The organism is Acidisoma sp. 7E03 (assembly GCF_054665075.1).
The window spans coordinates 1-50000 of sequence record NZ_BAAFHE010000007.1 but is presented as its reverse complement, the minus strand read 5'-3'; the positions used below and the strand labels follow the sequence as shown (position 1 = coordinate 50000).

The window sequence follows — 50000 nt, the reverse complement described above, 5'->3', positions numbered from 1 at the left end:
CATCCTCCTGCCCCACCACGCGGTGGCGCAGCTCATCCTCCATCCGCAGCAGCTTGGCGCGCTCGCCTTCCAGCATCCGCTCCATCGGTACGCCGGTCCAGCGGCTGACAACGGAGGCGATCTGCTCCTCGGTCACCGCTTCGTTGACGAGACGCCCCTCCCCGCCCTGGCTTTCCGCGATGTCGCGCTCAAGCTGGGGGATGACGCCATAGAGCAGCTCCGACGCGCGGCCGAGGTCGCCGCGGCGCTGAGCCACCTCCACCTCCGACCGTGCCTGGTCGAGCTTCTCCTTCAGCTTCTGCGCGTCCTGCAGCCGGTCCTTCTCGTTGCGCCAAGCGGTGGTCAGCGCATCCGACCGCTCCTGCAGCTCGGCCAGCTCATGCTCGAGCTTCTCCAGCCGGTCCCGAGACGCGGCATCCTCCTCGCGCTTCAGCGCCTCGCGCTCGATCTTGAGCTGCAGCAGGCGGCGGTCCAGCTCGTCGAGCTCCTCGGGCTTGCTGTCCACCTGCATGCGCAGGCGGCTGGCCGCCTCGTCCACGAGGTCGATCGCCTTGTCGGGCAGGAAGCGGTCGGCAATGTAGCGGTTGGAAAGGGTGGCCGCCGCCACCAGCGCGCCATCGGTGATGCGCACGCCGTGATGCAGCTCGTATTTCTCCTTGATGCCGCGCAGGATCGAGATCGTGTCCTCGACCGAGGGCTCACCCACGAAGACCGGCTGGAACCGGCGTGCCAGCGCCGCATCTTTCTCGACATGCTTGCGGTATTCGTCGAGCGTCGTGGCGCCGATGCAGTGCAGCGCCCCCCGCGCGAGCTCCGGCTTGATCAGGTTCGAGGCGTCCATCGCGCCATCGGCCTTGCCGGCGCCGACCAGCGTATGCATCTCGTCGATGAAGAGGATGACCTCGCCCTGCGCGGCCTCGATCTCCTGCAGCACGGCCTTCAGCCGCTCCTCGAACTCACCGCGGAACTTGGCACCGGCCACCATCGCGCCGAGGTCGAGCGAGAGCAGCTTCTTGTTCTTCAGTGCCTCCGGCACGTCGCCATTGACGATGCGCGCCGCGAGGCCTTCGACGATCGCGGTCTTGCCGACACCGGGCTCGCCGATCAGCACCGGATTGTTCTTGGTGCGGCGCGCCAGAACCTGGATGGTGCGGCGAATCTCCTCGTCCCGGCCGATCACCGGGTCGAGCTTGCCGCTCCGCGCCTGCTCGGTCACGTCACGGGCATATTTCTTCAGGGCATCGAAGGTCGATTCGGCCGCCTGGCTGGTGACCTTGCGGCCCTTGCGCATCTCCGTCACGGCGCGGTCGAGCGACTGGGCGGTAGCGCCGGCCTCACGCAGCGCGCGCGCCGCCGGGCCATCGCTCGCCGCAAGCGCCACGAGCAGCCGATCCTGCGCGACATAGTCATCCCCGGCACGCTGCGCCGCTGTCTGGGCGGCATCCAAAACGCGCACGAGGTCCGGCGTGATCTGCGGCTGGCCGGCACCGCCGCCCTGAACCTTCGGGTTCTTCGAGACCTCGAGGTCGACGGCGCGCTGTGCCACCTGCGGGTCGCCGCCGGCGGCGCGAATGAGGCCGGAGGCCGCCCCCTCGGGGTCGTCCAGCAGCGCCTTCAGCAGATGCTCCGGGGTGATCCGCTGGTGAAAGTCGCGGATGGCGATGGTCTGAGCGGCCTGCAGGAACCCGCGCGACCGCTCGGTGAATTTTTCAATATCCATAGGCATGTCCCTTTTCTCTCAAGGCGACTGGCAGAACCCGTCCCTCACGAGGCGACGGGCTCATTCTACGGATAAGAAGGTAGGAAGCGCTTTGCGCTACCTCAAGAGGGTGTGAAGTCGAGATCGTCGAAAGGCACCTCCGTGACGGCCGCGCGCTCCACCGCTCGGACCTTCTCCGGAGCTGCGGCGGGTGCTTTGGGAGCCGGCGCCGGCTCTGGGCTGTTCGAGCCCGCCTCGTCCGCCGGCAGCGGCTCTCCCACCATCACCTCGACATTGACCGACATTGAGAGAAAATCCTCCGGCCGGCCGAGATAGCCGCCGGAGAGCGGGGTCGCTTGATGCGGCTCACGGGCCGTGCAGACCCGGATCAGATTGCGCCCGGCGATGAGGCCGTTGGTGGGATCGTATTCCACCCAGCCCGCGCCCGGCAGGTAGATGGTGCACCAGGCATGGGTGGACCCGCCGCCGATCATCGGATCGACGCTGTCCACCAGGGCCGGGTCATAGAGGTAGCCGGAGACGAAGCGCGCCGCGAAGCCCAGCGCCCGCGCCGCCTCCATCATCAGCACGGCGAAGTCCCGGCAGGCACCGCGGCGCGTGGTCAGCGTCTGCAGCGGCGCATGGGTGCCCTTGGCCTCTCGCGCCTCGTAGGCGAAGTCGGCCTTGATTGCCTCGGTCATCCCCATCAGCAATTCCTGCGTCGGGGTATGGCCCGACTTCCGCAGGAAGCGCCGGGCCCAGGCCTCGATTTGCCGGTCCGGATCAGGATAGTGCGGCTCGATCAGGCGGCTGAGATCAGGATATTCGTCCCCGGCGTAGCGGAAGGGGTAGATCTCCGCCACCGGGTCGATCGGCAGGCGCTCGTGGCCGGGGAAATGCTCGAGATCGAGAGTGGAGACGATCTGGAGCCGGTCCGTCAGCATGTCCGGCCAGTCGAGATAGCAGATGGAATTCCCGAAGACGTCGTGCGCCCAGCGCGTGGTGGCGCCCCCCGGCAGAATGCCGAGCGTCGCATCCAGTAGGCGAAGGTCGTGGCTGTCCCGCGGGCGCATCATCAAGCGATGCTCCGTCAGGCGGACGGGTACTTCGTAGGTGTAGTCCGTCGTGTGGACGATGCGAACGCGCGGCATGGCCGCTCCTTCAATTGCCGCGCGCGGAGGTGGACCGGCGGATCACGCGGCTCTCTGGCCGGGCCGCCGCATACGAGGGCCGATCATACCGGTGCAAGTGCTCCGCACGCGGCTGCGTATCCGGCCGACACGCCCGAGCCCCTGCAGCCGGCGATCGAAGAAGGCGAGGGCACCGGCCTGATCCGCCTCGACGTCGTTCAGCCAGTAGAGCAGGGTTGGCACCAAAATGGCCGCCAAGCTGGCCCGCTTGGTGTACCAGCTGACATCCTCAGACTGGTCCCCAGCCGCGTCCCAGACCCGGTCGGCCAGATGCGACAGGATGCGGGCGGAGGCTGCAGCCCGGTGTGGCAGCAGCCCGTGGGCGAAAGCGCGGCGCACCGCCTCCTTATGTGGATCCAGCGTGGCGAGCAGCGCGGCGACCACGGCACGCACCTTCTTGGAGAGGCGTGTCTCGCTTTCGATCTGAGGCTGCGCCGCCGTCACCGCGCGGTCCAGCATGACGGTGAAGAAGCTGTCCAGCATCTCCGCCGCGCCATTGGGGAATAGGACCTCGGCTTCACCGGCGTCGCGGCCGGCCGCCGCCAGCGCCTCGGTCAGCGCTCGTTTGGTCCAGCCGAAGCGCTCGACGAAGGGCAGCAGAAGGTCGATCGTCTCCGCCGTCTCGGCATCGACCCGCGGCTCCACCTGGTCGCTCATGATGATCTCCCTGCCTCTTCGCCCTCGCCGGGCAGCGCCGGCGTGAACCGCGCCAACTCCTCATTGAAGCCCATGAGCGTGAAGTCGCTCATCCGCATTGGATAGAGGATACCGTCCAGATGGTCCGTCTCATGCTGTACCACCACTGCATGCAGACCCTCTACGTCGCGCTCGATGGCCTGTCCGTTGCGATCACGCGCGGTATAGGTGATCTGCGCGAAGCGGGGAACGGCGGCGCGGAGCCCGGGGATCGACAGGCAGCCCTCCCATCCCAGCCGGCGGGCGTCGCTCCGCGGCGTAATCTCGGGATTGATGACGGCCTGGGGCGGAAGCGCCGCCTCGCCGCTCCGCTCTGCCGGTAGATGGAAGACGAAAAGACGAAGCGGAACATGCACTTGCGGAGCGGCAAGGCCAACGCCCCCCGCATCCAGCATGGTCTCGATCATGTCGTCGATCAGCCGCTGGACCTCCGGATGCGCCGGGTCCTCGACAGGTGCCGCGCGGCCCAGCAGGACGGGATGGCCCATGCGCGCAATCTTGAGAATGGCCAATGGCAGCTCCGGCAAAAATGAGGCGGAAAGGATTTGGATCAGGCAGGCGATCATGATATAGCGCCCGCCTGATCCGGGATGCCTTTACCCTTTTTCGATCCCGACCTTTATAGCAATTCCATGAGATGGAGCAGGCGGCCAGGTGCAGGTTCTCGTTCGTGACAACAATGTCGATCAGGCGCTGAAGGCGCTGAAGAAGAAGATGCAGCGCGAAGGGATCTTTCGCGAGATGAAGCTGCGTCGCCATTTCGAGAAGCCGTCCGAGCGCCGGGCGCGCGAGGCCGCCGAGGCCGTGCGGCGTGCGCGCAAGATGGAGCGCAAGCGCCTGGAGCGTGAAGGCTTCTGACAAGAGTCACGTCAGACTGCGAAAAACCCGCCCTAACCGGCGGGTTTTTTTATTTTGTGCGGCGCACCGAGTTGTGATTTTAGCTAAAATCCCGGTGATTCTCGCATCTTAGTCGTGCCCCGCGGCAAATGGGGCAACTGTGGCAGAGTTTTGCCCCAGCAAGGCCAGAAACCACGCCTATCTGTTGCTTCGACAAGGCAGATGCCTGCCGATTGCAGGAGATGAGAGCATGCGGATTGCCCAAATCGCACCTTTGGCCGAAGCAGTGCCTCCGAAGTTCTACGGCGGCACCGAGCGGGTCGTTTCTTACCTCACTGAGGAACTGGTCAACCTCGGCCACGATGTGACCCTGTTCGCGAGTGGCGACAGCGTGACCCGCGCCGAGCTGGATGCGGTGTGGCCCCAGGCCCTGCGCCTAGACCCCACCATTCGTGACAGCCTGGCGCCTCTGGCCATGCTGCTCGAGCGGGTGCGCCAGCGGGCGGACGAGTTCGACGTCCTGCACTTCCATCTCGACTATTGGCCGGCGTCGCTCTTCGCGCGCCATCATATCCCTTACGTGACGACACTGCACGGGCGCCTCGACCTCCCGGAACTTCGCCCGGTCTACGCCGAACTTCCGCCGATGAACGTCGTTTCCATCTCGGAATCGCAGCGTCGTCCGCTCAAGGAAGCGAACTACGTGGGCACGGTGCTGCACGGCCTGCCGGCCGATCTTTTGACGCCGCAGCCGGGCGCTCAGCCTTCCTACCTCGCCTTCCTCGGCCGCATCTGCCCCGAGAAGCGGCCGGATCGCGCCATCCGCATCGCCCGTGCGGCCGGCATTCCGCTGAAGATCGCGGCCAAGGTCGACAAGGTCGATGCCGAATATTTCGAAACTGTCATCGAGCCGATGATCGCCGAAGGCGGCGTTGAACTCGTCGGTGAAATCAACGAAGCCCAGAAGCCGGGCTTCCTCAGCAATGCGCATGCTCTACTGATGCCCATCGATTGGCCGGAGCCCTTCGGCCTCGTGATGATCGAGGCGATGGCCTGCGGCACGCCGGTCGTCGCCTACAACCACGGTTCCGTGCCTGAGATCATCGACGACGGCGTGACGGGCTTCATCGTCGAAGACGAGATGGGCGCCGTCGCAGCTCTGCGGCGTCTGCCGGAGATTTCCCGGGCGACCGTACGGGCAACCTTCGAGCGCCGCTTCACCGCCCGCCGCATGGCCGAGGACTACCTCGCCATCTATCGGGATCTGTCGATGGCGCGGCGTCCCCGCTTGCGCATCGTCGGCTGATCCGCCGGGACCTAGTCCACAACGAAAGAGGGGCGCGCCTGATGGCGCGCCCCTTTTCATGCACGGTTCGTAACTGCCTCCACCTGGAGGCCGAAACGACGGATTAGATCGCCTTGAGGTTGGTGGCCGCCGCCTTGCCGCGCTCCATGGCGACTTCGTAGCTCACCTTCTGGCCCTCATTGAGACCGCGAAGGCCGGCGGCCTGCACCGCCGTGATGTGGACGAAAACATCCTTGCCACCATCCTGGGGCATGATGAACCCAAAGCCCTTGGTGGTGTTGAACCACTTCACAGTGCCGATCGCCATAGCTGTACTCATCTCCGTCTCGAATAAACCGCGCGCCGCAACACTCGGGCCTTGGAAACTTGACGACGCCGCCAGACAGAGGCGCAACAAGGCAGGCCAGAATTTGAATGCGTATTAGCCATGCAGAAAACGGCAGGGGTTGTCAATCGGAATGGGCCGGCCCACCGGCCATAGAAAAAGGGGCAAGCAGTGCTTGCCCCTTTCCCGATGAACACTTCGAAAAGATCGGTTCGGGGAGAAAGACCTTCTGCCCCGTCCCGCTCTTCTGCGGCTCTTAGAAGTCCATGCCGCCCATGCCACCCATGCCGCCCATGTCGCCGCCCGGAGCCGGAGCCTTCTTCTCCGGCTTCTCGGCCACCATGGCTTCGGTGGTGATCAGCAGGCCGGCCACCGAGGAGGCATCCTGCAGCGCGGTGCGCACGACCTTCGCGGGGTCGATGATGCCCGCGGCCACCAGGTCCTTGAACTCGCCGCTCTGCGCGTCGTAGCCCCAGGTGTACTCGTCCTTCTCCAGCACCTTGCCAGCGATGACGGCGCCATCGGCACCCGCGTTCTCGGCGATCTGGCGCAGCGGCGCCTGGATGGCCTTGCGGATGATCTCGATGCCGAACTGCTGGTCGGAGTTGTCCCCCTTCACGCCTTCCAGGATCTTGGAGGCGCGGGTCAGGGCCACACCACCGCCCGGAACAATGCCTTCCTCGACCGCGGCGCGGGTCGCATGCAGCGCGTCGTCGACGCGATCCTTGCGCTCCTTCACCTCGACTTCAGTCGAGCCGCCAACGCGGATCACCGCAACGCCACCGGCCAGCTTCGCAAGACGCTCCTGCAGCTTCTCACGGTCGTAGTCGGAGGTCGTCTCTTCGATCTGAGCGCGGATCTGCGCGCAACGGCCCTTGATGTCCTCGGCGTTGCCCACACCCTCGACGATCGTGGTGTTCTCCTTCTCGATCAGCACCTTCTTGGCGCGGCCGAGCATGTTCAGCGTCACGGTCTCGAGCTTGATGCCGAGATCTTCGCTGATGACCTGGCCACCGGTGAGGATCGCGATGTCTTCCAGCATGGCCTTGCGGCGGTCGCCGAAGCCCGGCGCCTTCACCGCCGCGATCTTGAGGCCGCCACGCAGCTTGTTCACCACGAGGGTCGCCAGCGCCTCACCTTCCACGTCTTCCGCGATGATCAGCAGCGGCTTGCCGGACTGCACGACGGACTCGAGCAGCGGCAGCATCGGCTGCAGGCCGGACAGCTTCTTCTCGTGGATGAGGATGTACGGGTTGTCGAGGTCGGCGATCATCTTCTCCGGGTTCGTGATGAAATACGGAGAGACGTAGCCGCGGTCGAACTGCATGCCCTCGACGACGTCGAGCTCGGTCTCGATGCCCTTGCTCTCTTCGACGGTGATGACACCCTCGTTGCCGACCTTCTGCATCGCCTCGGAGATCTTCTGGCCGATATCGGCCTCGCCATTGGCGGAGATGGTGCCGACCTGAGCGGTCTCGGAGGGAGAGTTGATCTTCTTGGAGCGGGTCTTCAGCTCCGCGACGACGAGGCCGACGGCCTTGTCGATGCCGCGCTTCAGATCCATCGGGTTCATGCCGGCGGCGACGGCCTTGAGGCCTTCGCGCACGATCGCCTGGGCGAGAACCGTGGCGGTGGTGGTGCCGTCACCGGCGAGGTCGTTGGTCTTCGAGGCCACTTCGCGCACCATCTGGGCGCCCATGTTCTCGAACTTGTCGGCCAGCTCGATTTCCTTCGCGACCGTCACGCCGTCCTTGGTGATGCGCGGGGCGCCGAAGCTCTTGTCGATGACGACATTGCGGCCCTTCGGGCCCAGCGTCACCTTCACGGCGTCGGCCAGGATGTCCACGCCGCGCAGCAGGCGGGCGCGGGCGTCGGTGGAGAAGCGAACGTCTTTCGCTGCCATGTGATTACGTCCTTCTAACGAAAAGAGACAGGATCGGTTTACGCCGAGGCGCCCGTAAGGCCGCCCGAGCGCTGGTTAGGCGACGATACCCATGATGTCGGACTCCTTCATGATGAGGAGCTCTTCACCATCGATCTTGACCTCGGTGCCGGACCACTTGCCGAAGAGGATGCGGTCGCCAGCCTTCACGTCGAGGGCAACGACGGCGCCCTGCTCGTTACGGGCACCGGGGCCCACGGCCACGACCTCGCCTTCCATCGGCTTTTCCTTGGCGGTATCGGGAATGATGATGCCGCCGGAGGTCTTTTCCTCCGCCGTGAGGCGGCGGACAACGACGCGGTCGTGCAGGGGACGGAACTTCATTCGGATCGCTCCTGAATGGCTATGTTGAAAGCCCTGAACCCGCTGGCGGCCCAGGTAGCGGCACCGGCCAGCGCGGTTTGGCACTCTCTGCCTGAGAGTGCCAGCGATCTAGACACAGGCTCGCCCGATGTCAACGATTTCGGCAGCACTTTCGCCCGTTGAGTGCTAATGACCTGAAATCACTCCATAATTTTGTTGAGCAATGGCGATGATTTTGTCATCGTTCTGCAAGCAAAGGGGGCAGAGCAGCTCCTGGAGCATCTCACGGAAAGGCATCACCACCCACTCCTCCCCCAGAGACAGGATGACAGAATGAGCCTCAGCCTTGCCTTGCGCGACTGGCGTTTGACCACCGCCGAGATCCTCTATCACCTGCCCGACCACCCTACCGTCCTGCAGACCTATATCTGGCAGGAGATGGACCTGGCACCGGATTACCCCTCCCTCCGCCGCTTCCTCGACTTCTGGAAACGCGAAATCGAGGGTCCGCTGCACTCCGTTCGCGTCGCCCAGGCCGGCACGCTCATCACCCCGCCCCGCTTCCAACATGTCGATCACAGCTTGAGCCTGCACTGACAGGGCGGTCGCGCGCGCTCGCGCCTGTCGCGCGGTGGCCGCATGAGAGGGTGCTTGCGGCCCGAGGGATGGAGGTGGTGCAATAGTAGCCCGGCATGGCCACCTCTGGCAGCCGGGGTCCCATCCGGGACCGTCCTCTTCGAAGGTTCCTGCTCATGCTGCCCTCCGCCACGCCCCTCGAGACGACAGACGCGCTCTTCTTCGGCCAAGCGACCAGCCAGCTGGACCGTAGCGCCGCCGACCGCCTGGTGCGGGAGAGCCTCGCCGGCGCCGATGACGGGGAGCTGTTCCTCGAATATCGCGAGAGCGAGGCTCTGGCGCTGGAAGACGGGCGCATCCGCACCGCGAGCTCCGATACCGCCCTCGGCTTCGGCCTCCGCGCCGTCTCGGGCGAGGCCACCGGCTATGCCCATGCCGGTGAGATTTCGGAATCGGCCCTCGGCCGCGCGGCGGAAAGCGTGCGCGCCGTCTGCTCCGGCCACGGCGGCGAGACGGGCGAACCGCCGCGCAGCACCAATCAGCGCCTCTACAGCGGCGATAATCCGCTCCGCAGCACCGAATTCGGCGCCCGCGCCGCGGTTCTTTCGGAGATCGACGCCTTCGCGCGGAGCCTCGATCCGCGCGTGACGCAAGTGATGGCCTCGCTCACCGGGGAATGGCAGGCGGTGCAGATCCTGCGCGCCGATGGCGAGCGCGTGGCGGATCTCCGCCCGCTCGTGCGGCTCGGCGTCTCCGTCGTCGTCGAACAGAATGGGCGGCGCGAAACCGGCAGCTTCGGCACCGGCGGCCGCTTCTCCTATGCCCAGCTGATGAGCGGCGACACCTGGCAGGCGGCGGCGCGCGAGGCCCTGCGCCAAGCGCTTCTCAATCTGGAGAGCGTCGCGGCACCGGCCGGCGAGATGGAAGTCGTCCTTGGCTCCGGCTGGCCCGGCATCCTGCTGCATGAAGCGATCGGCCACGGGCTGGAAGGCGATTTCAACCGCAAGCAGACCTCGGCCTTCGCCGGGCTGCTCGGCCAGCGCGTCGCCTCCCCCGGCGTCACCGTGGTGGATGACGGCACGCTGCCGGACCGGCGGGGCAGCCTGACGGTGGATGACGAGGGCACCCCCACCAGCCGCACCGTGATGATCGAGGACGGCATCCTCACCGGCTATATCCAGGACCGGCTGAATGCGCGCCTGATGAAGATGCGGGCCACCGGCAATGGCCGGCGGCAGTCCTACGCCCATGCGCCGATGCCGCGCATGACGAACACCATCATGCTCGGCGGCAGCCACAGCCCCGAGGAGATGATCCGCTCCATGAAACGCGGCCTTTATGCCGTGAACTTCGGCGGCGGCCAGGTGGACATCACCTCCGGCAAGTTCGTCTTCTCGGCCTCCGAAGCCTATCTCGTGGAGGACGGGAAGATCGGCGCGCCGGTAAAGGGGGCGACCATCATCGGCAACGGCCCGGATGCGCTGACCAAGGTCACGATGATCGGCAACGACATGGCGCTCGACCCCGGTATCGGCACCTGCGGCAAGCAGGGCCAGGGCGTGCCGGTGGGTGTCGGCCAGCCGCATCTCAAGATGGCCGGCCTCACGGTGGGCGGCACCGCACGCTGAACCAGCCCGACCGCGTCGCGCTCGCGCGCGACCGGCAGAGCGGGGTGGAATCCATCCACGCCCGCTTCTCCGGCCACGCCTATGATCTGCATCGGCATGACGAATGGCTGGTGGGTGTCACGGATCACGGCCTTCAAGGATTCTTCTGCCGAGGGGCGCGGCGCTTCAGCACACCCGGCCAGGTGATCCTGATCGAGCCCGAGGAAGCCCATGATGGCGAGGCCGTCGCGCCGGGCGGTTTCTCCTATCAGATGCTGTATCTGCCTCGCGCCTGGCTGAAGCAGGGCCTGGGCGACACGCGGGAGGCGGACCCCGGTTTCCCGGCCAGCCTCTGTGCCGACGCTGTGCTGGAGCGGGCCATCCGCCGCGCCTGTGGCGCCCTGCGCAGCCCCGGCGAACAGCTCCATCGGGATGCGGCGCTCGACGATGTGCTGGAACGGCTGCGGCCACATCTGCTGCGGCAGGCGCGGGTGAAGGGTGCGGTAGCCCCCACCCTCGCCCGCCGCGCCCGCGCCCGGCTCCATGCCGCGCTGACCGAGGATATCGGCGCCGATGCTCTGGCGCGCGAATCGGGTGCGGCCGATCGCTTCCAACTCGCCCGTAGCTTCCGCGCCGCCTATGGCACGGCGCCCCATGCCTATCTTCTACAGATTCGCCTGCTGGCCGCGCGCCGGCGCCTAGCCGCCGGGGAGGCTCCGGCGCAGGTCGCGGCCGCATGCGGCTTCGCCGATCAGAGCCATCTCGGCCGCCGCTTCCGCGCGGCCTACGGCACCACGCCCGGCGCCTATCGCGCGCTCTGCACGGGCGTTCCAGACAAGGCCGCCGCGATCGGCTGAATCATCGCCCCTCCACCAATGAGGGAATGGGCGTGTTCGAAACAAAGGTCGCCATTCTGGTGCGGGAGGATCTCGCGCAATGGCAGAAGCTCAACGTCACCGCCTTCCTGGCCACCGGCATTGCGGCCGCGGCGCCGGAGGCGATCGGCGAAATCTATGAAGATGCGGCGGGGCGCGGCCATGGCCGCATGCTGGTGCAGCCGATCCTGATCTATGCGGCGACGGCCGCCGTGCTACAGCGCGCCTTCGCCCAGGCAATCACGCGCGATCTGCAACGTGCAGTCTATGTTCGGGGCATGTTCGAGAGCGGGCACGACGCGGCGAACCGCGCCGTCTTCAAGGCGGAGCCCGCGGATGCGCCCGATCTGGTCGGGCTGGCGCTCCGCGGGCCGCGCCGCGAGGTGGACAAGGCGACGAAGGGCGCCGCCTTCCACCCCTGAAAGTAACGCCGCCTTACGGCGTGATGCCGGCCGGCAGCGGCGGCAGCGCGCTGTTGCTGGACGAAGACGAGGAGGCAGCCGCCGGGGCCGTCGTCTTGGTCGTCGTGGTGGTGGTCGCCGGAACGGCCGGAGTCACCGCCGGGGAGGCGCTGCTGCCCGAGGAGACGGGCATGGTGCCGAGCACGCCCGGCGCCGTGCTGGCCGGCGCGGCGGTACCGGTGGTCGCAGGCATCGCCGGGGTCAGCGGCGTCGGTGCGCCGGGGGTCGTGGTGGCCGGCGTCGAGAAATCCTGGCCCGTCGGCACCGGGTTGCCTTCCGGCAGGCCGAGCGCGCCACCCGGCATGGTCGGCGTCGCCGTGTCCATGGGTGTGACGACGCCCGTGCCGGTCGCCGCGGGTGCCGCCGTCATCGGCGTGACCACCCCGGTCGCCGGGGCGATCGAGGTGGTGCCGGGCCCGCCGAGCGGCGTTGCCTGCACCGGGGTCGGGGCCGCCGGGCCGCCGATCACCGCCGAGCCGCCGCCCACCAGCCAGCTCGGCAGGTTCTGGCGAATCTGATACTCGAGTTCGACATTCTCGGCATTCACCAGATCCTGCGTCATCGCATAGAGGAAGGCGCGCAGCGCATCCGGGCTCGTATTGTCGGGCATGGTGCGCGTGCGGGTGACGCTCGCATCGGTGAAGCCGCGCTGCCGCCCATCGGCGGAGGTGACGGTCAGACGCAGCGAGATATTGCCGACCGCCGTGTCGTTCACCTGGTTCAGAGAAGCCGCGTTGATGGTGACGACGGCGGTGCCGCCCGATCCGCCGGGGACGAGGCGATCCTGAATCATCTGCTGCACCGCCTGCAGCGGCGATTCCGGGCTCATCGAGTCGAGGCTGGAGCCGCCGGGGGCCGGCGCGTAGCGCACCACCGTCTGGATATTCGCGACGTTCAGCGAAATCGGCGCCAGGTAGTTATAGCGCAGCGGCGGGAAGCTCTGCGGCACCCCCTCGTCACCACCGCATCCGGCCAGCAGAAGCGGCGCGGCGAGACTGGCACCGAGCAGCATGGGGCGGAAGAAGGCGCGTCTCACCGTGGCAGTCTCCTATTGGTCCGAGGAAGGGGAGGGTTCGGGGCCGCCGCGCAGCTCGGCGCGGGGGAATCGGAAGTCGACGTTGCAGAACTCGCAGGTCATGACGATGTCGTCACCGGTCGCCATCTCGTCCAGTTCACCGGGGGAGAAGCGCTCCAGGATGCCGGAGAGCTTGGCGCGCGAGCAGCGGCAGCCATAGCCGAGCGCGCGCGGCCTGTCGGCCGCGACACCTTCGGCATGGAACAGCCGATAGAACAGATCCTCGGCCGGCAGCGCATCGTCCAGAAGTTCCGATTCCGAAACCGTGGACGCGAGGGTCACCGCCGTGTTCCAGCTATCCTCTGCTTCCGCGGCGGTGAGGTCGAGATTGGCTTCACCGCCAACCGCGATGCGTTCGAGGATGAGGGCGCTCGCACGCCAGCCCTTGTCCGTGCGCGCGCAGGCCAGGTGCAGCGCGCATTGGATCTGCTCGCTGGTGGCGAAGTAGTGCAGCGCCATGTCAGACAGCCCGGGGCCTTCGATCTGGACGATGCCCTGATGGCGTTCCATCTCCGGGCCCTGATCCACGGTGAAGGCCAGATAGCCCGCCCCCAAAAGGTCGGCATCGGTCGCGGCCGCGAGATCGGGGAGCAGCGTCAGGCTCTCCGCATCGGCGCGCGCATAGCCGCGCAGCGTGCCCTGGCTTGTACAATCGGTCAGCAACAGATTGACCGGTCCGTCGCCCTTGGCTTGCAGGCTAAAGGTTCCAGAAAACTTTAGCGCAGTCGCCAGTGCTGCGGTCAGCGCCAGCGCCTTGCCGGCGAGCTGCGTCACCCGGTCTTCGTTGTCGTGCCGCGTCAGCAGGGCATCGGCCAGCGCGCCGAGGCGCACCAGACGGCCGCGCACCGGCCGGCCAGGCAGAAAGAAGGGGGTGACGCCACGGGGCACGACGATGTCGGGCACGGGAGGACGGTCGCTGTCGAGAAAGGCGGGAAATTCGTTCATGACGCACTCAATTAAGCGGCCTTGCCCGGTTTCGCCATCCGTCGCGCGCGAATTGCCGACCTTCGTCCGCCTTTAGGGCCGCAGACGTAACAGGGGAATGGGCCCGAGGTTGACGTTTCCGTCATGCAGCGAGACCGGCAGGCCGAACCCGTCGCCGCCCTGGGCCTGGGTCATCAGCGCGAGCATCCCCGCCATGGCGTGGGCTTCCGCCGCCGTCATCACGTGACGGGCGGCGAGGCGGGTGAGCGCGGGCTCCACACCCTCGGCCTGCACCTGCGTCTCGGCCTGCAGCCGGCCGCTGTCGTCCAACCCGAACCGTCCGCGCGCGTCGAGCCTCAGGGGGCCTTGGACGAGACGAAAGCGGTTGAGCACCATCCCGCCCCCGGCGCGCCGCCAGGCGGCGGCATTCGCTTCAGCCGAAGACTGGGCGGCCCGCGCCGGCACCGGCCCCGACAGGCTGACATCGAAGGCGAGAAGCGAGGCATCGCCCAGCGCCGCGAGATGCGAGGGCGGCAGGCGCAGGTCATGCAGTTCGGCGGCGAGAGTCAGCGCTGCCGTGCCGGGACCGGCCGTGCCGTCGAACCGCGCGGCGGCGGCGAGCTGGCCGAGTTCTGCGGCCTGCGGCCCATGCGGCCCCGAGGCTGCGGCCAGAACGCCTTCGGCCGCCGCCTGGATGAGGCCGATCCCGCCATCGGGCCGCAAGGCCGCCTGCGCCCGCATCCGCCGCGCCTGGAAGACGAGCGGCGCACCCCCCGCCCGTGCCAGGCTCTGCCGACCGGTGACGGTGAAGGACAGCGCATCGAGATGCCGGATGTCGCGCCCGACCGTGAGCGAGGCCGCGGTCCAGGTGAAGCCGCCGGGCAGATAGGCGCGGCCGCCGGACACCGACAGATCGTCGAAGGTGACGCTCGCCGCCATCGGCCAGCCGGTGCGGCGCGGGGCCGCGTGCCGGATGGTCCAGCCCTCGGCCTGCCGCGCCGCCTCCCAGGCCGCGGCCTGGGTGATCAACTGGCCGCTCACCACGTACCACACGCCCGTCCACACGCCCCCCATCACCAGCAGGACGAGCAGCAGCAGAACCAGGAACCGCTTGAGGCTTCGGCGCATCTTCATGCACATCCATATCGCGATGCTGGCGCTTGCCGCCACCCCGGCCCCCGCTTATGCCTGCTGCCGATCGACAGTGACCGGAGACCAAGATGGCTGCGAAATCCGTGAAGAAAGTGGTGCTCGCCTATTCGGGCGGCCTCGACACCAGCGTCATCCTCAAATGGCTGCAAACCACCTACGGCTGCGAGGTGGTGACCTTCACGGCCGATCTCGGCCAGGGCGAGGAGCTGGAGCCGGCGCGCCGCAAGGCCGAGATGTTCGGCGTGAAGCAGATCTTCATGGACGACCTGCGCGAAACCTTCGTGAAAGACTTCGTCTTCCCGATGTTCCGTGCCAATGCCCTGTATGAGGGCCAGTATCTCCTCGGCACCTCCATCGCGCGGCCGCTCATCGCCCAGCGCCAGATCGAAATCGCCGAACAGGTCGGCGCGGATGCCGTGGCCCACGGCGCGACCGGCAAGGGCAATGACCAGGTGCGCTTCGAACTCGCCTATTACGCGCTGAAGCCGGACGTGACGGTGATCGCCCCCTGGCGCGAATGGGACCTGACGAGCCGCACCAAGCTCATCGAATTCGCCGAGGCGAATCAGATTCCAGTGACGAAGGACAAGCGCGGCGAAGCCCCCTTCTCGGTCGACGCCAATCTCCTCCACTCCTCCTCCGAAGGTAAGATCCTCGAAGACCCCGCGGTGGAGGCAGACGAGATCGTCTATCAGCGCACCATCAGCCCGGAAGCGGCGCCCGATGTGGCGACGACCATCACCATCGACTTCCATAACGGCGACCCTGTGGCGATCGACGGCGAGGCCCTGTCTCCGGCCGCGCTGCTGACCAAGCTCAACGCACTCGGGAAGGCCAATGGGATCGGCCGTCTCGACCTCGTCGAGAACCGCTTCGTCGGCATGAAGTCCCGCGGCATTTATGAGACGCCGGGCGGCACCATTCTGCTCGCGGCGCATCGCGGCATCGAAAGCATCACGCTGGATCGCGAGGCCGCACACCTCAAGGACAGCCTGATGCCGCGCTATGCCGAACTGATCTACAACGGCTTCTGGTTCAGCCCGGAACGGCGGATGCTGCAGGCGCTGATCGACACCAGCCAGGCCTCGGTGACGGGCCGGGTGACGATGAAGCTCTACAAGGGCAATGCGACGGTGATCGGCCGCGAAAGCCCGAACAGCCTCTATTCCATGAAGGTCGTGACCTTCGAGGACGACCAGGGCGCGTACAACCAGCAGGACGCGCAAGGCTTCATCAAGCTGCAGGCGTTGCGTCTTCGCCTGGGCGCCTCCGCCGGGCGGAAGGGCGGCAGCCTCTGAGCCGCCGCCGTCTCTCTCACTGATGTCGCCCTCTTCCGAAGGTCGTCCCCGGGCTTGACCGACCCGGGGACCTACTCAGCGACTTTGATGTAGCGTCGCCCGCGGACTTGATCCGCGAGCCTAGCCGCCGCGGCGCCGCGCCGCTCGAGCATCGCGACTTTCTCTGATAAGCGCTTGTCCCACACGAGCTTCCGAAAGGGGCCACCATTCGTTGTAAATGCAACGAAGGTGCGCACCCTCTCGCCACCTGACAGGCGTTGGGGAAAATCATTCCCCCCCGGATCTCTGTCAGGCTTGAAGGCGAGCCTCGTTTCCACGCACCAATTTTAGTCCAAACGGGTCCAAAGTGCAGTGCGACAAACCAGACCCATGAGAACACATCCGGTGGTCTTCATCGATCGTCCATCAAGCTCGATCGTCATCCTGTAGGTTCTGTCTCTGCGCATATCGTGCGCCGTGCCTTTGTACAGCGCATCGGATATCTCGCTGAGATTGAGCACCAGCGTGTCTCCGACTTTTTCCGGTCCATCGGGACGTCTGACCCAGGTGTTGACGGCGACCAGCTCAGATCCTTTCTCGGAGATGAGAACCTGCGTCGCGCCATCGTTTCTCGCCCAACGTCCAAGGATCGACTTGTCCTCGGCCGAGGAAGCGACGCTGGCGACCGAGGTGAGGACGAGACATCCCAAAACGGCGGCTGATGGCATAGCGGCCTTGGGTAGCAGATTGGCTATCATAGCTGACTTCCTGACCCTCCAAGTCGCAGAGCTTTTCTCTGCATTTGTTGCTTTACGGGTCTCGAAGGCAGTCGGATGCCAAGATTAACCGCTGATCATGGGGTGGAAATAATCCGCGCTTCAGGCACCACGGGCGATCGAGCCAGACATCCGTTTAACCCGGGCAGACAGCGGCCTCCGCCGTCGACTAAAACCCCGGTATGACAGAGACCTTGGTTGCCCTCGCCGTCGCCGACCCCGCCGATTACCCGGCGTTCAAGCGCGCGCTGCAGGCAGCCTTCGCCGTCGCTATTGTCGATGAGCTGGGAAGCCTGCCGGATGGACCCATTCCGTCCGACCGGGAGCTAGACGAGGCGATGGCGGCACCGGGGGCGGTCGTGCTGCGCATCCTCAGGGAAGGCCAGGCGGCCGGCGGCGCCGTCGTCACCATCAGTCCCGAGACGCAACGCAACACGCTCGATCTCTTCTTCATCGCCCTCGGCCAGGAAGGCCGCGGCCTCGGCTATCAGGCTTGGCGAGCGATCGAACGACGCTATCCGCAGACCCGGGTGTGGGAGACGCACACGCCCTATTTCGAGAAGCGGAACATCCACTTCTACGTCAACAAATGCGGCTTCAAGATCGTGGAGTTCACCCATGCCCGGCATCCGCACGCACAGCCGGATGGGCGGGACCCGCTGCCGGGGCTGGACGAAGGCTTCCGCTTCGAGAAGATCATGTGAGGCTCACCGCCGCCAGGTCTTCTCCCAGCGCTTCACCACCATGTCGCGCTTGAGCCGCGACAGGCGCTGCAGCCAGAAGATGCCGTTGAGTTGGTCGATTTCGTGCTGCAGGCAGACGGCGAGCAGCCCGTCGGCCTCTTCGGTCCCTTCGGCACCCTCCAGCGTCTGATAGGCCACCCGCACCCGCGCCGGGCGCTGCACCACCTCCGCGGCACCGGGCATGGAGATGCTGCCCTCCTCATGCCGCTGCATCTCCTTCGATCGCCAGAGAACGCGGGGGTTCACGTAGCACCGCACCGCGCCGGGCCTGAGTTCCAGCACCACGACGCGCTGCATCGCGCCGATATGCGGCCCGGTGATGCCGATGCCGGGGGCGGCGCGCATCGTCTCCAGCAGGTCCTCGACAAGCGCGCGCAGATCATCGTCGAAGGCGGTCACCGTCTCGGCCGGCTGGCGCAGGCGCGGATCGGGGAAGATTAGAACAGGGCGGATCGTCATGCCGCTGGTCTACAGGCTGCGCGATCGGATTCAACCACCGTGGCCGCTATCCCTGGCTGGCCGCCGGCATAGCCTCTGGGAACAACCCTCCCCCGACGCACCTCCCATCTTAGCTGGGTGCGTGCGAATACGGCAGAGGGCTGACGCAGATCGGGCGCCGTTTCCGCGCGACCGAGCCCGATGCTAGAAGCGGCGGCTCCCTGTGCCGACAGCGAAAGCCCCCCTCCATGCCGTCCTCTCCCATCTTCTACCTCGGCGACACGCCGCTGACGATCGCAGCCGTCGCCGCCATTGCCCGGGGGGAAGCCGCGGTCGCACTCTCCGAAAGCGCGTGGAATGCCATCGCCCAGGGCCGCACCATCGTGGAGGAGGTCGTCACCCGCGGTGTCCCCGCCTATGGCATCACCACCGGTGTCGGCAGCCAGAAGGACTTCGCCGTCAGCTGTGCGGCAATCTCGGAGTACAACGGGCTGATGATCACGGCGCACGCCACGGTCGCGCCAGGGCCCGAGGCGCCGCGCGAAGTGGTGCGGGGTGCGCTCGCCATTCAGCTGGCCCTCTTCGCGCGCGGCCGCTCCGGCGTGCGGCCGGAGCTGGTGGACAGTCTGCTCGCGCGGCTCGCGGCCGATGATCTGCCGGGCGCACGCCTCGGCAGTTCGATCGGCGCCTCGGACATCGTGGCCATGAGCCAGCTCGCCGTGCCGCTGCTGGGGAAGGCCGGCGTCGGGCCAGGGGGACAGGGGCCGCGCCCGATCGGCACGCTCGCCGCCAAGGAAGCGATCTCGCTGCTCAATTCGAACAGCCTGATGCTCGCCGAAGCCGTCCTCGTCCTCACCGAGATCAGGGCGGTGCTTGATACCGCAACCCTCGCTGGGGCGCTGTCGATGGAAGGTTTTCGCGGCAATCTCAGCACTTGGCGGGCGGAGGTCGACGAGGGTCGCGGCCAGCCGGGGCAGAGCCGCGTCGGGCACGCGCTACGGGCAGCGCTTGCCGGCAGCCGCCTTTGGCAGGCGGGGGAAGCGCGCTTCCTACAGGACCCCCTGAGCTTCCGCTGCATCCCGCAGATTCATGGCGCGGCAGAAGCGGCCTATGATTTCGCCCATGCGATCATCGAGACGGAGCTTTCGGCCGCCTGCGACAACCCGATGATCGATCTCGCGACCGGCACCTTCCTCTCCCACGGCAACATGGAGACGACGGCCTGCTGCCTCGCCCTCGATACGCTGCGCCAGGCAGTCGCCAAGCTCGTCGAGGCGGCGGGCCAGCGCATCCACAAGATCCAGTGGCCGAGCTTCACCGGCCTGCCTACGGGCCTCGCCCAGGAGCCGGGCGCCATCGGCGGCGTGCAGTTCCTCAACCTCGGCCATATCGCGGCCGCCCAGGTGGGCGCGGTGCGCCAGGCGGCGACGCCGGCGCTGCTCAATTTCTCGGGCCAGATCGGAGACGGCGTGGAGGATGTGGCCGGCAATGCGCCGCAATCCGTCGCCGAGACGGTGCGCAGCCTGGAGCCGGTCTGGACCGTGCTGACGCTCGAGATCCTCTGCGCCGTCTGGGCGATCCATCGGCGGAGCCTCGCCATCGCGGATCTGGGCGAAGGGCTGCGTGCCCTCGCCGCCGAGATTCTCGCGGCGCTGCCGATCGGGCGTGAGGGCGAAGCGATTTTCGACATCGGGCCGCTGATGCAGATGGTGCGGCGCGCGGCCGCCACGGCTCAGGCTATCGAAGAGAGGTGAGGCTGGAGCGGGCGAAGGGAATCGAACCCTCCTAGCTAGCTTGGAAGGCTAGAGCATTACCACTATGCTACGCCCGCCCGAGTGAGGCTCTTGATACCCGCCCGAGGGCGGGTATCGCAAGCCCCGGTCCGCGAGCCTCAGACCACGCGGAAATTGCCGAAGGCCCAGGGCTCGTCCTGGTTCAGCACTTCCGGGAAGAGCCGCGCGCGGTCCTGCAGCGGCGTCCAGTCGGAATAGACCCCCACCACCTCGCCGAGATAGGGCTTGGTGATCTCCAGGATGCGGTCGTGGTCGATCGCATCAGGCTCGATCACCCCGCGCTCCGGGTTCTCCATGGCCCAGATCACCCCGGCCAGCACCGCCGCCGTCACCTGCAGGCTGGTCGCGTTGTTGTAGGGCACGAGGCTGCGCGCCTCTTCGATGGAGAGGCGCGAGCCGAACCAATAGGCCCCCTTGGCATGGCCCATCAGCAGCACGCCGAGTTCGTCGGTGCCGGAGATGATCTCGTCCATCATCAGCCGGGTGCGGCTCTGCATTTCCCAGTTCTTGCCAGCGAGTTCATGCACCGACAGCACCGCGTCATCCGCCGGGTGATAGGCGTAGTGGACGGTCGGGCGATAGGTCGCCTGTTCGCCCTCGCCCACCGTGTAGTAGTCGGCAATGGAGATGGACTCGTTGTGGGTGATGAGGAAACCGTGGAAGGGGCCTTCCAGCGGCGTCCAGGTACGTACGCGAGTGGAGGCACCCGGCCGCTCCAGATAGATCGCGGCCCCGCAGCCGAAGGCGTGGCGGCGGCCATCCTGCGGGAAGGCCGGCTCATGCGTGCCCCAGCCGAGTTCGGCGGGCTGGCAGCCTTCGCCCACGAAGCCGTCGACGGACCAGGTGTTGACGAATTCGTCCCGCTGCTTCGGGATATCGGCAACCTGCGTGTCGCGCTCGGCGATGTGGATGACCTTGACGGAGAGCGTCTGGGCCAGCGCGGCCCATTCGGCGCGCGTCGTCGGCACCGTCGTCACCACACCGGTGTCCTCGGCGATGTTGAGGAGCGCCTGCTTGACGAAATGCGAGACCAGGCCGGGGTTGGCGCCATGGGTGATGAGCGCGGTCGGGCCACCCTGACCGCGCAGCGCGAGCGCCGATTCCCGCAGGCCGTAGTTGGAGCGCTCCGACGCCGACAGTGACGTGTCGGTATAACCGCCCGCCCAGGGCTCCACGCAGGTGTCGAGATAGAGTGCACCCACCTCGCGGCAGAAGCCGATGAGGGCGACGGAAGATACGTCCACCGACAGGTTGAGCAGGAAATCTCCCTGGCCGACGAGCGGCGACAGTACGGACGCGAAATTCTCCCGCGTCAGCGGCGAGACCGTGTAGATCACGGCCAGCGCCTCGGCCACCACGCGGCCGCGCTCGTCGGAATTGACGATGGTGATCTGGCTCGGCGCGAGGTCGATGTGGCGCAGCAGTAGCGGCAGAACGCCCTGGCCGATGCTGCCGCAGCCGACCATGACTAGGCGGCCCGAGAATGAAACATGCTTCACGTCGGTGAACTCCCGAAAAAGGGGCGAAGGGTGGCGGTCAGGCGGCGAGGTCGAAGACAGCGGCATCCTCCCCCGGATGGCCGGGAGTCAGCAGCAGGGGGCCGTCCACGACCTCGACCATCGTTGCCTGGTCGAAGCCGTTGAACTGCGTCGCGAGGCAGGCGCCATAAGCGCCGAGCTGGCCGACTTCGATCCAGTCGCCCTCCCGGATGTCCGCGGGCAGCCAGAAGGGGCCCACCATGTGGTCGGCGCTGTCGCAGGTCGGCCCCCAGAAGGAGAAGGGCACGAGGGTCCCATCGACGGCGCCCTCCGCACGGAGCAGGCGGACGGGGAAACGGAAGCCCGGCACGCCGGCATCCGACAGGCTGCCGTAGACGCCGTCATTGACGTAGAGCGCGTCACCCCGGCGCGCCTGCACCTGCAGCACGACGGAGGTGCCGGCCGCCACCAGCACCCGGCCGGGCTCGGCCCAGAGTTCCGCGGCCGGCAGGCCCAGTTCCTCGAAAGCGGCTTCGATCTCGGCGAAGTAGGCGCCGAGCGGAGGGGGCTCGAGATCGGGATAGCTCACCGGGAAGCCGCCGCCGACGTCGACGACGTCGATCGCGACACTGGCTGCGCGGATCACCTGGCCCGCTAGCGTCAGCGCCCGGCGATAGGCGAGCGGGTCCATGCATTGCGAGCCGACATGAAAGGAGACGCCGAGCTTCACCGCCTGCGGCCGCGCCGCGCGCAGCAGCGCCACTGCCTCGTCGAAGCCAGCGCCGAACTTGCCGGACAGGTCGTAGCGCGCGCCCCCCTTCGGCAGCGCGATGCGCACCACGAGCCCGAGATCGGCAGCACCGCCGGTCTCTTCCAGAATCTTGGCCAGTTCCTCGGCACTGTCGAGCACGAAGTCCCGCACCCCCTGATGGGCATAGGCTTCGGCGATCGCCGGGCGCGACTTCACCGGATGCATGAAGTGGATGACCGCCTCGGGAAAAAGCCCGCGCACCAGCGCCACTTCACCCGCCGATGCGCAATCGAAATGGCGCACCCCTCCGTCCCAGAGCGCGCGCAGCACCGCGGGTTCCGGATTGCACTTCACGGCATAGAGGGTGACGCCGGGAAAGCCCTGCACGAAGCGCGCGGCCGTCTCGGCGAGCAGCGCGGGCCGCAGGCAATGCAGCGGGTCGGCCGGGGCGAGCACGCGCACCGCCTCCTCGACTCGCAGCGGACGGTCAGCACGGGTGAAAGAGCCGCTCTGGGGACGGGTGACGTTCCGGGGGCGGAAATGGCTCATCGGGCAATCCTCCTAACACCCGCGGCTGGCCGCGAATGTGACGTCTTGAACAAGGTTCGGAGTACAGGACAAACCGCAGCCGCCCGGATTGAGCGTCAGCGGAGGGGCATGGGTCAGGCCGGCGTCACGCCGGCCGGGGACTCATGCGATTGTGCGATGAGAAGGCATCGCGCCGTGCGGAACAGAAAACATATCCGTTTCCCTTCAGGACACCGGTCAGTATTGGGACCGGTTGGACCAAAAAGGACGCGTTACGTCGTTGCTGTGCCCCTGGGGGGCTCGCGGCACGTGCGGGTTGCGTCAAGGCTCGCGCCGACGGGCGGCGCGGTCCCCCATATAGGGCCTTGCGCCTCGGGGGGGTGTGACGATCTCACGCCTCGGTTATGCTTCGGCCGCGCAACTTCGACGCACGGCTTGCCTTGATCGAAAGACGCGTCGCAGGATGCGGAAAAAGACGGGGAAAGGCATGCTGTCAGAGCGCGCGATGCGGCCGGAGGCCGGGGACCACTCCCCCGCGGCCGCGCGGGAACCGGGCACCGGCTGGGCAGATCCGTCTCCGACCACGCTGCAGGCGGCGGCACAGACGCTCGACATGATCGCCTTCCCCGCCTTTCTGCTGGCGCCGGACACCCGGATCCTGGCCAGCAACGCCGCCGGCCGGTTGCTGCTGCAGCGCTCCCCCGCCTTCCTCGATAGCCACGGCAAGCTCGCCATCCGCCGCACGAACGACGAGGCCGCCCTGTCCGAAGCGGTGCAGCGCTCCGCGCTCGCGCAGCAGCCGGTGCTGCTGCGCTTCCTCACCCGCCAGGAAGAGGCGAGCGCCTTGATGCGCATCGCGCCCGTGCTGGGGCAGCCGCTCGTCACCGTCTGCATCACCGAGCTGCGGGCGCCGCTGCTGCTTGCCCCTGGCTGGTCGCGCGCCGCCTTCGGTTTTTCGCCGCAGAATGCCGCTCTCGCGGAGAGCCTCGCGATCGGCCGCAGCCTCGCGGAATTCGCCGAGCTGGAGGCCCTGCCCATCGGCACGGTGCGCACGCGGCTCAAGAAACTGCTCCTGCAGACCGGCACCTCATCCCAGGCGCAGTTGGCCGCCATGCTGCTCCGCGCCTCCGGCATCATGGCCGGCGCGGAGGGGCTCGCGCCCGATCGGAAAGGGCGAAAAACCGCCTGACACAGGCGCTTCCCGGCCGTTTGACCTGCCGTCGCTTCGCGCTATGGTGCCGTCAGATCGGTCGTGGACAAACCATGCGGTGCCTGTGTCGAAAGCTTGCTCGCGGATACCAATCGCGCCGATCCGAGAGGAGCTTGACTGATGCTCATTGCTGGTGACGTCGGCGGAACCAAGACCCGCCTTGCCCTGATCTCGGCCGAACGAGGCCCGCGTGATTTTCTTGCGGAGCAGGAATATCCGAGCCAGGATTTTCCGGGCCTGCAGCCCATCATCGACACCTTCCTCAAGACCCACGGTCAGGGCGGACAGGTCACCCACGCCTGCTTCGACGTCGCAGGCCCGGTGATCGACGGCCGTGCCCATCTCACCAACCTGCCATGGAACCTCGACGAGCGCGTGCTGGCGCGTGACCTGAACCTCCAGAAGGTCAGCCTGCTCAACGATCTCAAGGCTATCGCCCATGCCGTGCCGCATCTGCTGCCGGAAGAGACGGCGGTCATCAACGCTGGCCGCGCGGTGCAGAACGCGGCCATCGGCGTGATGGCGCCCGGCACCGGGCTCGGCGAAGCCTTCCTCATCTGGTCGGGCGAAAAATACATCGCCTGCGAGTCCGAGGGCGGCCACACCGATTTCGCGCCCATCAACCAGATCCAGGCCGGCCTCTGGTCCTATCTGACGGACCGATTCCGTCATGCGGCCTATGAGCGCGTCTGCGCCGGCTCCGGCCTGCCCAACGTCTACGACTTCGTGCGGTCGCGCGATCCCGCGTCCGAACTGCCCGCCTTCGCCGAGGCTCTGCATGGGGCGCGGGACCGCACGCCGCTCATCGTCGAGGCCGCGCTCAAGGACCCTGACAACAACCCGCTGGCCGCCGAGACCCTGCGCATCATCATCGACGTCTGGGGCGCGGAAGCCGGCAACCTGGCATTGAAAGTCATGGCCACCGGGGGCATCTATCTTGCAGGCGGGATGCCGCCGCGGCTTGTGCCGCAGCTACAGGACGGCGCCTTCATGGCGACCTTCACGGCCAAGGGCCGCTTCGCCAATATGCTGCGCTCCATCCCCGTTCACGTGATCATGATCAACGCCGCTTTGCTCGGGGCTGCCATCTTCGGGCTCGAACAGGCGGCGGTAGCGTCGTAATCCCCGCCCGAAGGGTGTAGTCTGCCCCGAAGAGTGGCGAGGCGCCGACGACACGCGATGACCCGCCCATCCGGCAACCGATGAAGGACCCGACCGATGGTTTCGACCGCCCCCAAGGATCTCAACGCGCTCGGCCAGAGCCTGTGGCTGGACAACATCACCCGCGATCTTCTCGATAGCGGCACGCTGAAGAGCTACATCGAGACCAAGTCCGTCACGGGTCTGACCTCCAACCCGACGATCTTCGACAACGCCATCTCCAAGAGCAATTGGTACGACGAAGAGATCAACCGCCAACTGGATGCCGGCCACAAGGGCGAGACGCTCTTCTTCAACATGGCGATCCAGGATCTGTCCCGCGCCGCCGATCTCTTCCTGCCGATCTACGAGGCGACCGGCACTGTGGACGGTTTCGTCTCGCTCGAGGTCTCCCCGCTCTTCGCCTATGACACGCAGGCGACGGTGAAGCAGGCGCAGGAACTGCACGCCCAGGCGGCGAAGCCCAACCTCTTCATCAAGATCCCGGGCACGCCGGAAGGCCTGCCGGCGATCGAGGAGGCAATCTACGCCGGCGTGCCGGTGAACGTGACGCTGCTCTTCTCCTCCGACCACTACCTTGCCTGCGCCGAAGCCTATATGCGCGGGCTGGAGCGCCGGGTGGCCGAGGGCAAGTCTGCGGACGTTCGCTCCGTCGCCTCCCTCTTCATCAGCCGCTGGGACACCTCGGTCGCCGACAAGGTGCCCGCCGAGATCAAGAACACCCTCGGCCTCGCCGTCGGCCGCCAGACCTACAAGGCCTATCGCGACCTGCTGAACAGCGATCGCTGGCAGCGCCTGGAGAATCTCGGCGCCCGCCCGCAGCGCCTGCTCTTCGCCTCCACCGGCACGAAGGACAAGAACGCCTCGGACACGCTCTACATTTCGGGCCTGGCGGCGCCGAACACCGTCAACACCATGCCGGAAGGCACGCTGCTGGCCTTCGCCGATCACGGCAAGGTGGATGGCGTGCTCAGCATGGATGGCGGTGACTTCGACAAGGTGCTGAAGGCGCATCTCGATGCGGGCGTCGATCTCACCGCCCTGTCGGAAGAACTGCAGGCCGCCGGCGCCAAGGGCTTCGTGAAGTCCTGGCACGATCTGATGGCCGCGATCGACAGCAAGGCCAAGGTGCTCAGCTAGCTCTATCGGTGGTAGGGTGGGCCGCGGCCCACCCGGCAGACTGTGTGACGGCGAGAATGGGCATCTCACCCTATGGCATGAAGCCGCGGGTGACGATGAACAGAGCGCAGCAACCCGAACGAGCCCCGGGCGGTGACGCCCGGGGCTTTTTGGCGTCCGCGTCTCAGGCCATGGCGAGCAGAGCGCGCGCCGTCGGCTCGTCGGTCACCAAGGTGGTGACGTAGCCACCGACCAGCAGCGCGCGAATGGGTGCCGCCTTGTCGCGGCCCGCCGCGACGCAGATGCGGTCTGGAATGCGGGCGATATCTGGCACCGTCATGCCGATCAGCCGCCCGTCCAACGGCCCAGGCACCGCACGTCCCTCGGCATCGACGAAACGGCCGGCGAGCACGGCGACGGCCCCTTGTTCCAGATAGGGCACGGCCTCTTCGGGCGAGAGGAATCCGGTCTCGAAAGCGGTGGAGGAGGCCTGCACGCTGCCGACGCCGTAGATGATGCGGTTGCAGGTGCCCATGATGCGGAACTGCTCCACCAGCGTCGGCTCCTCCATCAGCATGCGCTTGACCGCCGGCGTGGAGACGATGCCGGGTGCATGCAGATAGATGCAGCGCGCCCCGATCCTGTTGGCGATGTTGGAGGCGCAGGCTTCGGCCGAGAAGCGCCAGGTGCCGATGGCGCTGCCTGTGATCTGCACGACGGAGACCTGCGGCAGCTGCCGCTGCGGCATCGCCTGGGACAGCGCCAGGACCGTCCGCCCCCAGGAGACGCCAAGCACGTCATCGGGCTGCAGACGATCTGCGAGAAGCTTGGCCGCGGCATGGCCGACGCGCTCATGGTCGATGCTGCGGCCCTCGTCACCCGGCACCACCAGGCATTCGGCGATGCCGAACCGCGCCGCGACCGCGCGCGCCAGGGTGACGCGCGCGAGATGCCGGGGTGCCACGGCGATGGAGACCGTGCCCCGCTCTCGCGCTTCCTGCAGCATGGTGACGACGCTGGCACGGGAGATCCCGAGCGTGCGGGAGATCTCCTCCTGCGTCATGCCCTCCTCATAATAGAGCCACGCGGCCCAGACGATGGCGTCACCGGCGAATTCGGCGGGCACGACCAAGGCATCCCGCCGCACGCGGGCAGGCGTCTCCACTTTTGCAGCCACCTTTGCCTTGGCCATGGCTTCCTCCGTCACCGCCTTACAATTTTGTCAGACAACATTGACATCTGTCTAGAACCCCTCCTAGTGTCCGGCGAAAGAAACACCGCAAAGCTGCGGCTTCGCCAAGACGGCAGGGACAATGAAGAGTCTATGGTCCGATGAGGATGCGCGCGCCTGCGTCGCGCATTATGCCGCCCAGGGCATCAATGAAGATCTGGCGCTCCGTACCTACACGTCTCGGCTTCTCGGCAGTGTGCCATGGCTCGTCATGCACGGCGGCGGCAACACCTCCGTCAAAACCCGACTTCCTGATCTGTTCGGCGATATGGTCGACGTGCTTTGCGTCAAAGGCAGCGGGCGTGACCTTGCGGTGATCGAGCCGGACGGCCATCCCGCCGTCCGCCGTGCGCCCCTGGATCGTCTGCGCAACCTGGCTGCCATGTCGGACGAGGACATGGTGAACGCCCAGCGCCAGAACCTGCTTGACACCACGGCACCCAATCCTTCGGTCGAAACCTTGCTGCATGCCTATCTGCCGCACAAGTTCATCGATCATACCCACTCCGTCGTCTCCACCGCCATCGCCTGCCTGCCGGATGCGGAAGCGGTTTGCGCACGCATCTTCGGTGGCCGCGTGGGCTTCGTCCCTTACATCATGCCAGGCTTCCAGCTCGCGAAAACGGCGGCCGAGGTCTTCGAGCGCGATCCCTCGGTGCAGGGTCTGCTGCTCGCCAAACATGGCATCTTCACCATGGGGGAGACGGCTCGGGACGCCTATGAGTTGATGATCGAAATGGTCACGCTCATGGAAAACTACGTCGCTGAGAACGGCCGAGACAACCCGGCGTTTGCGCCGGTCGCTCTGCCGGGTGAGACGCCCAGCGCCGCCGATATCTTTCCCTTGCTGCGCGGGCTGCTGGCCGAGGCCGCACCCGCCGGCGTGCCGCGACGGTGGCTGCTCAACCACCGCACCAGCCCGCGCATCCGCCGCTTCGTCGATGGCGCGGGCCTCGGCGACTATGGCCGCCGGGGCGTTGCGACGCCCGAGCAGGTGATCCGCATCAAGTCGGCGCCGGCCGTCCTTCCGGCGGTGACGACGGACCTCGACGCCTGGCGCCGGGCGGCGGAAGCGGCGATCGGCAGCTTCATGGCCGAATACCGCGCCTATTTCGAGCGCCACAACGCCCGCGTCGGCGGCATCAAGAAAGCGCTCGACCCGCTGCCGCGTGTCCTCGCCATTCCCGGCTTCGGCATCGTCGGGATCGGCAAGACCGCGGTCGAGGCCAGCGTCTCCTCCGATGTCGCGGAAGCCTGGATCGACGCGGTGCTGGATGCGGAAAGCGTCGGCCGTTTCGAGTCGATCAGCGAAGCCGACCACTTCGACATGGAATACTGGTCGCTGGAGCAGGCGAAGCTCGGGAAAGGCGCCGAGAAGCCGCTGGCGCGGCAGGTCGTCGCCATCACCGGTGGCGGCGGGGCGATCGGCTCCGCCATCGCCCGCGCCTTTGCTGCCGAAGGGGCCGAGGTCGCCGTGATCGACCTGGATAGTGCTGCGGCAGAACGCACGCGCGCCACCATTGGCGGTCGTGCACTGGCCCTTGCTTGCGACGTCACGCAGCCCGCCGCCGTCTCGGCGGCGATCGATCGGGTGGTCGCCCATTTCGGTGGTCTCGACATTCTCGTCTCCAATGCCGGTTCCGCCACCACCGGCATGATCGCCGAAATGCCGGAAGAGGTCCTGCAACAGAGTTTCGCGCTCAACTTCTATGGCCACCAGGCGATGGCGCAAGAAGCGGTCGCCGTCATGAAGGCACAAGGCTTTGGCGGCGCGCTGCTCTTCAACGTGTCGAAACAGGCGGTCAATCCGGGAGCCAATTTCGGCGCCTATGGCACCGCCAAGGCGGCACTCCTCGCGCTTTTGCGGCAATACGCCCTGGAGCACGGGCGGGACGGCATCCGGTCCAACGGCGTGAATGCCGATCGTATCCGCTCCGGCCTGCTCTCGCCCGAGATGATCGAGGCGCGGGCCGCGGCCCGTGGGGTCAGCCCCGCGGACTATATGGCGGGCAATCTGCTCGGCCAGGAAGTGACGGCCGACGACGTGGCGCACGCCTTTGTCGTCTCCGCCAAGCTCACCAAGACGACGGGTAACGTCATCACGGTCGACGGCGGCAACGTCGCCGCCATGCTGCGCTAGCACCCTGCCCCACTGCCTGCGCGGATGCGGCACCGCGCAGGCCGGCACAGGCCGCCCGATGGATCGAAGAATTCACGGCTGGAGATTGGAAACATGTCCGAGACTGCCACCCCGACCTATGACGTCAGCGTCGTCGGCCTCTACTGCATCGACATCCTGGGCCGTCCGGTCCGTCGTATTCCGGACGGCGGCAATGCAGACTTCATCGAAGAAATTCGCATGACGGTCGCCGGCACCGCAGGCGGTACCATCGTCGATTGCGCAAAGCTCGGCCTCAAGGCGCTCGCCGTCGGCGCGGTGGGCGAGGACGAAAAGGGCTTCTTCGTCCGGGCGACCCTCGAGAGCTTCGGCATCGATACCAGCGCCATGCAGCGCTACAAGGGCGTGCATACGGCGGCCTCCATCCTGGCCGTGCGCCCTAACGGAGAGCGCCCCTGCCTGCATGTGCGTGGCTCGTCGGATGCGCTGCTCATCACCGAAGCCGAGTATCCGCGCGTGCTCGACGCGCGTTTCGTACACATGGGCGGCAACGGGCTGCTCGGCAAAATGGATGGCGAACCCACGCGCGCGCTTCTCGCCGCGGCAAAGGCGGCCGGCCGCACCACGACCTTCGATCTCATCTTCGCCGAAGCGGCGCTGATGCAGAAAATCGCGCCGGCCATGGCCTATGTCGATTACTTCGTGCCGAGCATCGAAGAAGCCTCCGCCCTCTGCGGCCACGCCAGCCCGGCCGATTGCGCGAGATACTTCCACGATCTCGGCGTCGGCACCTGCGTGCTGACCATGGGCGGCGACGGCGCCTTCGTCTCGACGGGCGAGACCAGCTTCACCCTGCCTGCGCATGACATCAAGGTTGTCGACACCACCGGCTGCGGCGACGCCTTCACCGGCGGCCTCATCGCGGCGCTCTCGCACGGCTGGGACATCGAGCGCGCGGCGCGTTTCGCCGGCACCTGCGGCGCCCTCGTCGCGCAGGGCCTGGGCTCGGACGCCGGCATCGTCGACTTCGCATCGACCGAGGCCGCGATGCACAGCCTGCCGCTGAAGCACTGATGCGCGTTCGGCTTCTCGTCTCCGACGTGGACGGAACCATCGTCCGCCACGACCGTACGCTCGCGCCCAGCACGGTTGCGGCCGCCGCCGCGCTGCGGGCGGCGGGCATCCGCCTCGCCCTCGTCAGCAGCCGCCCGCCGGGGGGGCTCGAGGTGTTACGGGCACCGCTGGCCCTGGATACGCCCTGCGCAGGCTTCAACGGCGCCCTGGTGCAGGACGAAGCGGGGCGCACCCTCGCCGAACACACGATTCCGCCCGATGCCTGCCGTGAAGCGGTCGACCGACTGGAATCGGCGGGGCTCGATGTCTGGGTCTTCGCTGAAGGCGCCTGGCTGCTCAAGAACCAGCGCGCGGCCTATATCCCACGTGAACAGCTCTCGATCAGCATGGAGTGGCACGTCGTCTCCGACTTCACGCCGCATCTCGGCCGTGCTCACAAGGTGATGGGTTCGTCGACCGACATTGCCCGGTGCGCGGCGGCGGCGGCCGATCTCACCACCGCGCTGGGCGATCGGGCGGCCGTGCTGCGCTCGCAGGACTATTATGTGGACGTCACCCATCCCGCCGCCAACAAGGGCGAGGCGGCGCGGCTGATTGCGCGCCACCTCGGCATCCCCACCCAGGCAATGGCCGCGATCGGGGACATGCCGAACGACCTGCCGATGTTCGAGGCGGCAGGCCTCGCCATCGCCATGGGCAATGCGAGCGCCGACGTGGCCGTGCGCGCCCATCTCACGGTGGCCGATAACGACCACGATGGATGGGCGGAAGCCGCGGCCGATCTGCTCAGGCGCTGATCGCGCCGTCCGACAGGTTGCTGACCTTGGTGCGCAGGGTCGCGACCAGGCGGCTCGCATCCCCCTGGGACACCAGAGAAGCGAAGTCCGACCGCTGCACGGCGACGCGGCTGATCGTCCCGTCCAGCAGCACGTCCACCACCTTCCAGCCCCCCGCCTCGTTGCGCATCACGTAGTCGATGCGCAGCGGGTCGCGGTTGGGCTTGGTGATGGTGGAGGAGACCACCTGCTGGCTGCCCACGGCCCGCGTGGTCGGAGAGACGGAGATGACGCGGCCTTTGTAGGAGTGGAAGTTGGAGACGTAGTTGGCGATCGTGAACGCACGAAACACCGAGAGAAGCGTCTGCTTCTGCGCGTCCGGCAGGGTGCCCCAGTAGGAGCCGACGGAGACGCGCAGGATGCCCTCCAGGTCGAAGGCCTGATCGACGGCCGGCGCCAGCGTCTGATAGCGCTGCTGGAAGGGCGTCTTCTTCCCCTCCTTCATGATCTCGAGCAGCACGACGTAGAATTGCTGGATGGTCGCGGTCGGCCCTCCGGCCGATTGTGCCCGAGCGCCCCCCGCCGCCAGCACGAGGGGAAGGCTCATGGCCAGTAGATCTCGTCTGGACACCGTCATGCCAAGCGCTCCTGAGCGATCATATGCAGATGGCAACATCTTAGAGCCCGACCCTGGGGAATTTTCAACTCTCCCACCAAGGCCAGGAAGGGGTGTGGTTGTTCCCTGTGGATCTGCCGGGCGCCTATGTAGGCGAGGCTGCCGCCCTCGCCCCTGCCTCAGGCGCAGGACACCCTGCGTCCTGCTCGCGGTAAAATGACACGGGCCCCGTCCCTGGCGCTCGGTTGTCCTGAAGCGGCGATCGCGGCACAATTGGCCAAAAGACGGCCGCATGAGACGCGCCGCGTTGGCCTGCGAGGATAACAACCGATGCTACCTGCCGTGACAGAGCCCTTGCCGCCGGAAATCCCGCCGCAGCTCCGGGCTAGCGTCGCCCGCCACCAGGAGAACTTGCTCCGGCTCATCGAGAGCCTGCGTGCTGCGGGCATGCGGGAAGCGGAGATCGAAAGCGCGCTTTCCACCCTGATCGACAGCTACAAGCATGAATTGCTGGAGGCGATCCGCAGCCTGCACAGCGCCGAGGACGGCGCCGCGAAGGAGTGATCGCCATGCAGGACGAGCTTCAGGATGAACACGGGCGGCTCGCCGCCCTCACCCGGTATGCGATCCTCGATACCGCACCCGAAGGGCCCTTCGACAAGATCACCGGCCTCGTCCGCACCGTCCTCGGCGTCCCCATCGCCGCCGTCAGCCTCATCGACCGCCACCGCCAGTGGCTCAAATCCTGTGTCGGCGTGTCGAGCCGCGAGATGGCGCGCGAGATCTCCTTCTGCACCCATACGATCCAGCAGCGGGAGCCTCTGGTCGTGCCGGATGCGACGCAGGATCCGCGCTTTGCGGACAATCCGCTGGTGACCGGCGAAAGCGGCATCCGCAGCTATCTCGGCATTCCACTCGCGACCCCGGATGGCTATCAACTCGGTGCTCTCTGTGCACTCGACACCAAGCCGCGCAGTTTCGACCCGCTGCAAATCCAGATCATGACGAATTTCGCCGCCCTGGTGATGGACGAGATGGAACTGCGCCTTATCGCCGAGAGCGACTTCCTGACCGGTGCCATGACGCGCCGGGCTTTTCTGATGGAGCTGCAGCAGGCGCTCACGGCGCTGCAGGAGCGGCAGGAGCCCGCCGCTCTCGTCTTCTATGACGTCGACCACTTCAAGCAGGTCAACGACCGGCTGGGCCACGAGGCGGGAGACCGGGTGCTCGCCGGGGTCGCCGCGGCGGTCGGCGGGGCCATGCCTGAATCCTCGGTCCTGGGCCGGCTCGGCGGGGAGGAATTTGCCCTGCTGCTTCCTGGCTATGACGCGGCACGGGCGCTGGGTGTCGCCGAAACGCTTCGCGCCGCCGTCGCCGCCCAGCGTTTCGAGGGTCTGCCGGAGATCGCCGTCTCGGCGAGCTTCGGCATCGCGCCGGCCGAGGCAGCCACCGCCTCTCCCGCGGCCTGGATCGCCGCTGCGGATGCCGCGATGTATGCGGCGAAGGAAGGTGGCCGCAATCGCTGCGTCCTCGCGGGGGCCTGACCGGGCCCCTGCAAGGACGGAGTTGCGGCGCGGGCGCGGCTGCAGCAATCTCACATCAAAACGCGGCAAAGGCCTGATTCTCATGATTGATCTTGTGTGGCGCGGCATCGTCATCGGCCTCGGCGCCACCATTCTGATGGATGTCTGGGCGCAGATTCTGGCCCTGTTCCCGGGCCAGAACAGGCCGAATTGGGCACCCGTCGGCCGCTGGGTCTGGCACCTCGGCCAGGGTCGCGTCTTTCATCAGGACATCGGCCGAGCCGCCCCTTACGCTCATGAACTCGCCTTGGGCTGGATCTTCCACTACGCCGTCGGGATTCTCTACGGCGTCATCCTGGCCTTCATCGTCGGCCCCGCCTGGTTCGCCCACCCGACCTTCTGGCCGGCCTGGGTCTGGGGTATCGTGACCATCGCCGCCGGCTGGTTCCTGCTGCTGCCCGGCCTCGGTCTCGGTTGGGCAGCCTCCCGCACGCCGGCGCCCGGCGTCACCCGGGTTCTCGGCCTCGTCGCCCACACCGTCTTCGGCTTCGGCCTCTACATCACCGCCTTCGCGGTGTGAGGCCGAGAGTCCATGGCCGCGCCCGCTCCACCGTTGACAAGGAGACATCCATGCCACGGAACGTGCTGCCCTTCCTGCTGCTCTGTACCACAGGGCTGCTCGCCGCCTGCAGCGACACGCATGTGACGACCTACCGATCGGATCACAAGGCGTTCCTGAAAGAGCTTATCCATTGCGAAAACAACTACGCGGCGGAGCACAACACGCCGGCCTGCCGCGCCGCCTTCAAAGTCAATTCCGAACTCTTCCCCGAATAGCTGCAGCCGGATAAGAGGGCGGGATGAACCCGACCCTGCTGCTGACGGCCTATTACCACCATGGCGATACCGTCGGCTGGCTTGCCCATTCCATCGGCAACGCCATCATCCACGCCTTGATCTATGGGCTGATCTTTCGCCTGATGCGCCATCTGAGCCTGGGCGAGGCGGCCTTGCTCGTCATTGTCATCCTCGGCGGCCTGTTCCTCTGGGCGCGCGCACGCGACCGCAGGCGCTGGTAGCGACAGCCCCCGACCGCGCTCAAATCAGAAGGGCCGCCACCCGCTCGGCAAGCACATTCATGGTGAAGGGCTTCGCCAGCACCTGCATCCCGGGCCCGACCGGCCCCGGCCCCATGATCGCGGCCTCGGCATAGCCGGTGATGAAGAGGACTTTCAGCCCGGGCCGCAACTCGCGCCCGGCATCGGCCATCTGCCGGCCGTTCATGCCGCCGGGTAGACCGACATCGGTGATGAGCAGGTCGATCGGCTGATCGGACCGCAGCAGAACCAGGCCCGCCGCGGCGTCCCCGGCCTCCAGCACGGTCAGGCCTGCCTCCTCCAGCACGTCGGTGATGAGCATCCGCACCATCGGCTCGTCATCGACCACCAGGACCGTGGGATGCCCTGCCGGCAGCGGGATGGGCGCCGCCTCGACCGCGACGTCTTCCCCCGCCGTGCTCAGCGCGATGTGCCGGGGTAGGTAGATCCGCACCGTGGTGCCCAGCCCGGGCTGCGAGAGGATCTTCACCTGCCCGCCGGACTGGGTGGCAAAGCCGTGCAGCATGGAGAGACCGAGCCCCGTGCCCTGCCCAATCGGCTTGGTGGTGAAGAAGGGGTCGAAGGCGCGGGCGACGACGTCCGGCGGCATCCCCACGCCGTCATCCGTCACGCTGATCGCCACATAGTCACCGAGCCGCAGCCCGAGGCTGCGCGCCTCCGCCTCCGCCAGCACCACGTTCTCCGCGTCGACGGCGATCACGCCACCGTCGGGCATCGCATCCCGCGCATTGAGACAGAGGTTCAGGATCGCGCTCTCGAGCTGGTTGGCGTCGCACAGCACGGGCCAGAGCCCGCTGGCGAAGCGCATCTCCAGCACGATGCCGCTGCCGACCGCGCCCTGCAGCAGCTCCGTCATGCCGGCGATCAGCCCTTCCACCTGCGTCACCACGGGGTCGAGCTGCTGGCGCCGGGCGAAGGCCAGCAACCGATGAGTAAGCGCCGCAGCGCGCGAGGCCGCGGCCTGGGCGGCCGCGATGTAGCGGCCGAGCTCGGCGGTCTGTCCGGCCGCGAGCCTGCTCTCCATCAGGCTCAGGCTGCCGATGATGCCGGTGAGGAGATTGTTGAAGTCATGCGCGAGGCCGCCGGTCAGCTGCCCCACCGCCTCCATCTTCTGCGCCTGGAAGAGCTGTTCGCGCGATGCCTCGAGTTCAAGCTGTGCCTGCCGCCGCTCCGTCAGGTCCCGCGTGATCTTGGCGAACCCCACGAGCTCGCCCTGGTCGTAAATCGCATCGAGCACGACCATCGCCCAGAAGCGGCTGCCATCCTTGCGGCAGCGCCAGGCCTCGGCGGTGAACTTGCCTGTCTCGATCGCCGTCCGCAGCGCGCGTTCCGGCATGCCGGCCTCACGATCTTCAGGCGTGTAGAAGAGCGAGAAGTGGGCGCCCACCACCTCGCTCTCGTGATAGCCCTTGATGCGCGCGGCGCCCGCATTCCAGGTGACGACACGACCGTTCGTGTCGAGCATGAAGATTGCGTAGTCCACCACCTCGCGGACCAGCAGTTCGTGCACGTTGGCGGCGGAGATCAGACTGGCCATGGTCATCGGTTCACGGGAGCGTCCGGAGAAGGAGAAGCGCTCGGAAGACGGGATAATCTCGGTCGCGCCCCTTTTATCCTAAGCTCGACCGCGTAACTTCGCCACGTTTGCGTGAATGCCTCAGGAGGCTTCGGGCATCACCGCGCACGGAATGATCGCCCCCGGGTAGCAGACGACGGTGCCGGCCAGACGATGGCCCGCTGCCGCCGCAGCCTCGGCGGAAGCGCCTCGCAACCGCGCCGCGATATAGCCCGCGGCGAAACTATCGCCTGCGGCCGTCGTGTCGACCACATGGGCGACGGGCCGCGTCGGCACCAGCGCCTCCGTCCCGTCGGGAAGGCGGAGCCGGCAGCTGAGATCGGGTTGCTTCAGCACCAGCTCGGCGCGGGCCGTTCCTGCGGCGAGCGCATCCGGCCACGCAGCGCCGTGCAACATCTCGAGATCCTCTACGGACGCGAAAACGAGATCGGCGCCCGTGAAGGCCCGGGCGAAGGCGGCCCGCGCCTCCTCACGATCGGGCCAGCCGCGGGGCCGAAAATTGGTGTCGAAGGCGATCGTCGTGCCGACCGCGCGGGCAGCCGCCAGCGACTCGAACAGGGTCTCGCGCCCGGCCGTGCCATAGAGGGATAGGCTGATGCCGGAGTAATAGATGAGGCGCCGGGCTTGCAGCGCGGTGGCGATGGCCGGCGTTTCGGGCAGGGAGAAGAGCCGCCGGGCCGCAGCGCTATCCCGCCAATAGAGGAAGCGGCGCTCTCCACGGTCATCGGTCTGGATCACGTAGAGGCCGGGCATGGCGCCTGGGCAGTGCACCACCAAGCCGGTGCCCACGCCCTCCGCGGCCCAGGCCGACTCCATCTCGCTGCTCCACGGATCGTCCCCGAGCGCGGTGACATAGTCCACTGCCATGCCGAGCCGCGCGAGATAGACGGCGGTGTTGAGCGTGTCGCCCCCGAAGCCGCGGGCGAAACGGCCGTCCGCCTCCTCGCGCAGTTCGACCATGCACTCCCCGATACACGCCAGACGCATCCGCTTCCCCCGCCGTTTCGCGAGCGCGCAGTCTCGGCGAATTGCAGGCGGAACCCAAGCCCGCGCGCGTCACCCTCCTCCGGCGGCACCGCCGGAGCAGGATTTCCGGGGCAGCATGCCGCCCGAGTGCCGCCGCGTCAGGCGAGATCGAGCCGGTCGTATCCACGCAGCCGGTAGATCACGAAGGAGAGCGCCCAGCTCAGGATAAAGATGCCGATGATGGCGAAGCCGATATCGTTGAAATTGTCGTTCAGCCGCCCGACCAGCGCCCAGACGCCATGGTCGAGGCCGAACTGATCAGCGACGAGCCCCAGCGTCTCTATGCCGCCCACGAGCACGGCGACCAGCACGGAGACCAGGGTGATGGTCAGATTGTAGTAGAGCTTCCGGACAGGCCGCACGAAAGCCCAGTCATAGGCGCCGAGCATGAGGATGCCGTCCGTCGTGTCGACGAGCGACATGCCGGCCGCGAACAGCACCGGGAAGACCATGATGGCGGCGATGGGGACGCCATGCGCGGCTTGCGTTGCCGAGACGCCGAGGAGACTCACCTCCGTCGCCGTATCGAAGCCGAGGCCGAAGAGGAAGCCGAGCGGCAGCATCCAGAGCGGCCCCGAGACGAGCCGGAAGAGCGGGCGGAACAGCCAGGCGAGGGGTCCGCGCGCGCCACCCAGGAGATCGAGCGCCAGCGGATCGGCCTTCCCGCCACGGCGAAGCAGCCGGAAGGTCCGCCACAGGCTGCGCAGGATGACGACGTTCATCGCGGCGATCAGGAAGAGAAAGAGCGCGGAGACCGAGGTGGAGATCACCCCTCCATAGGCCTTCCAGCCCTCGAAGCGATGTTCCATGGCCGCCGCCGTCGCGGCGATGGCCGCAGCCACGAGCACGACGACCGCCGAATGCCCGAGCGCGAAGAAGAGGCCGACGGTGACCGGGCGGCGCCCGTCCTGCATCAGCTTGCGCGTCACGTTGTCGATCGCCGCGATGTGGTCGGCATCGACCGCGTGGCGCAAGCCAAAGCTCCAGGCGAGCAGCGCCGTGCCCAGCAGCAGCGGATTGCCGCGGAAGACGACGGCCGCCCAAATCCAGGCGGCGAGATTGAAGAGCAGTAGAAAACCGTAAATGCCGAGGATGCGCGGGCGCAGCCGCGCATGAGTGGCGGTGGATGGAACGGTGGACAAGACAGTCCTCCCAGGTCGGGCTGTCTTCGCACCCTGAGCCGGGTCCCGCCACGCGGGCAGACGGACACGGATACAACGGAACACCCCGCCCGTTGCGGCTGCGCAGACCTACGACGATGGCAGGTCTCCTGGCTCACGGGTCTTCATTCTTCGCCGCCTTCCCAGGTTGCCCCAGTGGCGTCTTGGCGCAGAACTCACCGCTTACAGTTGCGGGGGCAGCCACGGCATCGCACCGCGTTCCCTCTTAGCCTCCGATGCCTCGGAGGAACCATCGCGGTCAGGGTGGCAGATGCACCCGCCAGGCACAAGCGCCATCAGGGCGCGGCTTCCGGGTAATGCGGCTTGCCATCCGCGCAGACGAGCCAAGGCCGTTTGCTGGAGACCCAGATGTGTTCCGTCGGCTCATGGCGGTCGGGGTCGTCGAGGCTACCGATGGAAAGGCCGATCGCGCCCTGGGCCGCCCGCTCGGTGAAGAGGGCTGTTCCGCACTGGCTGCAGAAGCCGCGGCGCAAGCCCGACTCGGCCGCGAACCAGGTAACCGGCCCGGTGATCGTGACCTGATCGAGCGGCACGAGAAGGCGGGCGAAGAAGAGACCGCCGGTCGCGCGCTGGCAACGGCTGCAATGGCAGATCCGCACGTTCAGCGGAATCGCCTCCGTACGATAGCGGCAGGCGCCGCACAGGCAGCCTCCGGTCGTTTCGGTCGCCATGACATCCTCCTCGCCGCACCGCACATCCGCGCGATCCGCCGCGTCTCACGCAGTTGGGAACGAGGGAAGCGGCTTTGACAAGGTAGGCAAAATGCCTTGCCCCCTCAATTACAGTCTTTCAACGAAAGGTGGACATCATGCCCATTCTGCTTTGGCTGCTCGGCGTTCCCATTCCGATCATCATCCTTCTGCTCCTCTTCTGGCACTAGGAGCCGGCATGTCCTACACCTCTGTAGAGCCTGCGGTAGCGGCGACGCTGCGCCCAGGCCTGTCCTGGTCCGCGGTCTTCGGCGGGGCGGCCGTCGCCACGGCCGTCACCGTCATGCTGACCGCACTCGGGTCCGGCATCGGCCTCGCCTCGGTCTCCCCCATGGCTCACGACAATCCGTCCGCCGTCACCTTCACCGTAGGGGCCGCCATCTGGCTGATCATCGTGCAGTGGATCGCCTCCTTCTTCGGCGGCTATCTGGCTGGCCGGCTGCGGCCGAGCCTCGGCGGCGTTCACAGGGACGAGGTGACCTTCCGCGACACGGCGAGCGGTTTCGTTGCCTGGGCGGTTGCCGCGCTTTTCGCACTCGGGCTCCTCGTCTCCGGTGCGGGGTCGGTGATCGGCTCAGTGGGCCAGGCCGTCACGGCCGCCGCCGGCGGTGCCCAGACGACGGGAAGCACCGCCGCGCCCTTCGCCCCCAGCGGCTACGTTCTCGACACGCTGTTCCGCCCCAGCCGTGATCTGGGCCAGACCAGCAACCCCGAGGCGAAGGCCGAGGCCGGCCGGATCCTTGCGACCGAGGCCGTCGCCCCGATCAGCACGGCGGACCACGATTTCCTCGTCCAACTCGTGGAAGCGAATACCGGCCTCTCGCCGGCGGATGCGACGACGCGCGTGGACCAGACGATCGCGGCTGAACGGCAGACGATCGCGGAGGCAAAGAAGGCGGCCAATGCGGCGCGCAAGGCGGCGGCTGCACTCGCCGCCTATACCTTCTTCTCGATGCTCGTCGGTGCCTTCATCGCCTGTGTCGCCGGCGCCATCGGCGGCCGCCAGCGGGACGCGTACTGATCAAGCACTGACCGCCGGCCCGCGGAGGATCCTCCACCGCGGGCCGCGCATGTCATGGCCGCTCCGGAGCGCACCATGACCGGTGGCCGCACCTCTGCCGGCCCCACGCCTCTGCCCCGCTCGCCTCACTCCCATGGGACGGAATCGTCCGCCGTCGGACGAACGCAGAAGCTTTTTCTATTTTCACGGCGATTCATGACATTTACTAATTTTATACGTATCTTTATGTTTTAAAGTTTGACTCTCTGCGCGATTCACATGTCCTATTAGTTGAATATGATTAATGCCGACGCCATCCGTATTAATCAGCAATGAGGGGAGCCATGACCGCAGCGTCCAATCACCACCAGAACGGAAACGACCCCGTCAAATTCGCCTATTGGGTTCCGAACGTCTCGGGAGGGCTCGTCGTCAGCAAGATCCCGCAGAGAACGGATTGGGGGCTTGAGTACAACATCAAGCTCGCGCAGATCGCGGAAGAAGCGGGCTTCGACTATGCGCTGTCGCAAATCCGGTTCATCGGCAGCTACGGCGCCGAGTTCCAGCATGAGTCGACCACCTTTTCGACGGCTCTTCTTGCGCATACAACGCGCCTGAAGGTCATCGCGGCAATCCTGCCGGGGCCCTGGCACCCCCACGTCATCGCCAAGCTCGGCGCGACGGCTGACCAGATTTTCGGCGGACGATGGGCCATCAACGTGGTCAGCGGCTGGTTCGCCGGGGAGTTCGAGGCGCTCGGCTTGCCCTGGCTGCCGCATGACGAACGCTACAAGCGCTCCCGCGAATTCATCGAAGTCGTCAAGGGCATTTGGACCGAAGACAACTTCACTTACAGCGGCCAGTATTATCAGGCCAAGGACTTCACCCTGAAGCCGAAGCCGCTGCAACAACCGCATCCCGAGATCTTCCAGGGTGGCAATTCCCGCGCGGCGCAGGAAAATGCCGGCGCCGTCTCAGACTGGTACTTCATGAACGGCAACACGCCGGAAGGTCACCGCGAGCAGATCCAGAACGTCCAGCGAATCGCGGCTTCCCACGGGCGCCACGTCCGGTTCGGCGTCAACGCCTTTGTCATTGCCCGCGATACGGAAGAGGAGGCGCAGGCGGTCCTGCAGTCGATTCTCGACCACGCCGACGCAGAGGCCGTGAACGCCTTTGGAGGTGCCGTCAAGCAAGCCGGCCAGGCGAGTCCCGAAGGCAAAGGCATGTGGTCGAACTCGGCCTTCAATGATCTCGTGCAGTACAACGACGGCTTCAAGACGAACCTGATCGGCACACCCCGCCAGGTCGCCGAGCGGATCGTCGCGCTCAAGGACATCGGCGTCGACCTCGTCCTCGCAGCCTTCCTGCACTTTCATGAGGAGGTCGCCTATTTCGGTGAGCGTGTTCTGCCGATCGTCCGCGAATTGGAAGAAGCGCGCAGCCGTGCCCAGGCCGCCTGACACGAAAGCCACACGGGAAGGCCGGACGATTGCGGGCGCCGCACTGCGGCTCTCGGACGTCAGGCTCTCCTTCGGCGGGATCGGCGCCCTGAAGGGCGTCGACCTCGAGGTGCAGGCGGGTGAAATCCATGCCGTCATCGGCCCCAATGGCGCTGGCAAGAGTTCTCTGGTCAACGTCATCTGCGGCGTCTACACGCCGCAGAAAGGAACCATCGTATACGCGGGCCAGCCCATCCGCCGGATCAGGCCCGAGCGGCTCGCGCGCCTCGGAATCACGCGTACCTTCCAGAACCTGGCTCTCTTCAAGGGGCTCAGCGTGATCGACAACGTCATTCTGGGTCTGTCCGAGACGATGACGGCGACGGTCTGGGAAGAGATCCTCGGCGCGCCGCGGGCGCGTCGCCAGGCAGCGGCCGCGCGCAGCCGGGCCCTTCAAGTTCTGCGCCAGCTCGATCTGGCCTCTCTCCAAGATGCCGCCGTCCACACCCTGCCCTATGGCGTGCAGAAGCGGGTGGAACTGGCCCGTGCCATCATCGGGGCGCCCCGCCTGCTGTTGCTCGACGAGCCGATGGCCGGGATGACGGAGGACGAAAAGGCCAGCATGAGCCGCTTCATCCGCGCGGTTCATGCGGCGACGGGCACCACCATCATCCTCATCGAGCACGACATGGCCGTCATCATGGATCTGTCGGACCACATCACCGTTCTGGATCATGGCCGGCACATCGCCCATGGCACGCCCACCGAGATCGCCGCCAATCCAGACGTGATCGACGCCTATCTCGGCGTCGCCCACGCGGATGACGGCGATGATGATGCGACCGAGGTGCTTGCGGCATGAGCGGCATGGCGTTCTTCTCGGAGGTTGTGATCGCAGGTCTCGCGGTCGGCATCATGTATGCCTTGGTCGCGATCGGCTTCGTGCTGATCTACAAGACCTCGGGCGTCCTCAACTTCGCCCAAGGGTCGATGCTGCTCTTCGCTGCACTCACCTTCGTCTCCCTGCACGAGCGCGGCATCTCCTTCCCGGGCGCCATCGCCATCACCCTCCTGATCATGATCGTCCTCGGCATTGCGATCGAGCGCTTCGTGCTGCGCCCGATGGTACACCAGCCACCGATTACGCTCTTCATGGTGACGCTCGGCCTCTCCTACATCATCGAGGGCGGTGCCGAGATCATCTGGGGCGCGCAGGTGCATGGGCTCGATCTCGGCATTGCCGACACACCGCTCCACCTTGCAGGAACGCTCGTCAGTCGCTTCGACCTCTTTTGCGCCGGCGTCGCCGCCGTGCTGATGGCCCTCCTCAGCGTCCTCTTCCGCTTCACCCGCCTCGGCCTCGCCTTTCGCGCGGCGGCGGAAGACCAATATGCCGCCCTCAATACCGGCCTGCGCCTGTCCCGAATCTGGGCGGCCGTCTGGGCCATCGCGGGTGTCGTCGCCCTGGTGGTCGGGCTCCTCTGGGGGGCGCGCACCGGCGTGCAGTTCTCTCTCTCGCTCGTCGTCCTCAAGTCTCTTCCCGTGCTCGTCATCGGTGGATTCGATTCGATCCTCGGCGCGGTGGTCGGTGGCCTCATCATCGGCGTCACCGAAAATCTGGCGCAGGTCTATCTCGGCGGCGTCATCGGAGACGGCGTGGACAGCTGGTTCGCCTATGTGCTTGCGCTGATCTTCCTGCTCCTGCGCCCCACCGGCCTCTTCGGGCAGACGCGCGTCGAAAGGGTGTGACGCCATGGCCGATGTCGTACTGCCCCAGACCAACGAAACCTCCCACCGCTGGCCGCTGAACGTCCGCCGTGCTGCACCGCTCCTCCTTCTGGCCGCTGCCGCGCTCCTGCCGCTGATCCGAGCGGATTATCTCTTCGATGCGATCCTGACGCCGTTCCTCGCCGTCAGCCTCGCGGCGCTCGGCCTGAACCTCCTCACCGGCTATGCCGGCCAGGTCTCGCTCGGCAGCGCCGCCTTCATGGCCGTCGGGACCTTCGCCGCCTACAACCTGCTGCTTCGCCTGCCGGGGCTTCCCCTGCTGGTGGCCCTCGCACTGGCGGGACTCGTTTCCGCGGCGGTCGGCCTGCTCTTCGGCCTGCCCAGCCTGCGGCTGCGCGGCTTCTACTTTGCCATCGCGACCCTCGCCACGCAGTTTTTCGTGCAATGGGCGCTGACCAACATCAGCTGGTTCTCCAACGACGACAGCTCGGGTGTCATCAGCGTGCCGCCGCTCGCCATCGCCGCTTTTGCGATCGATACCCCGGCGCGGCGCTATCTCTTCTGCCTCGCGATCGTCGCTGTGCTGACACTGGTCGCGACCCGGCTCGTCTCCGGCCAGACCGGTCGCGCCCTCATCGCGATCCGTGACGGGGAGACGGCCGCCCGTATCCTGGGCGTCCCCGTTCTGCAGACGAAGCTTCTGATCTTCGCGATCAGTAGCTTCTACATCGGTGTCGCCGGCGCGCTCTGGTCCTTCGCCTATCTGCGCACGGTAGAACCCGACGGCTTCGATCTCGCCCGCTCCTTTCAGATCCTCTTCGTCATCATCATCGGCGGCCTGGCGAGCATCCGCGGTGCCTTCCTGGGCGCGGCTTTCATCGTCGTGCTGCCGCTGCTCCTGGCGCGGCTGGGCGCACTGCTCCTGGGCGCGAGTTTCAACAGCGGGCTGGTCGACCTCGTGGAAAAGATCATCCTCGGCGCCCTCATCATTCTCTTCCTGCGCCTGGAACCGGAGGGGCTGTCCGCGCTGCTCCGCCGCGACAGGCGCCGCATCCTGAGTTCCTGAGACACACAGAAGACATACGGAGCATACTCTGATGGCTGCGCTTTCCCGACGACTGGGCGCGCTTGCACGCACCACTGTCCTTACCGCGAGCGTCGTGCTCGCAACCGGCGCCATGGTGGGCGCCCGGGCTGCCGATCCTGCGACCCAGTATTTTCCGCTGCAAAGCTATCGCGTCGGTCCTTATGCCGCAGGCGGCACCGGGTTTTTCGGTGGCTTCATCGACTATATGAACCTGATCAATCTGCGCGACGGCGGCGTCAACGGCGTCAAGCTCACTTGGGATGAATGCGAAACCCAATATGTCGTCGAGCGCGGGGTGGAATGCTATCAGCGGCAGAAGAGCCACGTTCCTGCGCCCTCGGCCTGGAATCCCCTCAGCGTCGGCATCGCCTATGCGATGATCGACGGCGTGACCGCAGACAAGGTACCGCTGATCACCATCGACCATGGGCGGACGGATTCGACCGACGGCGCCGTCTTCCCCTACGTCTTCCCGCTTTTGATGAATCCCTATAGCGAAAGCTCAGGCATCATCAACTTCATCGGCAGCCGCCTCGGCGGCGCGGACAAGCTGAAGGGCAAATCGATCGTCGTGCTCTACCACGGCTCCCCCTACGGGCGGGAGACCATCCCGATCTACAAGATGCTGTCGCAGAAGTTCGGCTTCAAGCTGCAACAGATCGAAGTGCCGCATCCTGGCACCGTGCAGGAGGCACAGTGGCTCACCATCCGCCGCATCAGCCCAGATTACGTGGTGCTGCGCGGCTGGGGCGTGATGAACCCCGTCGCCCTGAAGACCGCGCAGAAGGTCGGCTTCCCGGCCGACCACATCATCGGCAACGTCTGGAGCAATTCCGAGGAGGACGTGATCCCGGCCGGCGCTGCCGCCAAGGGCTACATTGCGCTGACGACGCAGGCAACCGGCACGCAATACCCGGTCGTCCAGCAGATCGAAAAGGTCGTCTATGCCGCGGGCAAAGGCAACCTGGCCGACAAGTCCCGCATCGGCAGCGTCTACCACAACCTCGGCATCGTCAACGGCATCCTCAACGTCGAAGCGGTACGCATCGCTCAGGCAAAGTTCGGAGATCACACCCTGACCGGCGACCAGGTGCGCTGGGGCTTCGAACACCTCCAGCTCAGCCCCGAGCGGGTCAAGGCCTTGGGGGCCGAAGGGCTGTTCCACTCCATCAACGTTACCTGCGCCGATCACGAGGGCCACGGCCTCGTCACCTTCCAGCAATGGGACGGCAGCAAGTGGAACCGTATCAGCGATTGGATCGCGCCGGACTGGGCGCTCTTACGGCCGATCATCGAGGCCTCGGCCACGAAATATGCCGGCGAGCATCACATCACCCCGCGGGACTGCGCCAAGGAAACGGTCGCGGCGAATTGAGGCAGAAGCCATGAGCGACAGCCCTCTGCTCGATCTCGAGAATGTCGAAGTGACATATGGGGCCGCTATCCTTGCGGTGCGCGGCGTCAGCCTGCAGGTGCTGCGCGGCGAGATCGTCGCGCTGCTGGGGTCGAACGGCGCCGGCAAATCCTCGATCCTGCGCGCGATATCCAACTTGCTGCCGGCCCGGCGCGGGCGGCTGAGTGGTGGACGCATTCGCTACGATGGCATCGAGACTGCGGGCATGACCACTGCGCGGCTGGTGACGGCCGGGTTGATCCAGGTCCTGGAAGGCCGCCATTGCTTCCGCGGCCTCACGGTCGAGGAAAACCTTGTTACCGGCTCACTCGGCGGCGGCACCAGTCGGGCGCAAACGGCCGGTGATCTCGAGAAGGTCTATGCTCTCTTCCCGCGGCTGAAGGCGAAACGGCGAAACCTCGCAGGGCTCGCCTCGGGCGGCGAGCAGCAGATGATCGCGATCGGCCGCGCTCTCATGGGCCGGCCGCGCCTCCTGGTGCTTGATGAGCCAACCATGGGTCTCGCGCCCATCGTCGTGTCGGACATTTTCAGGATCCTCACGCGGCTCAACCGCGAGGAGGGTCTCTCCATCCTGCTGGCGGAGCAGAACGCCGCCGTCGCCCTCAAGGCTGCGCATCGGGCCGTCGTCCTCGAGAACGGCCAGGTCAAGCGCGTGGGCGACGCAGGAGAGCTGCGCGACCATGCCGATCTGCGCGCCGCCTATCTCGGGATCGGTGCCGCCATGCCAGCCCCTTCCTCAACGCCCATCTTGGAGACCACGCCATGACCGTCCTTCAAGCCAAAGCGCACCCGCAAGAGCCGAGCGCGGCGCGCTCTCCGGCCGGTGTTCCCGGCCTGCCGCTACCCGCAACGCCCGCGCACGTCGTCCGCGACGATGCCGAGGCCATCGCCGTGGCGCAGCGCCTGGCGGCCGATTTCGCCCGCGAGGCCGCCTTGCGCGACCGAGACCGCATCGCGCCCGTGCGCGAGCTCGACCTCTTCTCGCAAAGCGGGCTTTGGTCCATCAACGTGCCGCGTGCGTTCGGCGGGCCTGAAGTCTCGTACCGCACGCTGGCCCAAGTCATCGCCATCATCTCGGCGGCCGATCCTTCGCTGGGGCAGATCCCGCAGAACCACCTCGGCGTCGTCGCCGCCATCCGTACCGTCTCGGACGAAGCGCAGCAGAAGCTGCTGTTCTCGCTCGTCCTGCGCGGGCTTCGCTTCGGCAACGCCTTTTCGGAATTTGGCTCCAAGAGGGCGACGGAGTTCGAGACGCAATTCGAAGATGCCGGCGACCACGTTCTCGTCACCGGCCGAAAGTTCTATTCAACGGGTGCCATCTACGCCCATCTCGTGCCCATCGTCGCGCTGGATGATGAAGGCCGCGCCTGGTATGCCATCGCCGACCGGAACGCCCCCGGCCTCACCGTCATCGATGACTGGTCAAGCTTCGGGCAGCGCACCACGGGCAGCGGTACGGTGCTGCTGGACAAGGTCGCCGTGCCCAAGACCCATCTGGTCCCCGGCTACAAAGGCTACGAGCGGCCCACCGCGGATGGCGCCATCTTTCAGATCATCCAGGCGGCCGTCGATACCGGCATCGCCAAGGCCGCGATCGACGACACCATCGCCTTCGTCCGCACCAAATCCCGCCCCTGGGTCGACAGCGGGCTCGATCGCGCGTCCGACGATCCCTACAGCATCCAGGCCGTGGGCGATCTCGTGATCAAGCTGCATGCGACGGAAGCGCTGCTCGATCGCGCAGGCCTTGCGGTCGACGCGGCCGTCGCCGAGCCTACGGCCGAGACGGTGGCGCAGGCGCAGCTTGCCACCGCCGAGGCCAAGGTGCTCTCCACGGAACTCGCGATCCTCGCTAGTAACAAGCTTTTCGAACTGGCCGGCACCCGCTCCACCCTCGCGGCGGAAGCGTTGGACAGACATTGGCGCAACGCCCGCACCCATACCCTGCACGATCCGGTGCGCTGGAAATATGCGATCATCGGCAATCATGCGCTGAACGGGGTCAACCCGCCGCTGCACGCCTGGAGCTGACGCCTGTCCGACGAGCGGGGACGAGCCCGCTCTCGCCCCCGCCGCAGGTCAGCCGGAATCGCGCGGCAGGGGGCCTTCGTGTCGCAGCCCGTGCCAGGCCAGCACGGTGTCGATGACGAAGGCGAGCAGCGCCAGCACGACGCACACCAGGGCAATGCCGAAGGAGATCACCAGCCAGGAGACGACTGAATGGTCGCGGAGGCTGCCCAGGAACAGGATGAAGGCGGTGCCACAGGTGGCGGCTCCGGCGATCGCGGTCAGCGCCACGGCGGCGTCGAGCGCCATCAGCCGCCGTTGCAGGCGGCCGTGGTGGCGTTCGAGCCAGGCTTTGGTCTGAGCATCCGGCCCCGCTCGCAGTAATTCGCCGAGATGCTGGTTGTGGTCCGAAACGCGGGCCAGGCGCGTGTTGAAGACGTTGAGCAGCGTGCCCACGCCGGTCAGCAGAAAGATCGGCGTCAGCGCCACCTGGACGATGTGCGCCGTGTTGTCGACCATGTCCGGGTCAACCTGCAGAACCATCGCGCGATCCTCAACCTCGACAGCGGGCGGGCGGACATGCCCTTCCTGGTTCCGAACTGACCATTCGGCAGCCGGCACGGCAAGGGATGGAGAACGAGAAAGGAAGGGATGCGGCGCCTTCGACGCAGGCGATGGTGGAGGGGGTTGGATTTGAACCAACGTAGGCGTGCGCCAACGGATTTACAGTCCGTCCCCTTTAGCCACTCGGGCACCCCTCCGACGCGGCGCTCGAAATCCCTCATTTGCCCGCCGTTGTCAACGAAGGCTATGGGAGCCGGGCGAGAATTTCTCGCCGCCGCTTCCCGCCCGCAAAGGACCCTGCCGCATGAAACCGCCCCGTTCAGACCGCCCGCGCGGCACCCGTTCCGGCAGCAAGCCCTTTCAGAAGGCCGATCGGCCCCAACCGGGCGGCAGCCCCGGCCGCAAGACCAGTGCAGAGGAACGCGCTTTCGGGCGCCCTGCAGGAAAGCCGGCGCATGGAGGCAGCCATGCGGCCGCCGCAGGGAAGTGGCGCGACAAGACCACGCAGGAGCGCAGCTTCAGCGGCGGCAAAAGTGGCAAGACCGGGGAGAGCCGTCAGGACAGCCGGGGAGACCAGCGTTCGGAAGGGCGTCCGGCCCGTGCCACCAGTACGGGCGCCCGCGCTGCCATCCCTTCCAGGATCCAGGACCGGGCGCGGGAAAGCCTGACCCGCGAGCGCGACCCCGTCATCGCCCAGCGTCCATCGCGCAGCGGCGACAGCTGGGGCGAGGCGCGGCCGGCTGAGGCGCGGCCGGCTGAGAGTCGAGCCTCCGAAACGCGGCCGGCCGACGCGCGGCAGAGCGAGGGTCGCCCGGCTGCCGCACCGCGGGGCGCTGTCTGGTTGTACGGCGTGCATGCCGTGCAGGCGGCCCTCGCCAACCCCGAGCGGCGGTTCCGTAGGCTCGTCACCACCGAAGAGGGGGCGGCTCAGCTCGCCCAGCGCCTGCCCCGCCCCTGGGCGATCGAACCTGAATTCGCGGAGCGCACGCGGCTCGACCAGATGCTCGGCCGGGATGCCGTCCATCAGGGTATCGCCCTTCTCTGCGACCTGCTGCCGCAGCTCACGCTGGAGGAGGCGTTGCAGCGCCCAGGCCCCGTCCTCGTGCTCGATCAGGTGACCGATCCGCGCAACATCGGCGCCATCCTGCGCTCGGCCGCCGCCTTCGGCGTCGCCTGCGTCATCCTGCAGGACCGGCATGCGCCGGAGGAAACCGGCTCCCTCGCGAAAGCGGCCTCGGGCGCGCTCGAAACCGTGCCGCTGCTGCGGACCGTCAACCTCGCCCGCATCCTGGGCCAGTTGAAATCCGCCGATTGCTGGGTGGTCGGTCTCGATGCCGAGGCGACGGCCGCGCTCAGCGGCCCGTCCTTCGCCGGCCGCCGGGTCGCGCTGGTGCTGGGCGCGGAGGGCGAGGGCCTGCGTCGTCTCACCCGTGAGTCCTGCGACGAACTTGCGATGCTGCCCATGCCGGGGGAAATGGAGAGCCTCAACGTCTCGGCGGCGACTGCCGTCGCGCTCTACGAACTCACACGGAAAGGTTGAGGGAATCGTGGGGCCCCCCCCCCGCC

50 protein-coding genes, 2 tRNA genes and 1 riboswitch (1 of these 53 running past the window's edge) are annotated in these 50000 nt (G+C 66.8%); of the genes, 29 read left to right on the top strand and 23 right to left on the bottom strand.

What is annotated here, in order from left to right; translation table 11 throughout:
* The 4 genes from clpB to def all read right to left on the bottom strand — a co-directional run.
* Positions 1 to 1720 carry the 5' portion of an ATP-dependent chaperone ClpB gene (gene clpB, locus ACYQ6W_RS12285; protein WP_459675609.1) on the bottom strand. The gene continues 866 nt to the left of window position 1, outside the view, so 1720 of the gene's 2586 nt are visible here — the first part of the coding sequence; it begins with the start codon at positions 1718 to 1720; the stop codon falls past the left edge of the window.
* 101 nt (positions 1721 to 1821) lie between these two features.
* Entirely contained in the window at positions 1822 to 2850 is a 1029-nt protein-coding gene (locus tag ACYQ6W_RS12280) for a transglutaminase family protein (protein ID WP_459675608.1), read from the bottom strand.
* 42 nt (positions 2851 to 2892) lie between these two features.
* On the bottom strand, positions 2893 to 3546 hold the full coding sequence (locus ACYQ6W_RS12275) for a COQ9 family protein (RefSeq protein ID WP_459675607.1): 654 nt from the start codon (positions 3544 to 3546) through the stop codon (positions 2893 to 2895).
* A complete protein-coding gene (gene def / locus ACYQ6W_RS12270; RefSeq protein ID WP_459675606.1) occupies positions 3543 to 4097 on the bottom strand; it encodes a peptide deformylase in 555 nt (184 codons plus the stop codon). The genes ACYQ6W_RS12275 and def overlap by 4 nt, the downstream gene beginning before the upstream one ends.
* Before the next feature lie 142 nt (positions 4098 to 4239).
* On the opposite strand from def, the gene rpsU reads away from it, so the two are divergent.
* Together rpsU and ACYQ6W_RS12260 are read left to right on the top strand one after the other, a co-directional pair.
* Positions 4240 to 4443: a 30S ribosomal protein S21 gene (rpsU, locus tag ACYQ6W_RS12265; protein ID WP_141459012.1), complete on the top strand. Its 204-nt coding sequence runs from the start codon at positions 4240 to 4242 to the stop codon at positions 4441 to 4443.
* Between the two features lie 229 nt (positions 4444 to 4672).
* A complete protein-coding gene (locus tag ACYQ6W_RS12260; protein WP_459675605.1) occupies positions 4673 to 5728 on the top strand; it encodes a glycosyltransferase family 4 protein in 1056 nt (351 codons plus the stop codon).
* A gap of 103 nt (positions 5729 to 5831) precedes the next feature.
* Here the strand turns inward: ACYQ6W_RS12260 and ACYQ6W_RS12255 are convergent, their stop codons facing one another.
* The 3 genes from ACYQ6W_RS12255 to groES all read right to left on the bottom strand — a co-directional run bounded on the left by ACYQ6W_RS12255 (position 5832) and on the right by groES (position 8319).
* Positions 5832 to 6035, bottom strand: a complete 204-nt coding sequence (locus ACYQ6W_RS12255) for a cold-shock protein (protein WP_227309180.1) — start codon at positions 6033 to 6035, stop codon at positions 5832 to 5834.
* A 274-nt stretch (positions 6036 to 6309) separates the two neighbouring features.
* On the bottom strand, positions 6310 to 7956 hold the full coding sequence (gene groL, locus ACYQ6W_RS12250) for a chaperonin GroEL (RefSeq protein WP_459675604.1): 1647 nt from the start codon (positions 7954 to 7956) through the stop codon (positions 6310 to 6312).
* Between the two features lie 75 nt (positions 7957 to 8031).
* Positions 8032 to 8319, bottom strand: a complete 288-nt coding sequence (gene groES / locus ACYQ6W_RS12245; RefSeq protein WP_459675603.1) for a co-chaperone GroES — start codon at positions 8317 to 8319, stop codon at positions 8032 to 8034.
* A 312-nt stretch (positions 8320 to 8631) separates the two neighbouring features.
* Here groES and ACYQ6W_RS12240 point away from each other — a divergent pair, with 312 nt between their 5' ends.
* From ACYQ6W_RS12240 to ACYQ6W_RS12225, 4 genes are all read left to right on the top strand, one after another.
* Positions 8632 to 8895, top strand: coding sequence for an usg protein (locus tag ACYQ6W_RS12240; RefSeq protein WP_459675602.1), 264 nt, complete (start codon positions 8632 to 8634; stop codon positions 8893 to 8895).
* Positions 8896 to 9050: 155 nt separating this feature from the next.
* Entirely contained in the window at positions 9051 to 10502 is a 1452-nt protein-coding gene (gene tldD / locus ACYQ6W_RS12235) for a metalloprotease TldD (RefSeq protein ID WP_459675601.1), read from the top strand.
* A 44-nt stretch (positions 10503 to 10546) separates the two neighbouring features.
* A complete protein-coding gene (locus ACYQ6W_RS12230; protein WP_459675600.1) occupies positions 10547 to 11338 on the top strand; it encodes an AraC family transcriptional regulator in 792 nt (263 codons plus the stop codon).
* A 32-nt stretch (positions 11339 to 11370) separates the two neighbouring features.
* Positions 11371 to 11778, top strand: coding sequence for a DUF2000 family protein (locus ACYQ6W_RS12225; protein WP_459675599.1), 408 nt, complete (start codon positions 11371 to 11373; stop codon positions 11776 to 11778).
* 13 nt (positions 11779 to 11791) lie between these two features.
* Here ACYQ6W_RS12225 and ACYQ6W_RS12220 read toward each other — a convergent pair whose 3' ends face one another.
* The 3 genes from ACYQ6W_RS12220 to ACYQ6W_RS12210 form a co-directional block, all read right to left on the bottom strand.
* Entirely contained in the window at positions 11792 to 12853 is a 1062-nt protein-coding gene (locus ACYQ6W_RS12220; RefSeq protein WP_459675598.1) for a hypothetical protein, read from the bottom strand.
* A 12-nt stretch (positions 12854 to 12865) separates the two neighbouring features.
* A complete protein-coding gene (gene hslO / locus ACYQ6W_RS12215) occupies positions 12866 to 13837 on the bottom strand; it encodes an Hsp33 family molecular chaperone HslO (RefSeq protein WP_459675597.1) in 972 nt (323 codons plus the stop codon).
* Positions 13838 to 13909: 72 nt separating this feature from the next.
* Positions 13910 to 14950 carry a DUF2125 domain-containing protein gene (locus ACYQ6W_RS12210; RefSeq protein ID WP_459675596.1) on the bottom strand — a complete coding sequence of 347 codons (1041 nt, stop codon included), beginning with the start codon at positions 14948 to 14950 and terminating at the stop codon, positions 13910 to 13912.
* A gap of 86 nt (positions 14951 to 15036) precedes the next feature.
* Between ACYQ6W_RS12210 and ACYQ6W_RS12205 the strand changes: the two genes are divergently transcribed.
* Complete coding sequence (locus tag ACYQ6W_RS12205; RefSeq protein WP_459675595.1) at positions 15037 to 16266, top strand: argininosuccinate synthase; 1230 nt, start codon at positions 15037 to 15039, stop codon at positions 16264 to 16266.
* Between the two features lie 326 nt (positions 16267 to 16592).
* On the opposite strand, the gene ACYQ6W_RS12200 is transcribed toward ACYQ6W_RS12205, so the two are convergent.
* Positions 16593 to 17003 carry a DUF2147 domain-containing protein gene (locus ACYQ6W_RS12200; protein WP_459675594.1) on the bottom strand — a complete coding sequence of 137 codons (411 nt, stop codon included), beginning with the start codon at positions 17001 to 17003 and terminating at the stop codon, positions 16593 to 16595.
* 200 nt (positions 17004 to 17203) lie between these two features.
* Here ACYQ6W_RS12200 and ACYQ6W_RS12195 point away from each other — a divergent pair, with 200 nt between their 5' ends.
* The gene (locus ACYQ6W_RS12195) at positions 17204 to 17725 is read left to right on the top strand and encodes a GNAT family N-acetyltransferase (protein WP_459675593.1); all 522 of its coding nucleotides are present in this window, start codon (positions 17204 to 17206) and stop codon (positions 17723 to 17725) included.
* 3 nt (positions 17726 to 17728) lie between these two features.
* Here ACYQ6W_RS12195 and ACYQ6W_RS12190 read toward each other — a convergent pair whose 3' ends face one another.
* On the bottom strand, positions 17729 to 18223 hold the full coding sequence (locus ACYQ6W_RS12190) for a peptide deformylase (RefSeq protein WP_459675592.1): 495 nt from the start codon (positions 18221 to 18223) through the stop codon (positions 17729 to 17731).
* A 227-nt stretch (positions 18224 to 18450) separates the two neighbouring features.
* Between ACYQ6W_RS12190 and ACYQ6W_RS12185 the strand changes: the two genes are divergently transcribed.
* Positions 18451 to 19956: an aromatic amino acid lyase gene (locus ACYQ6W_RS12185; RefSeq protein ID WP_459675591.1), complete on the top strand. Its 1506-nt coding sequence runs from the start codon at positions 18451 to 18453 to the stop codon at positions 19954 to 19956.
* Positions 19957 to 19959: 3 nt separating this feature from the next.
* Here the strand turns inward: ACYQ6W_RS12185 and ACYQ6W_RS12180 are convergent.
* The 3 genes from ACYQ6W_RS12180 to ACYQ6W_RS12170 all read right to left on the bottom strand — a co-directional run bounded on the left by ACYQ6W_RS12180 (position 19960) and on the right by ACYQ6W_RS12170 (position 22773).
* Positions 19960 to 20033, bottom strand: a tRNA-Gly gene (locus ACYQ6W_RS12180).
* Positions 20034 to 20093: 60 nt separating this feature from the next.
* Positions 20094 to 21494, bottom strand: coding sequence for a homospermidine synthase (locus tag ACYQ6W_RS12175; protein ID WP_459675590.1), 1401 nt, complete (start codon positions 21492 to 21494; stop codon positions 20094 to 20096).
* Between the two features lie 37 nt (positions 21495 to 21531).
* Positions 21532 to 22773, bottom strand: coding sequence for a type III PLP-dependent enzyme (locus ACYQ6W_RS12170; RefSeq protein ID WP_459675589.1), 1242 nt, complete (start codon positions 22771 to 22773; stop codon positions 21532 to 21534).
* A 466-nt stretch (positions 22774 to 23239) separates the two neighbouring features.
* On the opposite strand from ACYQ6W_RS12170, the gene ACYQ6W_RS12165 reads away from it, so the two are divergent.
* The 3 genes from ACYQ6W_RS12165 to tal all read left to right on the top strand — a co-directional run bounded on the left by ACYQ6W_RS12165 (position 23240) and on the right by tal (position 26263).
* Positions 23240 to 23941: a helix-turn-helix transcriptional regulator gene (locus tag ACYQ6W_RS12165; RefSeq protein WP_459675588.1), complete on the top strand. Its 702-nt coding sequence runs from the start codon at positions 23240 to 23242 to the stop codon at positions 23939 to 23941.
* Positions 23942 to 24082: 141 nt separating this feature from the next.
* Positions 24083 to 25084, top strand: coding sequence for a glucokinase (gene glk / locus ACYQ6W_RS12160; protein ID WP_459675587.1), 1002 nt, complete (start codon positions 24083 to 24085; stop codon positions 25082 to 25084).
* A gap of 96 nt (positions 25085 to 25180) precedes the next feature.
* Positions 25181 to 26263 (top strand): transaldolase, encoded by a 1083-nt coding sequence (gene tal / locus ACYQ6W_RS12155; protein WP_459675586.1) that lies wholly within the window; start codon positions 25181 to 25183, stop codon positions 26261 to 26263.
* 163 nt (positions 26264 to 26426) lie between these two features.
* Here the strand turns inward: tal and ACYQ6W_RS12150 are convergent, their stop codons facing one another.
* Complete coding sequence (locus ACYQ6W_RS12150) at positions 26427 to 27434, bottom strand: sugar-binding transcriptional regulator (protein WP_459675585.1); 1008 nt, start codon at positions 27432 to 27434, stop codon at positions 26427 to 26429.
* Positions 27435 to 27555: 121 nt separating this feature from the next.
* On the opposite strand from ACYQ6W_RS12150, the gene ACYQ6W_RS12145 reads away from it, so the two are divergent.
* The 3 genes from ACYQ6W_RS12145 (at position 27556) to ACYQ6W_RS12135 (ending at position 31463) form a co-directional block, all read left to right on the top strand.
* Entirely contained in the window at positions 27556 to 29613 is a 2058-nt protein-coding gene (locus tag ACYQ6W_RS12145; RefSeq protein WP_459675584.1) for a bifunctional aldolase/short-chain dehydrogenase, read from the top strand.
* Positions 29614 to 29706: 93 nt separating this feature from the next.
* On the top strand, positions 29707 to 30666 hold the full coding sequence (locus ACYQ6W_RS12140) for a carbohydrate kinase family protein (protein ID WP_459675583.1): 960 nt from the start codon (positions 29707 to 29709) through the stop codon (positions 30664 to 30666).
* Positions 30666 to 31463, top strand: a complete 798-nt coding sequence (locus tag ACYQ6W_RS12135; protein WP_459675581.1) for a Cof-type HAD-IIB family hydrolase — start codon at positions 30666 to 30668, stop codon at positions 31461 to 31463. The genes ACYQ6W_RS12140 and ACYQ6W_RS12135 overlap by 1 nt, the downstream gene beginning before the upstream one ends.
* On the opposite strand, the gene ACYQ6W_RS12130 is transcribed toward ACYQ6W_RS12135, so the two are convergent.
* Entirely contained in the window at positions 31453 to 32049 is a 597-nt protein-coding gene (locus ACYQ6W_RS12130) for an ABC transporter substrate-binding protein (protein ID WP_459675580.1), read from the bottom strand. The genes ACYQ6W_RS12135 and ACYQ6W_RS12130 overlap by 11 nt on opposite strands.
* 339 nt (positions 32050 to 32388) lie before the next feature.
* Here ACYQ6W_RS12130 and ACYQ6W_RS12125 point away from each other — a divergent pair, with 339 nt between their 5' ends.
* From ACYQ6W_RS12125 to ACYQ6W_RS12105, 5 genes are all read left to right on the top strand, one after another.
* On the top strand, positions 32389 to 32622 hold the full coding sequence (locus ACYQ6W_RS12125) for a hypothetical protein (protein WP_459675579.1): 234 nt from the start codon (positions 32389 to 32391) through the stop codon (positions 32620 to 32622).
* A 5-nt stretch (positions 32623 to 32627) separates the two neighbouring features.
* The gene (locus ACYQ6W_RS12120; protein WP_459675578.1) at positions 32628 to 33602 is read left to right on the top strand and encodes a sensor domain-containing diguanylate cyclase; all 975 of its coding nucleotides are present in this window, start codon (positions 32628 to 32630) and stop codon (positions 33600 to 33602) included.
* 82 nt (positions 33603 to 33684) lie between these two features.
* On the top strand, positions 33685 to 34161 hold the full coding sequence (locus tag ACYQ6W_RS12115) for a DUF2938 domain-containing protein (protein ID WP_459675577.1): 477 nt from the start codon (positions 33685 to 33687) through the stop codon (positions 34159 to 34161).
* Positions 34162 to 34211: 50 nt separating this feature from the next.
* On the top strand, positions 34212 to 34418 hold the full coding sequence (locus ACYQ6W_RS12110; protein ID WP_459675576.1) for a hypothetical protein: 207 nt from the start codon (positions 34212 to 34214) through the stop codon (positions 34416 to 34418).
* 23 nt (positions 34419 to 34441) lie between these two features.
* Positions 34442 to 34660: a hypothetical protein gene (locus ACYQ6W_RS12105; RefSeq protein ID WP_459675575.1), complete on the top strand. Its 219-nt coding sequence runs from the start codon at positions 34442 to 34444 to the stop codon at positions 34658 to 34660.
* A 19-nt stretch (positions 34661 to 34679) separates the two neighbouring features.
* Here ACYQ6W_RS12105 and ACYQ6W_RS12100 read toward each other — a convergent pair whose 3' ends face one another.
* The 4 genes from ACYQ6W_RS12100 to ACYQ6W_RS12085 form a co-directional block, all read right to left on the bottom strand.
* Positions 34680 to 36236 carry an ATP-binding protein gene (locus ACYQ6W_RS12100; protein WP_459675573.1) on the bottom strand — a complete coding sequence of 519 codons (1557 nt, stop codon included), beginning with the start codon at positions 36234 to 36236 and terminating at the stop codon, positions 34680 to 34682.
* 120 nt (positions 36237 to 36356) lie between these two features.
* Entirely contained in the window at positions 36357 to 37262 is a 906-nt protein-coding gene (locus ACYQ6W_RS12095) for a sugar kinase (protein ID WP_459675571.1), read from the bottom strand.
* 137 nt (positions 37263 to 37399) lie between these two features.
* Entirely contained in the window at positions 37400 to 38443 is a 1044-nt protein-coding gene (locus tag ACYQ6W_RS12090; protein ID WP_459675570.1) for a HoxN/HupN/NixA family nickel/cobalt transporter, read from the bottom strand.
* A gap of 101 nt (positions 38444 to 38544) precedes the next feature.
* Positions 38545 to 38731: riboswitch (cobalamin riboswitch) on the bottom strand.
* Between the two features lie 26 nt (positions 38732 to 38757).
* Positions 38758 to 39153 carry a GFA family protein gene (locus tag ACYQ6W_RS12085; protein WP_459675569.1) on the bottom strand — a complete coding sequence of 132 codons (396 nt, stop codon included), beginning with the start codon at positions 39151 to 39153 and terminating at the stop codon, positions 38758 to 38760.
* A 217-nt stretch (positions 39154 to 39370) separates the two neighbouring features.
* Here ACYQ6W_RS12085 and ACYQ6W_RS12080 point away from each other — a divergent pair, with 217 nt between their 5' ends.
* The 8 genes from ACYQ6W_RS12080 to ACYQ6W_RS12045 all read left to right on the top strand — a co-directional run bounded on the left by ACYQ6W_RS12080 (position 39371) and on the right by ACYQ6W_RS12045 (position 47894).
* On the top strand, positions 39371 to 40213 hold the full coding sequence (locus ACYQ6W_RS12080) for a hypothetical protein (protein WP_459675568.1): 843 nt from the start codon (positions 39371 to 39373) through the stop codon (positions 40211 to 40213).
* Positions 40214 to 40536: 323 nt separating this feature from the next.
* Entirely contained in the window at positions 40537 to 41655 is a 1119-nt protein-coding gene (sfnG, locus tag ACYQ6W_RS12075) for a dimethylsulfone monooxygenase SfnG (protein ID WP_459675567.1), read from the top strand.
* A complete protein-coding gene (locus ACYQ6W_RS12070; RefSeq protein ID WP_459675566.1) occupies positions 41639 to 42496 on the top strand; it encodes an ABC transporter ATP-binding protein in 858 nt (285 codons plus the stop codon). Before sfnG ends, ACYQ6W_RS12070 begins: the two co-directional genes overlap by 17 nt.
* Entirely contained in the window at positions 42493 to 43383 is an 891-nt protein-coding gene (locus tag ACYQ6W_RS12065) for a branched-chain amino acid ABC transporter permease (protein WP_459675565.1), read from the top strand. Before ACYQ6W_RS12070 ends, ACYQ6W_RS12065 begins: the two co-directional genes overlap by 4 nt.
* 4 nt (positions 43384 to 43387) lie before the next feature.
* A complete protein-coding gene (locus ACYQ6W_RS12060) occupies positions 43388 to 44428 on the top strand; it encodes a branched-chain amino acid ABC transporter permease (RefSeq protein WP_459675563.1) in 1041 nt (346 codons plus the stop codon).
* 31 nt (positions 44429 to 44459) lie between these two features.
* Entirely contained in the window at positions 44460 to 45824 is a 1365-nt protein-coding gene (locus ACYQ6W_RS12055; RefSeq protein ID WP_459675562.1) for an ABC transporter substrate-binding protein, read from the top strand.
* Between the two features lie 10 nt (positions 45825 to 45834).
* Complete coding sequence (locus tag ACYQ6W_RS12050) at positions 45835 to 46629, top strand: ABC transporter ATP-binding protein (RefSeq protein ID WP_459675561.1); 795 nt, start codon at positions 45835 to 45837, stop codon at positions 46627 to 46629.
* Complete coding sequence (locus ACYQ6W_RS12045; protein ID WP_459675560.1) at positions 46626 to 47894, top strand: SfnB family sulfur acquisition oxidoreductase; 1269 nt, start codon at positions 46626 to 46628, stop codon at positions 47892 to 47894. Before ACYQ6W_RS12050 ends, ACYQ6W_RS12045 begins: the two co-directional genes overlap by 4 nt.
* A 48-nt stretch (positions 47895 to 47942) precedes the next feature.
* Here ACYQ6W_RS12045 and ACYQ6W_RS12040 read toward each other — a convergent pair whose 3' ends face one another.
* Positions 47943 to 48413: a DUF2721 domain-containing protein gene (locus tag ACYQ6W_RS12040; RefSeq protein WP_459675559.1), complete on the bottom strand. Its 471-nt coding sequence runs from the start codon at positions 48411 to 48413 to the stop codon at positions 47943 to 47945.
* 132 nt (positions 48414 to 48545) lie between these two features.
* Positions 48546 to 48631: transfer RNA gene (locus ACYQ6W_RS12035), tRNA-Tyr, on the bottom strand.
* Between the two features lie 491 nt (positions 48632 to 49122).
* Between ACYQ6W_RS12035 and rlmB the strand changes: the two genes are divergently transcribed.
* Positions 49123 to 49974 carry a 23S rRNA (guanosine(2251)-2'-O)-methyltransferase RlmB gene (gene rlmB / locus ACYQ6W_RS12030; RefSeq protein WP_459675862.1) on the top strand — a complete coding sequence of 284 codons (852 nt, stop codon included), beginning with the start codon at positions 49123 to 49125 and terminating at the stop codon, positions 49972 to 49974.
* The last annotated feature ends 26 nt before the right edge of the window (positions 49975 to 50000 follow it).

Bases quoted from the DNA above. Each gene is read 5' to 3' on its own strand.
- ACYQ6W_RS12200 (WP_459675594.1), bottom strand. From the start codon at position 17,003: ATGATAGCCAATCTGCTACCCAAGGCCGCTATGCCATCAGCCGCCGTT.
- hslO (WP_459675597.1), bottom strand. From the start codon at position 13,837: ATGAACGAATTTCCCGCCTTTCTCGACAGCGACCGTCCTCCCGTGCCC.
- ACYQ6W_RS12105 (WP_459675575.1), top strand. From the start codon at position 34,442: ATGAACCCGACCCTGCTGCTGACGGCCTATTACCACCATGGCGATACC.
- ACYQ6W_RS12115 (WP_459675577.1), top strand. From the start codon at position 33,685: ATGATTGATCTTGTGTGGCGCGGCATCGTCATCGGCCTCGGCGCCACC.
- ACYQ6W_RS12150 (WP_459675585.1), bottom strand. From the start codon at position 27,434: ATGGCCAAGGCAAAGGTGGCTGCAAAAGTGGAGACGCCTGCCCGCGTG.
- ACYQ6W_RS12205 (WP_459675595.1), top strand. From the start codon at position 15,037: ATGGCTGCGAAATCCGTGAAGAAAGTGGTGCTCGCCTATTCGGGCGGC.
- ACYQ6W_RS12240 (WP_459675602.1), top strand. From the start codon at position 8,632: ATGAGCCTCAGCCTTGCCTTGCGCGACTGGCGTTTGACCACCGCCGAG.
- ACYQ6W_RS12190 (WP_459675592.1), bottom strand. From the start codon at position 18,223: ATGACGATCCGCCCTGTTCTAATCTTCCCCGATCCGCGCCTGCGCCAG.
- ACYQ6W_RS12260 (WP_459675605.1), top strand. From the start codon at position 4,673: ATGCGGATTGCCCAAATCGCACCTTTGGCCGAAGCAGTGCCTCCGAAG.
- ACYQ6W_RS12185 (WP_459675591.1), top strand. From the start codon at position 18,451: ATGCCGTCCTCTCCCATCTTCTACCTCGGCGACACGCCGCTGACGATC.
- ACYQ6W_RS12145 (WP_459675584.1), top strand. From the start codon at position 27,556: ATGAAGAGTCTATGGTCCGATGAGGATGCGCGCGCCTGCGTCGCGCAT.
- ACYQ6W_RS12140 (WP_459675583.1), top strand. From the start codon at position 29,707: ATGTCCGAGACTGCCACCCCGACCTATGACGTCAGCGTCGTCGGCCTC.
- ACYQ6W_RS12165 (WP_459675588.1), top strand. From the start codon at position 23,240: ATGCTGTCAGAGCGCGCGATGCGGCCGGAGGCCGGGGACCACTCCCCC.
- ACYQ6W_RS12130 (WP_459675580.1), bottom strand. From the start codon at position 32,049: ATGAGCCTTCCCCTCGTGCTGGCGGCGGGGGGCGCTCGGGCACAATCG.
- ACYQ6W_RS12125 (WP_459675579.1), top strand. From the start codon at position 32,389: ATGCTACCTGCCGTGACAGAGCCCTTGCCGCCGGAAATCCCGCCGCAG.
- ACYQ6W_RS12055 (WP_459675562.1), top strand. From the start codon at position 44,460: ATGGCTGCGCTTTCCCGACGACTGGGCGCGCTTGCACGCACCACTGTC.
- tldD (WP_459675601.1), top strand. From the start codon at position 9,051: ATGCTGCCCTCCGCCACGCCCCTCGAGACGACAGACGCGCTCTTCTTC.
- ACYQ6W_RS12110 (WP_459675576.1), top strand. From the start codon at position 34,212: ATGCCACGGAACGTGCTGCCCTTCCTGCTGCTCTGTACCACAGGGCTG.
- ACYQ6W_RS12135 (WP_459675581.1), top strand. From the start codon at position 30,666: ATGCGCGTTCGGCTTCTCGTCTCCGACGTGGACGGAACCATCGTCCGC.
- groES (WP_459675603.1), bottom strand. From the start codon at position 8,319: ATGAAGTTCCGTCCCCTGCACGACCGCGTCGTTGTCCGCCGCCTCACG.
- sfnG (WP_459675567.1), top strand. From the start codon at position 40,537: ATGACCGCAGCGTCCAATCACCACCAGAACGGAAACGACCCCGTCAAA.
- ACYQ6W_RS12065 (WP_459675565.1), top strand. From the start codon at position 42,493: ATGAGCGGCATGGCGTTCTTCTCGGAGGTTGTGATCGCAGGTCTCGCG.
- ACYQ6W_RS12050 (WP_459675561.1), top strand. From the start codon at position 45,835: ATGAGCGACAGCCCTCTGCTCGATCTCGAGAATGTCGAAGTGACATAT.
- glk (WP_459675587.1), top strand. From the start codon at position 24,083: ATGCTCATTGCTGGTGACGTCGGCGGAACCAAGACCCGCCTTGCCCTG.
- ACYQ6W_RS12210 (WP_459675596.1), bottom strand. From the start codon at position 14,950: ATGAAGATGCGCCGAAGCCTCAAGCGGTTCCTGGTTCTGCTGCTGCTC.
- tal (WP_459675586.1), top strand. From the start codon at position 25,181: ATGGTTTCGACCGCCCCCAAGGATCTCAACGCGCTCGGCCAGAGCCTG.
- ACYQ6W_RS12040 (WP_459675559.1), bottom strand. From the start codon at position 48,413: ATGGTTCTGCAGGTTGACCCGGACATGGTCGACAACACGGCGCACATC.
- ACYQ6W_RS12275 (WP_459675607.1), bottom strand. From the start codon at position 3,546: ATGAGCGACCAGGTGGAGCCGCGGGTCGATGCCGAGACGGCGGAGACG.
- ACYQ6W_RS12100 (WP_459675573.1), bottom strand. From the start codon at position 36,236: ATGGCCAGTCTGATCTCCGCCGCCAACGTGCACGAACTGCTGGTCCGC.
- ACYQ6W_RS12045 (WP_459675560.1), top strand. From the start codon at position 46,626: ATGACCGTCCTTCAAGCCAAAGCGCACCCGCAAGAGCCGAGCGCGGCG.
- ACYQ6W_RS12170 (WP_459675589.1), bottom strand. From the start codon at position 22,773: ATGAGCCATTTCCGCCCCCGGAACGTCACCCGTCCCCAGAGCGGCTCT.
- groL (WP_459675604.1), bottom strand. From the start codon at position 7,956: ATGGCAGCGAAAGACGTTCGCTTCTCCACCGACGCCCGCGCCCGCCTG.
- ACYQ6W_RS12095 (WP_459675571.1), bottom strand. From the start codon at position 37,262: ATGCGTCTGGCGTGTATCGGGGAGTGCATGGTCGAACTGCGCGAGGAG.
- ACYQ6W_RS12280 (WP_459675608.1), bottom strand. From the start codon at position 2,850: ATGCCGCGCGTTCGCATCGTCCACACGACGGACTACACCTACGAAGTA.
- ACYQ6W_RS12060 (WP_459675563.1), top strand. From the start codon at position 43,388: ATGGCCGATGTCGTACTGCCCCAGACCAACGAAACCTCCCACCGCTGG.
- ACYQ6W_RS12195 (WP_459675593.1), top strand. From the start codon at position 17,204: ATGACAGAGACCTTGGTTGCCCTCGCCGTCGCCGACCCCGCCGATTAC.
- ACYQ6W_RS12080 (WP_459675568.1), top strand. From the start codon at position 39,371: ATGTCCTACACCTCTGTAGAGCCTGCGGTAGCGGCGACGCTGCGCCCA.
- ACYQ6W_RS12085 (WP_459675569.1), bottom strand. From the start codon at position 39,153: ATGGCGACCGAAACGACCGGAGGCTGCCTGTGCGGCGCCTGCCGCTAT.
- ACYQ6W_RS12120 (WP_459675578.1), top strand. From the start codon at position 32,628: ATGCAGGACGAGCTTCAGGATGAACACGGGCGGCTCGCCGCCCTCACC.
- ACYQ6W_RS12255 (WP_227309180.1), bottom strand. From the start codon at position 6,035: ATGGCGATCGGCACTGTGAAGTGGTTCAACACCACCAAGGGCTTTGGG.